This is a genomic window from Amycolatopsis sp. WAC 01375 (assembly GCF_003947325.1).
GTDB lineage: Bacteria > Actinomycetota > Actinomycetes > Mycobacteriales > Pseudonocardiaceae > Amycolatopsis.
Genome location: NZ_QHHW01000047.1, coordinates 57672 through 114234, shown reverse-complemented (window position 1 = coordinate 114234; position 56563 = coordinate 57672). Strand labels below are relative to the sequence as shown.

At 68.6% G+C, this 56563-nt stretch carries 55 protein-coding genes (2 of these 55 only partly in view); 12 read left to right on the top strand and 43 right to left on the bottom strand.

The window, feature by feature from the left end; translation table 11 throughout:
* From DL991_RS32160 to ruvC, 11 genes are all read right to left on the bottom strand, one after another.
* Positions 1-5174, bottom strand: partial view of a non-ribosomal peptide synthetase/type I polyketide synthase gene (locus DL991_RS32160; RefSeq protein ID WP_125788107.1) — the 5' end (the start) only. 5197 nt of this gene lie to the left of the window's left edge; only the first 5174 of its 10371 coding nucleotides appear in the window; the start codon lies at positions 5172-5174; its stop codon lies off the left edge, out of view.
* Positions 5174-6439, bottom strand: a complete 1266-nt coding sequence (locus DL991_RS32155) for an MFS transporter (RefSeq protein WP_125788106.1) — start codon at positions 6437-6439, stop codon at positions 5174-5176. Before DL991_RS32155 ends, DL991_RS32160 begins: the two co-directional genes overlap by 1 nt.
* Positions 6440-6909: 470 nt before the next feature.
* The gene (locus DL991_RS32150; RefSeq protein ID WP_125788105.1) at positions 6910-7689 is read right to left on the bottom strand and encodes an enoyl-CoA hydratase/isomerase family protein; all 780 of its coding nucleotides are present in this window, start codon (positions 7687-7689) and stop codon (positions 6910-6912) included.
* A 31-nt stretch (positions 7690-7720) separates the two neighbouring features.
* On the bottom strand, positions 7721-10027 hold the full coding sequence (locus DL991_RS32145; RefSeq protein ID WP_370308427.1) for a bifunctional (p)ppGpp synthetase/guanosine-3',5'-bis(diphosphate) 3'-pyrophosphohydrolase: 2307 nt from the start codon (positions 10025-10027) through the stop codon (positions 7721-7723).
* Positions 10028-10129: 102 nt separating this feature from the next.
* Positions 10130-10648, bottom strand: a complete 519-nt coding sequence (locus DL991_RS32140; RefSeq protein ID WP_125788103.1) for an adenine phosphoribosyltransferase — start codon at positions 10646-10648, stop codon at positions 10130-10132.
* 108 nt (positions 10649-10756) lie between these two features.
* Positions 10757-11902: a protein translocase subunit SecF gene (gene secF, locus DL991_RS32135; protein ID WP_233599120.1), complete on the bottom strand. Its 1146-nt coding sequence runs from the start codon at positions 11900-11902 to the stop codon at positions 10757-10759.
* Positions 11903-11958: 56 nt separating this feature from the next.
* Positions 11959-13656: a protein translocase subunit SecD gene (gene secD, locus DL991_RS32130; RefSeq protein ID WP_199746756.1), complete on the bottom strand. Its 1698-nt coding sequence runs from the start codon at positions 13654-13656 to the stop codon at positions 11959-11961.
* Between the two features lie 233 nt (positions 13657-13889).
* Entirely contained in the window at positions 13890-14297 is a 408-nt protein-coding gene (gene yajC, locus DL991_RS32125) for a preprotein translocase subunit YajC (protein WP_125788101.1), read from the bottom strand.
* A gap of 146 nt (positions 14298-14443) precedes the next feature.
* Positions 14444-15520, bottom strand: coding sequence for a Holliday junction branch migration DNA helicase RuvB (gene ruvB, locus DL991_RS32120; RefSeq protein ID WP_125788100.1), 1077 nt, complete (start codon positions 15518-15520; stop codon positions 14444-14446).
* Positions 15521-15529: 9 nt separating this feature from the next.
* Positions 15530-16129, bottom strand: coding sequence for a Holliday junction branch migration protein RuvA (gene ruvA / locus DL991_RS32115; RefSeq protein WP_125788099.1), 600 nt, complete (start codon positions 16127-16129; stop codon positions 15530-15532).
* A complete protein-coding gene (gene ruvC / locus DL991_RS32110) occupies positions 16126-16725 on the bottom strand; it encodes a crossover junction endodeoxyribonuclease RuvC (protein WP_125788098.1) in 600 nt (199 codons plus the stop codon). The genes ruvA and ruvC overlap by 4 nt, the downstream gene beginning before the upstream one ends.
* Positions 16726-16801: 76 nt before the next feature.
* Between ruvC and DL991_RS32105 the strand changes: the two genes are divergently transcribed.
* The gene (locus DL991_RS32105) at positions 16802-17248 is read left to right on the top strand and encodes a cupin domain-containing protein (RefSeq protein ID WP_125788097.1); all 447 of its coding nucleotides are present in this window, start codon (positions 16802-16804) and stop codon (positions 17246-17248) included.
* Between the two features lie 72 nt (positions 17249-17320).
* Here DL991_RS32105 and DL991_RS32100 read toward each other — a convergent pair whose 3' ends face one another.
* The 5 genes from DL991_RS32100 to DL991_RS32080 form a co-directional block, all read right to left on the bottom strand.
* Positions 17321-17851 (bottom strand): DUF4262 domain-containing protein, encoded by a 531-nt coding sequence (locus DL991_RS32100; RefSeq protein ID WP_125788096.1) that lies wholly within the window; start codon positions 17849-17851, stop codon positions 17321-17323.
* Between the two features lie 66 nt (positions 17852-17917).
* Positions 17918-18667: a YebC/PmpR family DNA-binding transcriptional regulator gene (locus tag DL991_RS32095; RefSeq protein WP_125788095.1), complete on the bottom strand. Its 750-nt coding sequence runs from the start codon at positions 18665-18667 to the stop codon at positions 17918-17920.
* A 50-nt stretch (positions 18668-18717) separates the two neighbouring features.
* Positions 18718-19347 carry a pyridoxal 5'-phosphate synthase glutaminase subunit PdxT gene (gene pdxT / locus DL991_RS32090; protein ID WP_125788094.1) on the bottom strand — a complete coding sequence of 210 codons (630 nt, stop codon included), beginning with the start codon at positions 19345-19347 and terminating at the stop codon, positions 18718-18720.
* 218 nt (positions 19348-19565) lie between these two features.
* Positions 19566-19886: an AzlD domain-containing protein gene (locus DL991_RS32085; protein WP_125788093.1), complete on the bottom strand. Its 321-nt coding sequence runs from the start codon at positions 19884-19886 to the stop codon at positions 19566-19568.
* On the bottom strand, positions 19886-20599 hold the full coding sequence (locus DL991_RS32080; RefSeq protein WP_148106374.1) for an AzlC family ABC transporter permease: 714 nt from the start codon (positions 20597-20599) through the stop codon (positions 19886-19888). The genes DL991_RS32085 and DL991_RS32080 overlap by 1 nt, the downstream gene beginning before the upstream one ends.
* A 68-nt stretch (positions 20600-20667) precedes the next feature.
* Between DL991_RS32080 and DL991_RS32075 the strand changes: the two genes are divergently transcribed.
* The gene (locus DL991_RS32075) at positions 20668-21234 is read left to right on the top strand and encodes a helix-turn-helix domain-containing protein (protein ID WP_125788092.1); all 567 of its coding nucleotides are present in this window, start codon (positions 20668-20670) and stop codon (positions 21232-21234) included.
* Here DL991_RS32075 and DL991_RS32070 read toward each other — a convergent pair whose 3' ends face one another.
* Entirely contained in the window at positions 21235-22611 is a 1377-nt protein-coding gene (locus DL991_RS32070) for an APC family permease (protein ID WP_125788091.1), read from the bottom strand.
* A 142-nt stretch (positions 22612-22753) separates the two neighbouring features.
* Here DL991_RS32070 and DL991_RS32065 point away from each other — a divergent pair, with 142 nt between their 5' ends.
* Together DL991_RS32065 and DL991_RS32060 are read left to right on the top strand one after the other, a co-directional pair.
* Positions 22754-23365 (top strand): TetR/AcrR family transcriptional regulator, encoded by a 612-nt coding sequence (locus DL991_RS32065; protein WP_125788090.1) that lies wholly within the window; start codon positions 22754-22756, stop codon positions 23363-23365.
* Positions 23362-24429 (top strand): P1 family peptidase, encoded by a 1068-nt coding sequence (locus DL991_RS32060; RefSeq protein WP_125788089.1) that lies wholly within the window; start codon positions 23362-23364, stop codon positions 24427-24429. The genes DL991_RS32065 and DL991_RS32060 overlap by 4 nt, the downstream gene beginning before the upstream one ends.
* Positions 24430-24533: 104 nt before the next feature.
* On the opposite strand, the gene DL991_RS32055 is transcribed toward DL991_RS32060, so the two are convergent.
* Entirely contained in the window at positions 24534-24950 is a 417-nt protein-coding gene (locus DL991_RS32055) for a hypothetical protein (RefSeq protein WP_125788088.1), read from the bottom strand.
* Positions 24951-25098: 148 nt separating this feature from the next.
* Between DL991_RS32055 and DL991_RS32050 the strand changes: the two genes are divergently transcribed.
* A complete protein-coding gene (locus DL991_RS32050) occupies positions 25099-25935 on the top strand; it encodes a TrmB family transcriptional regulator (protein ID WP_125788087.1) in 837 nt (278 codons plus the stop codon).
* 3 nt (positions 25936-25938) lie between these two features.
* Here DL991_RS32050 and DL991_RS32045 read toward each other — a convergent pair whose 3' ends face one another.
* The 4 genes from DL991_RS32045 to DL991_RS32030 all read right to left on the bottom strand — a co-directional run bounded on the left by DL991_RS32045 (position 25939) and on the right by DL991_RS32030 (position 29554).
* Complete coding sequence (locus DL991_RS32045) at positions 25939-27330, bottom strand: class II 3-deoxy-7-phosphoheptulonate synthase (protein ID WP_370308423.1); 1392 nt, start codon at positions 27328-27330, stop codon at positions 25939-25941.
* A 65-nt stretch (positions 27331-27395) separates the two neighbouring features.
* Entirely contained in the window at positions 27396-28031 is a 636-nt protein-coding gene (locus DL991_RS32040) for a molybdopterin-dependent oxidoreductase (RefSeq protein WP_125788085.1), read from the bottom strand.
* Complete coding sequence (locus tag DL991_RS32035) at positions 28028-28780, bottom strand: SUMF1/EgtB/PvdO family nonheme iron enzyme (RefSeq protein WP_125788127.1); 753 nt, start codon at positions 28778-28780, stop codon at positions 28028-28030. The genes DL991_RS32040 and DL991_RS32035 overlap by 4 nt, the downstream gene beginning before the upstream one ends.
* Before the next feature lie 114 nt (positions 28781-28894).
* On the bottom strand, positions 28895-29554 hold the full coding sequence (locus DL991_RS32030) for a hypothetical protein (RefSeq protein ID WP_199746758.1): 660 nt from the start codon (positions 29552-29554) through the stop codon (positions 28895-28897).
* 261 nt (positions 29555-29815) lie between these two features.
* On the opposite strand from DL991_RS32030, the gene DL991_RS32025 reads away from it, so the two are divergent.
* On the top strand, positions 29816-31015 hold the full coding sequence (locus DL991_RS32025; protein WP_158634480.1) for a pyridoxal phosphate-dependent aminotransferase: 1200 nt from the start codon (positions 29816-29818) through the stop codon (positions 31013-31015).
* On the opposite strand, the gene DL991_RS32020 is transcribed toward DL991_RS32025, so the two are convergent.
* The 5 genes from DL991_RS32020 to DL991_RS32000 all read right to left on the bottom strand — a co-directional run bounded on the left by DL991_RS32020 (position 30966) and on the right by DL991_RS32000 (position 35057).
* Entirely contained in the window at positions 30966-31928 is a 963-nt protein-coding gene (locus tag DL991_RS32020) for a DMT family transporter (RefSeq protein WP_158634479.1), read from the bottom strand. The two genes, DL991_RS32025 and DL991_RS32020, sit on opposite strands and share 50 nt — an antisense overlap.
* A gap of 89 nt (positions 31929-32017) precedes the next feature.
* Positions 32018-32443, bottom strand: coding sequence for a DUF2000 domain-containing protein (locus DL991_RS32015; protein ID WP_125788082.1), 426 nt, complete (start codon positions 32441-32443; stop codon positions 32018-32020).
* Positions 32444-32572: 129 nt separating this feature from the next.
* On the bottom strand, positions 32573-33565 hold the full coding sequence (locus DL991_RS32010) for a sigma-70 family RNA polymerase sigma factor (protein ID WP_125788081.1): 993 nt from the start codon (positions 33563-33565) through the stop codon (positions 32573-32575).
* A 94-nt stretch (positions 33566-33659) separates the two neighbouring features.
* Entirely contained in the window at positions 33660-34607 is a 948-nt protein-coding gene (locus DL991_RS32005) for an LLM class F420-dependent oxidoreductase (protein ID WP_233599114.1), read from the bottom strand.
* A gap of 36 nt (positions 34608-34643) precedes the next feature.
* Positions 34644-35057, bottom strand: coding sequence for an SgcJ/EcaC family oxidoreductase (locus DL991_RS32000; RefSeq protein WP_125788080.1), 414 nt, complete (start codon positions 35055-35057; stop codon positions 34644-34646).
* A 606-nt stretch (positions 35058-35663) separates the two neighbouring features.
* Between DL991_RS32000 and DL991_RS31990 the strand changes: the two genes are divergently transcribed.
* From DL991_RS31990 to DL991_RS31980, 3 genes are read left to right on the top strand one after another with little or no spacing between them, the layout of a single operon-like run.
* Positions 35664-36794, top strand: a complete 1131-nt coding sequence (locus DL991_RS31990) for a glycosyltransferase family 4 protein (RefSeq protein WP_158634478.1) — start codon at positions 35664-35666, stop codon at positions 36792-36794.
* 18 nt (positions 36795-36812) lie between these two features.
* Positions 36813-37580 (top strand): class II aldolase/adducin family protein, encoded by a 768-nt coding sequence (locus DL991_RS31985; RefSeq protein ID WP_125788078.1) that lies wholly within the window; start codon positions 36813-36815, stop codon positions 37578-37580.
* Between the two features lie 35 nt (positions 37581-37615).
* Complete coding sequence (locus DL991_RS31980) at positions 37616-38053, top strand: NUDIX hydrolase (protein ID WP_125788077.1); 438 nt, start codon at positions 37616-37618, stop codon at positions 38051-38053.
* Here DL991_RS31980 and DL991_RS31975 read toward each other — a convergent pair.
* On the bottom strand, positions 38002-39084 hold the full coding sequence (locus DL991_RS31975) for a class I SAM-dependent methyltransferase (RefSeq protein WP_158634477.1): 1083 nt from the start codon (positions 39082-39084) through the stop codon (positions 38002-38004). The genes DL991_RS31980 and DL991_RS31975 overlap by 52 nt on opposite strands.
* 297 nt (positions 39085-39381) lie before the next feature.
* On the opposite strand from DL991_RS31975, the gene DL991_RS31970 reads away from it, so the two are divergent.
* Positions 39382-40164 (top strand): AfsR/SARP family transcriptional regulator, encoded by a 783-nt coding sequence (locus DL991_RS31970; protein ID WP_125788075.1) that lies wholly within the window; start codon positions 39382-39384, stop codon positions 40162-40164.
* On the opposite strand, the gene DL991_RS31965 is transcribed toward DL991_RS31970, so the two are convergent.
* From DL991_RS31965 to serC, 6 genes are read right to left on the bottom strand one after another with little or no spacing between them, the layout of a single operon-like run.
* Positions 40086-41351: an MFS transporter gene (locus tag DL991_RS31965; RefSeq protein WP_125788074.1), complete on the bottom strand. Its 1266-nt coding sequence runs from the start codon at positions 41349-41351 to the stop codon at positions 40086-40088. The genes DL991_RS31970 and DL991_RS31965 overlap by 79 nt on opposite strands.
* A complete protein-coding gene (locus DL991_RS31960; protein ID WP_158634476.1) occupies positions 41341-42045 on the bottom strand; it encodes an HAD family hydrolase in 705 nt (234 codons plus the stop codon). Before DL991_RS31960 ends, DL991_RS31965 begins: the two co-directional genes overlap by 11 nt.
* Positions 42042-42554: an NUDIX hydrolase gene (locus DL991_RS31955; protein ID WP_125788072.1), complete on the bottom strand. Its 513-nt coding sequence runs from the start codon at positions 42552-42554 to the stop codon at positions 42042-42044. The genes DL991_RS31960 and DL991_RS31955 overlap by 4 nt, the downstream gene beginning before the upstream one ends.
* Entirely contained in the window at positions 42547-43317 is a 771-nt protein-coding gene (locus DL991_RS31950) for a class II aldolase/adducin family protein (protein ID WP_125788071.1), read from the bottom strand. Before DL991_RS31950 ends, DL991_RS31955 begins: the two co-directional genes overlap by 8 nt.
* A 36-nt stretch (positions 43318-43353) precedes the next feature.
* Positions 43354-44508: an FAD-dependent oxidoreductase gene (locus tag DL991_RS31945; RefSeq protein WP_158634475.1), complete on the bottom strand. Its 1155-nt coding sequence runs from the start codon at positions 44506-44508 to the stop codon at positions 43354-43356.
* On the bottom strand, positions 44501-45652 hold the full coding sequence (serC, locus tag DL991_RS31940) for a phosphoserine transaminase (protein WP_233599111.1): 1152 nt from the start codon (positions 45650-45652) through the stop codon (positions 44501-44503). The genes DL991_RS31945 and serC overlap by 8 nt, the downstream gene beginning before the upstream one ends.
* A gap of 213 nt (positions 45653-45865) precedes the next feature.
* On the opposite strand from serC, the gene DL991_RS31935 reads away from it, so the two are divergent.
* Positions 45866-47245, top strand: a complete 1380-nt coding sequence (locus DL991_RS31935; protein WP_125788068.1) for a UDP-glucose/GDP-mannose dehydrogenase family protein — start codon at positions 45866-45868, stop codon at positions 47243-47245.
* Here DL991_RS31935 and DL991_RS44095 read toward each other — a convergent pair.
* From DL991_RS44095 to DL991_RS31920, 3 genes are all read right to left on the bottom strand, one after another.
* Entirely contained in the window at positions 47170-47499 is a 330-nt protein-coding gene (locus DL991_RS44095; RefSeq protein WP_125788067.1) for a hypothetical protein, read from the bottom strand. The genes DL991_RS31935 and DL991_RS44095 overlap by 76 nt on opposite strands.
* A 27-nt stretch (positions 47500-47526) precedes the next feature.
* Complete coding sequence (pdxS, locus tag DL991_RS31925; RefSeq protein WP_125788066.1) at positions 47527-48441, bottom strand: pyridoxal 5'-phosphate synthase lyase subunit PdxS; 915 nt, start codon at positions 48439-48441, stop codon at positions 47527-47529.
* A gap of 201 nt (positions 48442-48642) precedes the next feature.
* Complete coding sequence (locus DL991_RS31920) at positions 48643-50061, bottom strand: FAD-binding oxidoreductase (protein ID WP_125788065.1); 1419 nt, start codon at positions 50059-50061, stop codon at positions 48643-48645.
* 164 nt (positions 50062-50225) lie between these two features.
* Here DL991_RS31920 and DL991_RS31915 point away from each other — a divergent pair, with 164 nt between their 5' ends.
* Entirely contained in the window at positions 50226-52337 is a 2112-nt protein-coding gene (locus tag DL991_RS31915) for an elongation factor G-like protein EF-G2 (protein WP_125788064.1), read from the top strand.
* Positions 52338-52702: 365 nt separating this feature from the next.
* On the opposite strand, the gene DL991_RS31910 is transcribed toward DL991_RS31915, so the two are convergent.
* The 6 genes from DL991_RS31910 to DL991_RS31885 all read right to left on the bottom strand — a co-directional run.
* Entirely contained in the window at positions 52703-53164 is a 462-nt protein-coding gene (locus tag DL991_RS31910) for an XdhC family protein (protein ID WP_125788063.1), read from the bottom strand.
* A 12-nt stretch (positions 53165-53176) separates the two neighbouring features.
* Positions 53177-53659 carry an NUDIX hydrolase gene (locus DL991_RS31905; protein WP_125788062.1) on the bottom strand — a complete coding sequence of 161 codons (483 nt, stop codon included), beginning with the start codon at positions 53657-53659 and terminating at the stop codon, positions 53177-53179.
* Positions 53656-54801 carry a glycosyltransferase family 4 protein gene (locus tag DL991_RS31900; RefSeq protein WP_125788061.1) on the bottom strand — a complete coding sequence of 382 codons (1146 nt, stop codon included), beginning with the start codon at positions 54799-54801 and terminating at the stop codon, positions 53656-53658. The genes DL991_RS31905 and DL991_RS31900 overlap by 4 nt, the downstream gene beginning before the upstream one ends.
* A gap of 22 nt (positions 54802-54823) precedes the next feature.
* The gene (locus DL991_RS31895) at positions 54824-55741 is read right to left on the bottom strand and encodes a phosphatidylinositol mannoside acyltransferase (RefSeq protein ID WP_125788060.1); all 918 of its coding nucleotides are present in this window, start codon (positions 55739-55741) and stop codon (positions 54824-54826) included.
* Positions 55738-56379, bottom strand: a complete 642-nt coding sequence (gene pgsA / locus DL991_RS31890) for a phosphatidylinositol phosphate synthase (protein ID WP_125788059.1) — start codon at positions 56377-56379, stop codon at positions 55738-55740. The genes DL991_RS31895 and pgsA overlap by 4 nt, the downstream gene beginning before the upstream one ends.
* A 102-nt stretch (positions 56380-56481) precedes the next feature.
* Positions 56482-56563 carry the final stretch of a MarR family winged helix-turn-helix transcriptional regulator gene (locus DL991_RS31885; protein WP_125788058.1) on the bottom strand. 461 nt of this gene lie beyond the right edge of the window, so 82 of the gene's 543 nt are visible here — the last part of the coding sequence; its start codon lies off the right edge, out of view; its stop codon occupies positions 56482-56484.

Genomic DNA, 56563 nt, shown 5'->3' with positions numbered 1-56563 from the left:
AGCGCGCCGAAGGAGTCGAAATGCCGCTCCGGCAACCAAAGCGCATGGAAATCGTGCTCGTCGGCGAAGCGCGCGGCGGCCATGATCAGCCGGTACTTGTCCTGCTGATCCCGGTCGGGATAGTCGCCGAAGAAGTAGAGGCTGAACGCGCAGCCTGCCCCGGGAGTCGCCGGTTCCGGAAGCGACACGACGGGCATCGCCGCCGGACGGACCGGGTGCTCGACCGGCTTGGGCGCGGCGGCCACGGTGTCCGGGGTCCCGCGGGCCACGTCGAGCTGCCGGTGCATCAGCTCCGTCATCTGGCTCATCATGGTCTCGGCGAGCTTCAGCTGCCGGTCCATCAAACCGTGAAGAGACACGTCTTCGACCGGTGTGCCGGGTTCCGGCTCGCTTTCGCCGAGGGCGGGAGGCGCTCCGCCACTTCGCTCGATCAACTCGGCCACTTTCGCCGGAGTCCCCGCTTCGGAGAGCAGCTCCCGGATGCCGATCCGCACGCCGAAGGCACGCTCCAGTTCGCGGGCCAGCCCCATCAGGGCGAGCGAATCGGCACCGCCCGCCACGAACGACGTGTCTTCGGGCAAGTCGTCGGCGCCGAGCCGGTCGGCGGCGAGCCGACGGACCTCGGCGAGAACCGCCCCCGAGCTCACCTGCCCGGCGCCTGACGGGGCGGGAGCCGACGGCCGCGCGAAGCGGACCCGTCGGTAGGGGTACCCGGGCAACGGGACGCGGCGGCCGTCGGGCGCCAGCTCCGCCCAATCCAGGTCGGTGCCGCGCCGGTACAGCGCGGCGGCCGCGCGAAGCACCGCGGCGCACTCATCGTCGGGCGGGGAGCCCACGGACGGCTGCCAGTACCGGTGCGGGAGGGCCGCGCGTCCCATCGAGCCGAGCACCTCACGCGGGCCGATCTCCAAGTAGGCCCCGCAATCCGCGCGTTCGAGCGCTCGCAGCGACTCGTCGAAACGTGCCGTCTCACGGATCTGCCTCCGCAGGTAGCGTGCGTCGACCGAGGCACCGGCCGGGATCACCCCGCCCAGGTTGCTCGCGAACGGCATCCGCAACGGGCCGAACCGCACCGCTTCGGCCGCGCGTTCGAATTCGTCGAGAACGGGATCGAGCAGCGCCGAATGGAAAGCCCTGTCCACCGGAAGCCTTTGCCAGGAGAGGTTTTCCCGGTCGAGCAGGGTCTCCGCCGCCGCGATCGCCGCCGACGGTCCGGACAGGACGCAGGACTGGTCGCCGTTGACCACCGCGACCTCGGTCCCGGTCGCGACGGCGAGATGCTCGCCCCGCTCCGGCGAGACGCGGACCGCGATCATGCCGCCCGCCTCGGTCCCCTGCATGAGCCTGCCGCGCAAGCAGGTCAGCCGCAGACCGTCGGCCACGGCGATCCCGCCGGCCGCGGCGAGCGCCGCGTACTCCCCCAAACTGTGTCCCACCACGAAATCCGGCCGCACACCCCACGACAGCCAGAGCCGCGCCAGCGCGAACTGGTGACAGAACAGCGCGGGCTGTCCCTCCGCTGTAGGCACTGTGGACAGTGCGGCGGCCGGATCGGGCGTGCCGAGCAGGGCGTCGGCCACACCGGCGGCCCCGAATTCCTCGGCGAGCCCCAGCAACTCATCCAGCGTTTCGCGGAAGACGGGGAAAGTGTCCCGAAGCCGTGCGGCCATCCCCCGATACGCCGCGCCCTGTCCGGAGAAGGCGAACGCGAGCGTGCCGAACTGGTGTGGCGCAGAGGATTCCTCGCTGATCGCGCCGAGCTCGGCCGCCAGTTCGGTGGTGTCACTCCCGACCACGGCGAGCCGGTGCGACCGATGCGGTCTGCCGAGCGCCATGCTGGCCGCCACGTCCGGCGCCCGCAGATCCGGGTGCGCGCGCAGATGATCTCGGAGGGCTACGGTGAGCGCGGACAGCCCCTCGGCGTCGACGGCCGACACGGGCAGCAGCACCGGTCCCCGCGCCGCCGGTGCCGGCGGGGGCAGCGGGGCCTGTTCCAGGATCACGTGGACGTTCGTACCGCCAACGCCCAGCGCGCTGACTCCGGCCCGCCGCGGTCCGTCGGTGATCCACGGCGTGTGCTCCGTCGCCAGCACGAACGGGCTGCCTGCCAGCCGGAGTTCCGGATTGGGCCGGTTCAGGTTCAGGGTCGGCACCAGTTCTCCGTGCTTCAGCATCAGCACCGTTTTGACCAAGCCGGCGAGACCGGCGCAGGTGTCCAGATGGCCGATGCCGGGCTTGACGGAGCCCAGCGCGCAGAACCCGGTGTGGCCGTCCTCCGCGTAGGCCTGGCTGAGCGCCTCGAACTCGACAGGGTCGCCCAGCGCGGTACCGGTGCCGTGCGCCTCGACGTAGGTGACGGACGATGCCGCCACCCGGGCGCGTGCCAGTGCCAGCCGGACGACGTCGGCCTGCCCGGACACGCTCGGCGTCGCGAACCCCGCGGTGCGGCCCGCGTCGTTGTTCACCGCCGAACCCAGGATCACCGCGTGCACGGTGTCACGGTCGGCGATCGCCCGATCGAGCCGTTTCAGCAGGACCGCGATCACCCCGTTGCCGCCGACCGTGCCGTCCGCACCGGCGTCGAACGCCCGGCAGGCACCGGTCGGCGAAAGAATCCCGCCCGGGTACGGCCGGTAACCCGAATCCTGCGGGAGGTGAACGGCCGCCGCCCCGGCCAAGGCCAGGTCGGCGTCCCCGGTGAGCAGTGCCTGCCCGGCGAGGTGCAGCGCGACCAGCCCGGTCGAACACGCCGTCTGCACCCCGACCGCGGGCCCCGAGAGCCCCAGCCGGTGCGCCACCCGGCCCGCCAGGAAATCGGGCTCCGTTCCCATCGCCGTCTGCATCGCGGTCAGCTCGTCCGGGGCGGGTGGAGGCGCGTCTTGAGCGACGCGCCGTTGGTGGCCGTAAAGCTGCATGCCCGTCCCGGCGAACACGCCGATCCTGGTCCCCGCGGCCGCCGCCGCGTAGCCGCCCGATTCGAGCGCCTCGTGACAGCACTCCAGGAACAGGCGGTGCGCGGGCGCGGTCAGTGCCGCCTCGTGTGGGCTCATCCCGAAGAAGTCCGCGTCGAACGAGTCGACGTCGTCGAGCGCGCCGGCGACCGGGACCACCCCCGGTTCCCCGCCGTCGAACGTCCGCACCCGGGATACGCCGTCGCGCAGGTCGGCCCAGAATCCGTCGAGGTCCGTCGCACCGGGCAACCGCACCGCGACACCGATGATCGCGATCCGGTCGTCGTGTGCCGGGGCGGCCACCACGGAGGGCTCCTTCACCCGGCCCTGTCCCGACAGGTGGTCGGCGAGCAGGGCGGGGGTCGGGTACTCGAACGCCAGGGTCGGCCGCACCTCCCGGCCGAGCAGCGCGGTCAGCGTCGTGGTCAGCCTGACCACGGTCACCGAGGTCATCCCCGCCTCGTAGAACGGCGTGCGTGGATCGACGTCCTGGCCGAGTACCTCCCGGACCGCCGCGAGGATGGTGGCGCGGACGTCGCCGGCGCCCGCCCGCCCGAGTTCCCCGGCGAGCAGTCGTCGCCGCAGTTCGGCGCGCTGGACCTTGCCGCCGCCGGTCCGCGGGAACTCGTCGGGCGCGACCGGGACCACCTTCGCCACGGTCAGCCGCAATCTGCCGAACACCGCCTCCCGCACCGTCTTCGCGACCGCGTCGAATCCGGCCGCGCGCGCCGCCATCAGGATGACCAGGTCCTCGGTACCGGACTCGGCGTTGGGCAGGCCGACCGCGGCCACCTCGCCTGCCTGGGCACCGCCCGCCGCGCACACGACTTCCTCGATCTCGTGGCAGAAATGGTTCTGTCCATTGAGGATGATCAGATCCTTGGCCCTGCCGGTGAGCACCACCTGACCGTTCGCCAGGAACGCGAGGTCACCGGTGTCCAGCCACCCCGGCGCGGGGAACGCGGCGCGGTTCGCCTCCTCGGCGTGCAGGTATCCGGGGGTGACGCGGGCGGAGCGCACCTGCAGCCTGCCGATCTCACGCTCGCGCAGCAGTTCGCCGCGGTCGTCCACCACCCGCACGCTCGCCCCGGGCGCGGGGGAACCGACCGCCACGAACGTGCTGCACTCGTGCTCTTCCGCGGAATCGGGGGCTTCGCGCAGTTCGCCGTCGAGGCTCGACTTCAACACGCGGTGCACGCTGTCCGGTGTACCGAGACTGCCGAAGGTGATCGCGGTGACCGTCTCCGTCATCCCCCACACCGGCCGGATCCGGCTCTCCTCGATGCCGAACCGGGCGGTCTGCTCGAGAAAGCGCGACATCACCGGCAGCTGGATCTGCTCGCCGCCGCAAACCAGTGTGCGGACCGAGGACAGATCCCGGTCGCGGGTGTCCCCGGCCAGCTCGGCGGCCACTTGCGCGAACCCGAACGTCGGCGACCAGCTGTGCGCGACCCGGTACTCGGCGAGCAGATCCAGCCAGCGGCTCGGCCTGCCCAGTACCAGCTCGGTCGGCACGTGCACGTTCGTCACGCCGGAGTAGACCTCGAGCACGTGGTAGAGGAGCAAGGCACCGCTGTGGTCCACCGGAAGCCAGTTCAGCGTGGTGTCATCCGGCCGCAGGCCGAGCGCCTCGCGGGACCCGGCCGCGAACTCCATCAGGCCGCGATGCGTCAGAGGGATCGCCTTGGCGGCGCCGGTACTGCCGGAGGACAGCATCACCAGGGCCGGATCGTCCGGCGCCGGCGAGTGAAGGCCGAGTTCGGGCAGTGCGCTCATCGGCTCCGTCGACACCCGCGCGAGCCGCAAACCGGACAAGCCCGGCGCCGTGCCGTCGACGAGCACCAGCGGATCACCCAGCAGCTCGGCCACATACTTCAGCCGCCGCCGCGACGTGTCGTCCTCCGCCGCGCCCGCCATCGGCACCGGCAGCGCGCCACCGAGTACACATCCCCAGAAGGCCGGGAAGAACTCGGAGAGCGGCAGACCGGACAGGACTATCGGATCGCCGGGGCCTGCTCCGAGGCCCCGCAGCCGGGCCTGCACCGCGCTCGCCTTGGCCAGGAGTTCCGGGTAGGGACAGCGAGCCGGCTTTCCCGCCGCGTCCAACGTCACCACCGCTCGATCGGGCGCGCCGGCCGCGGCGTTCCGCAGCGCTTGGGCCAGATCCACTCGCTCACCCGTCCCCGGTTCGAGCGGTCCCCCGTGAACCAACGCTTCCCCCATCACGATCCTTTCTTCGCTGCTTTCGCGACACTGGGCAACACACCGACAGTCCCCGACCGGCGGCTCCGAAGGCGCAGCAGGACGATCCCGACCACGAGGACCGGGAGGGCGTGGTAGGCCGCGACGACGACCGGCGGAGGCGCGACCTCGAGCAGCAGGCCGCAGGTGGCCATCCCGGTGGCGAACCCGGCGGTCTCCGCGCTGGCCGACAGGCCGAACAACCGCGCGCGTTCCGCTTCCGGCGCGGCCTGCAATCTGCTCAGATACGCGACCTCGGTGAGCCCGTCGGCGAGGCCCGCCACGAACAGGACCACCACCAGCACCGGGATCGGCAAGCCGGTGAACGCGACCACGAACGCCACCGACATCAGCACGGTCCCGGCGGCGAACGCGCGTTCGCCGAGCCACGCCACCCTGCCGTGGTCAGTCCGGCGGACGACCCACTGCACCGCGATGGTGCCGACGGCCCAAGCCGTCCAGAACCAGCTCATGAAGGCGTACGGCGCGCCCGGCCACTCCGCGCCCGCGTGTACCGGCAGGGCCACGTTGTGCGACGCCGAACCGAAGGCGTCGGAGCCTCGGATGAGCACCAGACCGAGGACGACCGACGACAGTCCGGCCGTCACCCGCGCCCGGGGACCGCCGGTCGGCACGGCCGCCGTCTCCCGGCCGGAACCGTTGGTGTTCAAGGGAAGCAGCCATAACACCGCCGCGGAAACCAAGAACGACGCGGCGTTGATCAGGAACGCGGCCTCGAATCCGCCCGCCATGACCACGACAGGCGCCGCCGCGTAGCCCAGCACCGTCCCCAGTGATCGCCCAGCGACCAGCCGCCCGTTCGTCCGTACCCGCCGGCCCTGTCCCACCATCGAGGGCACACTCGTCCGCAGCGACACCGAGAACACCGTGTTGCCCGCACCCAGTACGGCGGCGGCCACGAGCAGCCCGCCCAGCCCGACCGCCTGTCCCGCGACGCCGAGCACGATCATCGCCGCCGCCTGGGCGAGATCCGCGACGACCATCAGCCGCCGCCGCTCATACCGCGTGGCGAGCCGTCCCGCCGGCACGCCGAACAGGAAACCGGCGCCGATGCGTACCGCCATCACCGCGCCGAGGCCGAGCGGCCCGCCGGTCACTTCCAGCGTGAACAAGGCCAGCGCGATCAGGTTGAGAAAGGTCCCGAACGACGACACCGAATACGCCACGAGAAACGCCAAAAGCGCGGCATCACCAGTACCGGTTTTCCGGCCGCGACGAACGAACATCGAATCCCCTGATCGTTTTCCGGAGCCGGCCGGGCGCTACGTGAATCGGTGCGGTTGACACTGATGAGCACTCCGGGACCGAAGGGGATTTCCACCCGAGAGAGGGCAGCCCAAAACACAAAAGACGCGGTCGCACTGTGAAACGACCACTGAAGCCGAAACTTAGACCATGGACAAAAAATAAATAACGTTTCCCACCAGAGACGTGCCGAGGCACGCCGACTGCTTTACTTCCCCAGTTTTCCCATCTCGGCGAGAATAACCGCCCGAATTCACCTCGTCAACAGCGAGCACCGCCTCCGAACGGCTCGAATTCAATCGAGCACGCCGAGTGAAATCAAAGCGGCGCGGCGACGAGAATTACTCCATCGGAATCCGTGATTCTGCCGTTTGCCTCGTCCGGTTCCCGCCGAACGGACGCTCATTCGTCGGGCGGTGACCGACCGGCTACGCGGTACGCCCAACGGGCCTCAGCGGTAGGTGAACTTCGGCGGCCTCCGCGCCAGAAACGCGGCCACGCCCTCGGCGTAGTCTTCGCCGTGCAGGGCACCGAGCCGGATCTCGTCCACTTCGGCGTCGGATTCCTCTTGTCCCGCAACGATCTTCTCGATGATCCGGTTCATCCCGCGCACCGACGCCTGTGAGCGCGAAGCCAGCGTCTCGACGAACTTCGCCGTCGAAGCCTCCAGCTCATCGGCCGGGAAGACGTCGTTGAGCAGTCCGATCTCCCGTGCCCGCCGCGCGTCGACGAGTTCACCCGAGAGCAGGAAGTACTTCGCGTTCGCGGGGCCGACCAAGGAGACCAGCTGCCGTGTCGAATCGAAGTGGTAGACGATCCCGAGCTTCGCCGGCGTGATGCCGAAGCGCGAGCCCGCCGCGGCGAACCGGAAGTCGCAGGCGACCGAAATCTGGCAGCCGCCGCCGATGCAGTTCCCCTGGATCATCGCCACCGTCGGCTTCCGCGACGCGGTCAGCGCCGCCACGGCACCGTCGACGGCCTTGTCGTAGGTCTCGGCCGCCTCGGCGGTGGACCGCAGGTCACGGAACTCGCTGATGTCCGCGCCCGCCGAGAAATGCGCGCCCGCGCCGGTCAGCACGAGGACCTTGATCGCCGGGTCCGCCTCCACCCGCCCCACCACGTCCGGGATCGCCGACCACATCCCGTAGGTGATCGCGTTCATCTTCTCCGGCCTGGTGAATGTCAGCCGTGCGACCTCGCCGTCGCGAGTGAACTCGAACCCGTCAGTCATGCCCTGAACCATAACCGGGCCCCACCGGTGGTCACGAAGCCGAAGTGACCCGATACACGTCGTAAACGCCCTCGACTCCTCGAACCACCTTCAGCACGTGGCCGAGGTGCTTCGGGTCGCCCATCTCGAACGAGAACCGGCTGACCGCGACCCTGTCGCGTGACGTCGTCACCGACGCGGACAGGATGTTGACCTTCTCGTCCGCGAGCACCTTGGTGACGTCCGAGAGCAGACGGTGCCGGTCCAGCGCCTCGACCTGGATCGCGACGAGGAACACCGAAGACGCCGACGGCGCCCATTCGACCTCGACCAGCCGTTCGGGCTGCGCCGTCAGGTCGTCGGCGTTGGTGCAGTCGGTCCGGTGGACGCTGACACCACCGCCACGCGTGACGAAACCGAGGATCTCGTCGCCCGGCACCGGCGTGCAGCAGCGGGCAAGTTTGGCCCAGACGTCGCTGGCGCCCTTCACCACGACACCGACGTCGTTCGAGCCGCGGCGACGGGTGACGGTGGACGGTGTCGCGCGCTCGGCGAGCTCCTCCTCCGCCTCGTCGACCCCGCCGATGAGCGCGACCAGGCGTTGCACGACGTGCTTCGCGCTGGTGTGGCCCTCGCCGACGGCGGCGTACAGCGAACTGATGTCGGGATGCCGGAGTTCGGTGGCGACCGCGCCCATCGACTCGGCGGAGACCAGCCGCTGGATCGGGAGGCCGACCTTGCGGACCTCCTTGGTGATGGCCTCCTTGCCGCCTTCGATCGCCTCGTCGCGGCGTTCCTTGGCGAACCACTGCCGGATCTTCGCGCGGGCCTTGGGCGAGCCGGCGAACTGCAGCCAGTCGCGGCTCGGGCCCGCCGTTTCGGCCTTCGAGGTGAAGATCTCGATGACCTCGCCGTTTTCCAGCTTGCGCTCGAGCGCGACGAGCCTGCCGTTGACGCGAGCGCCGATGCAGCGGTGCCCGACCTCGGTGTGCACGGCGTAGGCGAAGTCGACCGGCGTCGAATCGACCGGCAGCGTGATCACATCACCCTTGGGCGTGAACACGAAGATCTCGCGCGAGGCGAGCTCGTAGCGGAGCGACTCCAGGAAGTCGCCCGGGTCCGCGGCCTCACGCTGCCAGTCGAGGAGCTGGCGCATCCACGCCATCTCGTCGACGTCCACGGCGTTCCCGTTGTGGGTGCCCTTGGTCTCCTTGTACCGCCAGTGCGCGGCGATGCCGTACTCGGCGGTGCGGTGCATCTCGTAGGTGCGGATCTGGACTTCCAGCGGTTTGCCGTCCGGCCCGATCACCGTGGTGTGCAACGACTGGTAGACGCCGAACCGCGGTTGCGCGATGTAGTCCTTGAACCGGCCGGGGACCGGCTGCCACAGCGCGTGGACGACACCCATCGCGGCGTAGCAGTCACGGACGTCCTCGACCAGGATCCGTACGCCCACCAAGTCGTGAATGTCGTCGAGGTCGCGGCCGCGAACGATCATCTTCTGGTGGATCGAGTAGTAGTGCTTCGGCCTGCCCTCGACCTTGGCTGTGATCCGCGAGCCTTCGAGGTTGCCGGTCAGCTCGGTGATCACCGAGCGCAGGTACGTGTCCCGCGAAGGCGCGCGATCGGCGACCAGCCGGACGATCTCGTCGTACTTCTTCGGCTGCAGGATGGCGAACGCCAGGTCCTCCAGCTCCCATTTGACCGTCGCCATGCCGAGCCGGTGCGCCAGCGGGGCGAGGACCTCGAGGGTCTCGCGCGCCTTGCGGGCCTGCTTCTCGGGCGGCAGGAAGCGCATCGTGCGCATGTTGTGCAGCCGGTCGGCCAGCTTGATGACCAGCACACGCGGGTCCCGCGCCATCGCGATGACCATCTTGCGGATGGTCTCGGCCTCGGCCGCGGTGCCGAGCTTGACCTTGTCCAGTTTGGTGACGCCGTCGACGAGCTCGCCGACCTTCTCACCGAAGTCCGCTTTCAGGCTCTCCAGCGAGTAGCCGGTGTCCTCGACGGTGTCGTGCAGCAGTGCGGCGACCAGCGTCGTGGTGTCCATGCCGAGTTCGGCGAGGATGGTCGCGACCGCGAGCGGATGCGTGATGTACGGGTCGCCGGACTTGCGCCGCTGCTCCCGGTGGAGCTCTTCGGCGACGTCGTAGGCGCGCTGGAGCTGCGCGAGGTCGGCGTTCGGATGCAGCTCACGGTGGATGACGGCGAGCGGCTCGAGTACCTGCTTGACCGGCGCGGCGCGCTGCGCGGTGATCCGGCGGGCGAGACGGGCACGGACACGGCGCGTCGCGGACGGTGTCGGCGCGGCCCCCTGTCGCGTCACACCGTTCTGCTCGGTGCCGTCCTTCGAGGACACCGCGGCATCGAGCTCTTGGCTCACCCGCACCTCCTGCGCTTCGTGCGGCCTTCGGACGTCAAGCGTAGCCGCTCCTCCGTACGGCACACTGGGGACGCCCGCTCAACACACCCGGAGGGCCTCCACACGACGCCCTTCAAGCACGGAACGACCGCCGAGCCCGGCGAGTTCCATGACCACCGACACCCCGGTGACCTGCGCTTTCGCGTCTTCCAGCAGTTTGCAGGTCGCCGCGACCGTGCCGCCCGTGGCGAGCACGTCGTCGAGGACCGCGACACGCTGACCGGGCGCGACGACGCCTTCGGGGAGTTCGACGGTCGCGGTGCCGTACTCCAGCGTGTAATCGACCCGGCCCGCGACCCGCGGCAGCTTGCCGGGTTTGCGGATCAACGCCACGCCGAGACCGCGGGAGTAGCCGACGGCGGCGGCGAGCAGGAACCCGCGCGCTTCGACTCCTGCCAGCAGGTCGACGTCGGGATCGACGGTGGCGGCCAGGGCGTCGGTGACGGCCTTGAAGCCGGCCGCGTCGGCGAACAGCGGGCTCAGGTCCCGGAACAGCACGCCGGGTTCCGGGAAGTCCGGCACGTCGGCGATCAGGTCGAGTGCCTTGTCCAGCTCCATGTACTTCCTGCTCTCCAACTCGCCTGTGTTCCGTGACCGGTCGCTATGAAGGGGCCTTTCATTGCAAATTTTGCAATGAAAGGCCCCTTCATAGCGCTTGAAAGCCGGTTACTTCTTACGCTTGCCCGACGGGCGGCCCTTGTGGGCCTTCTGGTTCCGGGCGGGGACGCTCGCCGCGGCGGCGTACGCCTTCTCCTTGCGGAGTTCGGCGGCCAAGGCGTCCTCGTCGGCCGGGTCGAAGTCGTCGTCGCGCTCCGCGGCGGCCTTGCGGGCCTGGTTCGCGCGTCGCGAGGCGACCCGATCGGCCTGCTGCCGGTACTTCGGGTCACGCATCTTGAAGTCGACCAGGAGCGGGGTCGCCAGCGCGACCGACGACAGCACGCCGACCACGGTGCCGGTGAGCTGCACCAGCGCGAGCTCCTGCAGGGTGCCGGAACCGAGCAGGAGGTAGCCGATCACGAGCAGACCGAGGATCGGCAGCGCCGCGATCAACGAGGTGTTGAACGAACGCATCAGCGTCTGGTTCAACGCCAGGTTCGCCGCTTCCCCGTAGGTCCGACGGGTCAGGCCGAGCAGGCCACGCGTGTTTTCGCGGACCTTGTCGAACACCACCACCGTGTCGTACAGCGAGAACCCGAGGATCGTCAGCAGACCGATCACCGTCGCCGGCGTGACCTCGAAACCGATCAGCGAGTACACACCCGCCGTCACCACGATGTCGTTCAGCAGGGTGACCAGCGCCGCGGCCGCCATCCGGGGGTCGAAGTACAACGCCAGGAACAGCGTCACCGCCAGCAGGAAGACCCCGAGCGCGATCAGCGCCTGCCGGGAGATCTCCCCGCCCCATGACGCGCTGACCGCGCTGTCACTGATCGCCTGGACGCTGGGCTGGCCGGAGGTCCCGATCGGGCCCAGTTCCTGGAACAGGGCCTGCTTCACCTTGGCGACTTCGGCCGCGTCCAAGGTGTCCGAACGGAGCTGGATGGTCGACGAAACGCCGCTGCCGACCTTCTGCGCCTCGTCGGCGGGCTTGCCCAGCGAGGAGGCGAAGACCTCCTTGGCCCGCTCTTCGGTGATCTGCCCGCTCTTGCCGTTGGCGGGCAGCTGGATCTGGGTGCCGCCTTCGAAGTCGATGCCGAAGTTGAAGCCCTTGATCCCCATCGACGCGATGCACACCAACACCAGCGCGCCGAAGAAGAGGTACCAGCGCTTGCGGACGCCGACGACGTTGAACACGCCGCTGCCCACATACATCCGGTGGAAGACGCTCTCGCGTTTGTTCTCGGTGGTGTTCTTCTCGTCGACCACGGTCACGCCTCCTTGACGTTCGGGCGACCGGTGGCGGGACGGGCCGCCTTGCGCTCCGAGCCCAGCTGCTGCACGGCGCCGAGGCCGAGGTTCTTGGGGTTGGACAGGAACTTCGACTTCGACCGGGAGATCATCGCGACCAGCGGATGCGTCACGAGGTAGACCACGACGAGGTCGAGCACCGTCGACATGCCGAGAGTGAACGCGAAGCCCTTCACGTCACCGACGGCCAGCAGGTAGAGGACCGCCGCGGCGAGGAAGCTGACCGCGTCCGCCGCGAGAATCGTGCGCTGGGCCCGGGACCAGCCGCGCGGAACCGCGGATCGGAAGGTTCTGCCTTCGCGGATCTCGTCCTTCAATCGTTCGAAGTAGATGACGAACGAGTCCGCGGTGATACCGATCGCGATGATCAGGCCCGCCACGCCCGCGAGGTCGAGGGTGTACCCGATCCACCGCCCCAGCAGCACCAGGACCCCGTACACGATCGCGAACGACAAGCCGAGCGACAGAATCGTCAGCAGGCCGAGCAGCCGGTAATAGAACATGCAGTAGATGAACACGGCCAGCAGGCCGATACCGCCGGCGATGAGGCCCGCCTGCAGCGACGCGAGACCCAGCGTCGCGGACACCGTCGTCGCGTCCGAGGACTCGAACGACAGCGGCAGCGAACCGTACTTCAGCACATCCGCCAGGTCCTTCGCCTCGGTCTGGCTGAACCGGCCGGTGATCTGCGTCTGACCGCCGAGGATCGCGGACTGGATGGTCGGCGCGGAGACGACCTGCGTGTCGAGGACGAACGCCGCCTGCTTCTGGGTGTTCTTCGAGGTGAAGTCGCCCCAGATCTGGGAACCCTCGCTCTTGAAGTTCAGGTTGACGACCCACTGGGAGTTCTGGGTGTCGTAGGCCGAGGAGGCGTCGGAGATCTGCGTTCCGGGAAGGAACTCCGGCTCCAGCAGGTACTTCATCGAGTTCTTGTCACCGCAGGCGACCAGCGGCCTGTCGGTGAGGTCGTTGCCGACCAGCGGGTCCGACACCTTGGGGTCGCAGTTGAGCGCCGCGAAGGCCTTCTCGGCGGCCGCGGCCTGCTTCGCCTGGTCCGTCGACAGCAGATCGGGGTTCTGCCGGAGGTTCCGGGCTTCCTCGATCTCCCTCTTGGTCTTCTCGTCCGCGTTCTCGTCCGGCTGCTGCTGCGGCGCGCCGACCGCGCCACCGCCACCGTTGGCCGGGCTGCTCGGCGGAGCGCTTACGCCCGGAGACGTGGGCGGCGCTGAAGACGGCGTGCCCGAAGCGGGCGGGGTCGACGGCTGCGGAACCGGGGTCACCGGCTGCGACGTCACGACCTTCCGGAAGCCCAGCTTCGCGGTCTTGCCAAGGGCCTTGGCCTGGTCGCCCTGCTCGCCGGGGACGGTGATCACGACGTTGCTGCCGTCGAGGACGACCTCGGTGCCGCTGACGCCGATACCGTTGACCCGGCGCTCGATGATCGAGCGGGCCTGTTCGAGGGACTCTCGCGGAGGGTCGCCGCCGTCGGGATTGCGGGCGGTCAGCGTAACCCTCGTGCCGCCTTGCAGATCGATGCCGAGCTTCGGCGTCGGCTTGCCGCTACCGGTGAAGAACACCAGGGCGTACAGCGCCACCAGGATCAGGGCGAAGAAGGCGAGATAGCGTCCCGGGCGGAGATGCCCGGCCGGTGCGGCCACTGTGCTTCGGTCTCCTCGAACGGACTGGGTGTTCCCCAATGGACTTGGCTGTTCACACACCGGACGGGAGCCCGGTGGTACCGCGAACCTGCCTCGCTGACGATGCCCGGTGAACGGGCACGACTATGACGACGGACACGCACGCAGCACCGAGACACTACTCGGTGCTGCGTGAGCCCGGCGTTGGCCCCGCACCTACGAAAGTCTGGTGTCGGGGATGGCCTTACAGCCCGCTACTTCTTGCCGTGCTCCAGCGGAGGAGCGATCTGCGCGCCCGACTTCTCCTCGACGCGCTCGTCGTCCTTCGACTCGACGGCCGGCTCCTCGACGACGGCCTCGTCGTCGATCGTGTCAGCGTCGTCTACGTCGGTCTCGACGACCGGCTCGACCTTCTCGCGGACGGCCTGACGCAGCCAGGTGGTCACGACACCGGGAGCGATCTCGAGGTCGATCGTGGTGTCGGCGGAAGCGTCGGCGACAGACGCGTAGAGACCGGAGGTGGTCATCACCCGGTCACCGGGAGCCAGGCTCGAGAGCAGCTCCTGCTGCGCTGCCGCCGCCTTCTTCTGCTTACGGGTGCCCATGACGAGCGGAATCGCCACAACGAGCATCAGGAGCAGCGGCAGCAATAACTGGTTCATGATTCTCCATTTCGAGCGGACGCCGCGCGGTGCGCTTGTTTTGTCCGATTTGGCGGGGTGTGCTCTCTCCGAGTGTGCCAGGTGCCAGCGGAAACTCCACCACCACCCGTCGTCACCGCGGGCCTCGGGCCGCGTGAACGGTCCGGTCAGTCCTGGTCGAACAGGCTCGGTCCGCCCTGCTCGCCACGAGTGGCACCGGCCGGGGCCGGCAGGCCGAGGTGCTCCCAGGCGGCCGCTGTGGCGACCCGGCCGCGAGGAGTGCGGGCGAGCATACCGGCGCGGACCAGGTAAGGCTCACACACCTCTTCGACGGTGGTCGGTTCTTCCCCCACCGCGACGGCCAGCGTGGACACGCCGACCGGACCGCCGCCGAAGGAACGCACCAGCGCGGTCAGCACAGCGCGGTCGAGTCTGTCGAGGCCGAGTTCGTCGACGTCGTAGACCTCCAGCGCGGCACGCGCGATCTTGCGCGTGACCTTGCCGTCGGCCCGGACCTCGGCGTAGTCGCGCACCCGGCGCAGGAGCCGGTTGGCGATCCGGGGTGTGCCCCGGGACCGGCGGGCGATCTCCTCGCAGCCGTCCCGGTCGATGTCGATGTCGAGGATCGTGGCGGCGCGGCGGGCGACGAGCTCCAGTTCGCTGTCGCTGTAGAACTCCATCTGCCCGGTGAAACCGAACCGGTCACGCAGCGGGCCGGTCAGCGAACCGGACCGCGTCGTGGCCCCGACCAGGGTGAACGGCGCGATCTCCAACGGGATGCTGGTGGCGCCGGGCCCCTTGCCGACGACCACGTCGACGCGGAAGTCCTCCATCGCGAGGTACAGCATTTCCTCGGCGGGCCGGGCGATACGGTGGATCTCGTCGATGAAAAGGACGTCACCGGGCGCCAGGTTGGACAGCATCGCGGCCAGGTCGCCAGCGCGTTCCAGCGCCGGTCCGGAGGTGATCCGGATGGCGGCGTTGAGTTCGGCGGCGACGATCATCGCCATACTCGTCTTGCCCAGCCCCGGCGGACCGGAGAGCAGGACGTGATCCGGCGGGACACCCCGGCGGCGCGCGCTTTCCAGGACCAGTTCGAGCTGTTCGCGCACCCGCGGCTGGCCGACGAACTCGTCCAGTTTGCGGGGGCGCAGCGTGGTCTCGACCTCGCGTTCGCCGGTCTGCGGCAGCGCCGAGAGCGTCTCGTCGTCGGCGTCGAAATCCGTCACGGCTTCATAGTCCATGTGGCTCTGTTACCGCTTCCGCCCGAGGCCCGCCAAAGCGGCACGCAACACGGAAGCCGTCGTGTGGCCTTCGCCTTCGCCGAGCACCTTGTCGACGGCAAGTTCGGCCTGCTTGGCCGGGAAGCCGAGGCCCGCAAGCGCTTCGACGACCTCCCCCCGCAGCGCGCCGGGTGCCACCACCACCGGTGTGCCGTCGGTCGGGCCGGCCAGCGCGGTGACCTTGTCGCGCAGTTCGAGGGTGAGCCGCTCGGCGCCTTTGCGGCCGATGCCGGGCACCTGGGTGAGCACGGTGATGTTGCCTTCGACCAGCGCGGAGCGCAGTTTGTCGGGATCGAGGACGGCCAGCGTCGCCAGCGCGAGGCGCGGCCCGATCCCGGAGACCGTCTGCAGGAGGCCGAACAGCTCGCGGGCGTCGGCGTCGGCGAAACCGAACAGCGTCAAGGAATCCTCGCGGACCACGAGCGCGGTGTGCAGCATCGCCTCCTCACCGCGGCGAAGCGTCGCGAGAGTGGCGGGCGTGGCCTGCACGGCGAAGCCCACTCCCCCGACCTCGATCACGACGTGGTCGAGACCGATTGAGAGGATTTCACCGCGTACCGAGGAGATCATCGAGCCGCTCCCTGCGTTTTGGCTTCGTCTTTTTTGGCGCGCTGTGCTGCGGCCGCGAGCCGGGCCTTGTGGTTCTTGGCGATCTCGGCGGCCCTGGCCTCGGCTTCGGCGAGCCGGACCCGCATCGGTTCGCGCCACAGATGGCAGATGGCGAGCGCGAGCGCGTCCGCGGCGTCCGCCGGATGCGGTTTGACCTCGAGGCCGAGCAGCCGCATGACCATACCGGTGACCTGCGCCTTGTCGGCGCGGCCGGAGCCCGTGACGGCGGCCTTGACCTCACTCGGGGTGTGGAACACGACCGGCAGCCCCCGCTTGGCCGCGGCGAGCGCGACGACGCCGCCCGCCTGCGCGGTGCCCATCGCGGTGCGCACGTTGTGCTGCGCGAAAACGCGTTCCACCGCGATGGCGTCGGGCTTGTAGCGATCCATCCACCGCTCGGCGGCGTCGGAGATCCCCAGCAGGCGCACGCCGAGATCGGCGTCCGGCGGGGTCCGCACGACCTCGACGGCCACAGCGCGGACGGTGCGGCCCGTGCCGCCGTCGACCACTCCGAGCCCGCACCTGGTCAGACCGGGGTCGACCCCGAGTACCCGCACGCGTTTCCTCCGCACTTCCGGCGAACATCCGTTCGAGCCTGAGGCTACCCGGGATCCCTCCGGGCAAGATGAGGACATGCCGAGCCTCGACGAGTTCACCGTTCATCTGGGTCTGGAACCGCTGCCCGTCGAGGGCGGCCGCTGGGCGCAGAGCTGGCGCGACGAGACCGCTTCGGCGATCTACTACCTGCTGGCTCCGCCGGAAACGTCTGCGCCGCACCGCCTTGACCGGCTGGAGATCTACGCCCACCACGCCGGCGCGCCGGTGCGGATGCTGCTGCTGCACCCGGACGGGCGGATCTCGCGGCCGGTGCTGGGGCCGGACGTCGCGGCCGGTCAGCGGCCGCAAGTGGCGGTGCCCGCCGGAGTCTGGCAGGCGTCGGTCAGTACCGGTGAGTGGAGCTTGGTGGGGACGGTGGTGGTGCCGCCTTATACGGACGACTGCGTGGAGTTCCGGGCCGCCACCGCTTTGGCGGCGGAGTGGCCCGAGGCGGCCGCCGACCTGACGCCCTGGCTGGAGTGAGCCGGGTTGGTCGTGAGTGGCGATTCGGGTTAGAACCCGAATCGCCACTCACGACCACCTGGACCACGAACCTCAGGGACCGTCGACGCCCGGCGTCCAACTCTCCGGGTCACCGGATTCGGTCAGCACGGGCTGGTACCGCGCGAAACCCTCGGGCGCGTCCGGATGCCACGGGAAGTGCCCGTCCGGCGTTGCGACGATCATTTGCAGCGCCGGGAAGTCCCCGTCCGGGTAGATCAGGAACGCGCTCCCGAAGTACTCGGGATAGTGCCCCTTCGCGACCCGTTCGAAGACCACCGGCGCGCCCTCGAAGAAATCGTCGTAGCGCCTGCCGACCTCGAAGATCTCACCGGCGGCCGCACGGTCGACGTAGGCGTCGAGCAGGACCGGCCCCATGTGCTCGGGCAGTCCGATCACGACCGCTTCCGCGACGTTGTGCAACGCCCAGGCGCACGCGGTGAAGCAGAAGGCCGCTTCCTCCTCGTCACCCTCGACCGCGATGACCGCGTTCCCTCTAGCCTCCGCCTGCGACTCGATCCACTGGAGGAGTTCGGCTTCTTCGGCGGTGAGGGCGTCGGCTTCAGAGGTCGTCACGCGCGACATTGTGCCCCACGCGAGCGCTCGCACCTAGTCCCGGGACCGATTTCCGCGGTACGGCTGGAAAAACGATCAGCCGACCTCTGCCATGACCTCATCCGACACATCGAAGTTCGCGTAGACGTTCTGCACGTCGTCGCAATCCTCGAGCGCGTCGATGAGCTTGAAGACCTTCTTCGCGCCTTCGACGTCCAGCGGGACGCTGACCGACGGCAGGAACGTGAGATCCGCGGACTCGTACTCGAAACCGGCTTCCTGCAAGGCTTTCCGGACCGGGACGAGGTCCGTCGCCTCGGAGACGATCTCGAAGTTCTCGTCGAGGTCGTTGACCTCCTCGGCGCCCGCGTCGAGCACGGCCATGAGGACGTCGTCCTCGGCGGCGTCGCCCTTGGGCATGATCACGACGCCCTTGCGGTTGAACATGTAGGAGACCGAACCCGGGTCGGCGAGCGAGCCGTTGTTCCGGGTGAGCGCGGTCCTGACCTCCATGGCGGCACGGTTCTTGTTGTCGGTGAGGCATTCGATCAGCACGGCGACACCGTTCGGGCCGTAGCCTTCGTAGGTGATGGTCTGCCAGTCGGCGCCACCCGCTTCTTCACCGGCACCACGCTTGCGCGCGCGCTCGATGTTGTCCTGCGGGACCGAGTTCTTCTTGGCCTTCTGGATGGCGTCGTAGAGCGTCGGGTTGCCATCCGGGTCGCCACCGCCGGTCCGTCCAGCCACCTCGATGTTCTTGATCAACCGGGCGAAGAGCTTGCCGCGCTTCGCATCCAGGTTGGCCTTCTTGTGTTTCGTGGTGGCCCACTTGGAGTGGCCGCTCATCTCTCCTCCATCTACTCCTGTGCCCGCCGCTGAGCACAGTGTCGGTTTTGCTAAGCCTGCCGCACGAGGTCGACGAACAGCCTGTGCACGCGTTCGTCCCCGGTGAGTTCGGGGTGGAACGACGTGGCGAGTACCGCCCCCTGCCGGACCGCGACGATCCTAGCGGCCGCGTCGTCCGAGCCCGGCATTTCGGGGACACTGGCGAGTACCTCGACTCCGTCGCCCGCCTTTTCGACCCACGGGGCGCGGATGAACACAGCGTGCACCGGTCCGCCTTCGACGCCGGTGAAGTCGAGGTCGGCTTCGAAGGAGTCCACCTGCCGCCCGAACGCGTTACGCCGGACGACGACGTCGAGTCCGCCGAGTTGCCGCTGGTCAGGCCGTCCGTCGAGGGCCTGGCGGGCGAGCAGGATCATGCCGGCGCAGGAGCCGAACGCCGGCATGCCGTCCGCGATGCGCTCGCGCAGCGGCTCCAGCAGTTCGAAGGTCTCCAGCAGCCTCGACATGGTGGTCGATTCGCCACCCGGCAGCACCAGACCGTCCACTTCGGACAGTTCGCTCGCGCGGCGGACCGGCAGCGCCCGCGCGCCGGCGCGTTCCACCATCGCGGCGTGCTCACGCACGTCGCCCTGCAGTGCGAGCACGCCGACCACCGGCCGTGCCCCCGTCGCGATCGCCACCCGACCTCCCGAAAGACCTTCCCCCCAGCTTAGGCCGTGTCCGGTGAGGCTGTTCGATGGGCTTCGTGATCCAGGTGGTTCCTGACGGCGCGGGCGGATCGGTCTCGTACCGGGTCGTACTCGGCCGCATCCGCCCGTGCCGTCAGGGAGCGCCTGGGCGCGGAGACCGCGAACAGCCTCACCGGACACGGCCTTGGGCGCCCCGGGGAACGGCCAGGTCAGGGGACCCCGGCCAGCCGCAGCAGGGCGGCGGTCGCGGCGGCCGCCACGACGACCAGCGCGAACGGCGCCTTGCGCCAGGCGAGCACGCCGCCGACCAGGACCCCGGCGGGCCGGGCGTATCCGGCGAACTCGTGGCCTTCGGTGAGCGCGGCGACCGCGACCAGCGCGGCCAGCAGGACGACGGCCGAACGCGCCATCAGTTTCTCGACCTTGGGCGACACGGTGAACCGCGCCTTCAGCACCGGCCCGGCGAACCGGAAGGCGAAGGTCCCGGCGGCGAGCACGCCGCCGGCGATGATCAGGTCCAGCGGGTCCATCAGTGCACTCCCTCGGGTTCGCGTTCGGCGGGTTCCTTCGCGGCCACTCCGGCCAGCACGCCGACCAGCGCGAGCAGCACCGGCAGGCCGGCGGGCAGGAACGGCGTCGTGGCCAGCGCGACGGCCACCCCGAGGAACACCGGCAGCCGGGTGGCACGATCGCGCAACGACGGCAGGACCAGCGCGAGCAGGACCGCCGGGAAGGCCGCGTCGAGGCCGAAGGCGTCGGTGTCACTGATCGCGGTGCCGGCGTACGCCCCGGCGAGGACACCGACGTTCCAGCACACGAACAGCCCGATCCCGCACACCCAGTACGCCGCCCGGCGCCGCTCTTCGTCGCGCTGGGCCAGCGCGAACGCGACCGATTCGTCGATCATCAGGTGGCTGCCGACGATCCTCGACGACCACCGCTTGCCGAGGACGTCTCCGATCGCGAAGCCGAACGGCAGATGCCGCGCGTTGGCGAGCAGACCCGCCGCGACGGCCGCCACCGGGCTGCCGCCGGCAGCGATGATGCCGACGAACATGAACTGCGAGGCGCCCGCGAAGACCAGTACCGAAAGCAGCATCGGCGCCCAGATCGGGAAGCCGGAGCCCACCGCGATCGCACCGTAGGAGATGCCGACAATGGTGTCGGCGAGGCAGACCAGCCCGATGTCACGGAGAAGATCGCGCCCCAGGACACGAGTGGTTGTTCGCCATATCGAACGCATAGCGTCATACAATGAACGAACGCAGCCGTGTTCGTCAAGGCGAACGCAACGACCGATGGAGCGAACGCATGTCCCCGACCGCTTCCGACGGCGCCCCACTGGACGTCATCGCCACGTCCCTGCGCCGGGAGCGCGCCCGCACCGGGCTGTCCCTCACCGAGGTCGCCAAACGCGCCGGCATCGCCAAGTCCACGCTCTCCCAGCTGGAGTCCGGGGCCGGGAATCCGAGCGTCGAGACGATCTGGGCGTTGTGCGTCGCGCTCGACGTCCCGTTCTCCCGGGTGGTCGAGCCCGAACGCCCCCGCGTGCAGGTCATCCGCTCGGGCAGCGGACCGACCGTGTTCGCCGAACACGCCGACTACGCGTGCACGTTGCTCAGCTCGTGCCCGCCCGGGGCCCGGCGCGACGTCTACCTGATTCGCGCCGAGCCAGGGAAGCCGCGGCTTTCGGATCCGCATATGAGCGGCATCGTCGAGCACATGATCCTCAGCGCCGGGCGGGCTAGGGTCGGGCCGCAGGACGATCCGGTCGAACTGCTGCCCGGCGACTACATCTGCTACCCCGGCGACATCCCGCACATCTTCGAGGCGCTCGAACCGGGCACGTACGGCGTCGAGATCGCCGAGTACACCTGATCAAGCAGGCTCGTCGGCCTTCTCTTCGGTGACGTCGGCGAGCTTCCAGCCGCCCTTCCTACGCAGCACGAAGACGTAGTACACGATCGAAAGCAGGGCGACGCAGGCCGTGACGATCAGGCTCGGCCGTCCCACCGCCGGGTCGAGCAGGTTCTGGTAGACGACGAACACCAGCACGGCCAGCGCCAGCACCGGCGCGACCGGGAACCACGGCATCCGGTACTTGGCGTGCGCGGTGGCTCCGGTGCGCCTTCCGACGATCGCGCCGAGGCAGAGCGCCGCGTAAACCGCCACGATCGACGTACTCGTCACCACCAGCAGCAGTTTCGGGTCGACGAAGCAGAGCAGCGCGGCGACCAGTCCGGTGCCGACGGTGGCCACCCAGGGCGTCCCGAACTTCGGGTGCACCGCGGCCAGCGCCCGGTTGACCGGCGACGGCCACGCCCGGTCGCGGCCGCTGCTGAACAGCATCCGCGAGCTGATCAGCACGATGGCCAGCACCGCGTTGATGATCGCGAGCGCGACGGCCAGGCCGAGGACGGTGTCGAGCGTTCCCCCACCGCGCGAGTCGATGAAGTAGGACAGCATGTTCTCCGAGGCGAACAGCGCGTTCAGGTCGGGCGCGCCGAGCAGGACGGCGGTCACCGGGATCAGTTCGGCGACCACCGTGATGCCGAGGGCGAGCAGGATCGCGCGGGCGATCCCGCGGGAGGCGTCCTGCGTCTCCTCGCCGAAGTACACCGCCGAGCCGTAGCCGTTGTAGGCGAAGATCGCGACCGACGTGGCGATCGCGATCGCGCCGACCGTCGCCGGGCTCCCGTCGGAAGCGACCGGATGCGCCAGCAGTTCGGTGAACGACCGTGCCGGGTTGAACAGCCCGAGCGCGCTGACCACGATCAGCGCGAGGATCTCGATCGCCAGGAAGATCCCGGTGACCCAGGCGTTGAGCTTGATGTCGAAGATCCCGACGACGGCCGCGACCACGCAGGTCACGGCGGCGATCACCGGACCGGGCACGCCGGGCATGAGCACGCCGAGATAGGTGCCGACACCGAGCGCGATCACCGCGACGATGAGCACCTGCGTGATGATCATCAGGCCGAGTACGACGAAGCCCGGCAGCCTGCCGAGCGTGCGGGTGACGATCGCGTACTCGCCGCCCGCCAGCGGGAACGCCGACGCGAGTTCCGCGTAGACGAAGGCCATGAACACCCCGACGACCGCAGCGGCCACGAAGCTGTAGAAGGCGCCTGTCCCGGCCCCGGAGATCACCCCCGGCGCGATGATGAAGACCGACGAAGCGGGGCTGATCGCGGAGAGTGTGATGAGCAGCGTGCCGAGAGTGCGCAGACCGCGGCGCAGGGCGGGAGTGGACACGGCCGACCTCCTACAAGGTGGGTTCCTTGAATCTCCTTCGAAGAACTGTTGAGCACGCATCAAAGGCCCTCGTCCGTGTGACGTCAAGAGCTGATCGAGCTCGACCCTTGCGTTTTTCGAACAAGATTCGAAGAATGAACGCATGGCGAGACCGAGCAAGGCGACGGAGCGACGTGCCGAACTGATCGAGGTGGCCGGACGGGCCGTCCTCGAACGCGGCGTGCTGAACCTGCGGCTGAGGGACGTCGCGGAGGGCGCGGGCCTGTCGTCGGGTTCGGTCCTGTACTACTTCCCCACCCTCGCCGACCTGCTCCAAGAGGTGCAGCGGGAGGCGGTGGCGCGGTTCTGTTCCGCGCGGGAACTGGCCGCGGGCACGAAGGCGACCCCGTCCGGGCGCCTGCTGGCGATGATCCGCAGCGGACTGCCCACCGGCCCCGACGACGAACTCTGCGTACTGCTCTACGAACTCGGCACGATCGCCCGCCGCGATCCCGTGTACGCCGCCAGGCACATCACGCTCTACGAACAGCAGGTCCGGATCTACACCGGCATCCTCGAAGCGGGCGCCGCCACCGGCGAGTTCGCCCTGACCGCGGACGCGGTGTCGATCGCACGGAACCTGGTCGCACTGGAGGACGGCTACGGCCTGCACCTCACCCAGGCCGTGCCGACGCTGGAAACCGCGACCGCCGAAGCGATGTTGCTCTCCTACGCCCGCACAGCCACCTCGAACCCCTTGGAGGACCGTCCATGACCCGCGCCCGTGACCTGGGTGTCCCGCTCCCCGGCCGGACCGGTGAGCACAACGCGCTCACCGACGTCCCCGGCGTCGAGATCGGCTTCACGACGCTCGTCGAGGGCGAGTCCGTGCGGACCGGCGTCACCGCCGTCCTCCCGCGCGGACGCGAGAACTTCGCCGTGCCGTGCGCGGCCGGGACGTACGCGCTCAACGGCAACGGTGAGATGACCGGTACCGCGTGGCTGGCCGAGACCGGGTCGCTGACCCTGCCGGTGCTGATCACCTCCACGCACGCCGTCGGCGCCTGCCACCGCGGCGTGATCGACTGGGTGGTGCGGGAACGGCCCGACGTCGCCGCCGAATGGCTGCTGCCGGTGGTCGCCGAAACCTGGGACGGCTACCTGAACGACAGCACCGCCCCGACGATCCACAGTGGACACGCCGTCGCGGCGATCGACGGCGCGCAGGCGGGTCCGGTCGCCGAAGGATCCGTCGGCGGCGGCACCGGGATGACCTGTTACGGCTTCAAGGGCGGCACCGGAACGGCCTCCCGCCGCGTGTCCTATGGGGACGACGAGTACACCGTGGGCGCGTTGGTGCAGGCCAACTTCGGCTCACGGCGCGAGCTCACCGTCGCGGGTGAACACGTCGGAGCGGAACTCGGCGCCGACAACCCGATGGAGGAGGACTGGGCGGCACCGTCCGGCGCGGGATCGGTGATCGTGATCGTGGGTACCGACGCTCCCCTGCTGCCCGGTCAGTGCACCTCGCTCGCCCGCCGCGTCCCGCTCGGCCTTGCCCGCACCGGCACCACCGGCTCGCACTTCTCCGGTGACCTCTTCCTCGCGTTCAGCACGGCGAACCCGGGGGCGCTCACCAGCCGGTTCCCGCGAACGGAGCAGGCCGAATACGAAAGCCTGCGGTTCGTCCCGTGGGGCAGGCTCGACCCGTTCTTCGAGGCCGTGGTGCAGGCGACCGAAGAGGCGGTGCTCAACGCTCTGTTCGCGAACGATGAGATGACCGGCCATCGCGGTCACCGGGTACCCGCGTTGCCGACGGCGCGCTGGCGTGGGGTGTAGTCAGGCGGGTCGGCCCTGGGGGTCGTGAGTGGCGATTCGTGTTCTAACCCGAATCGCCACTCACGACCCCTCGCGCCTGACCGATAGACCTGCCGGTGGCCGGGTCAGAGCCAGTCCGCCTCGATACCGCGGGCACGCAGCGTCTGGAGTGCTTCCTCGTTGCCCGTGTACAGCAGTGTCATCGACTTCAGGTGGGGAAAGTGCCGCAGGTCGGCGAACTCGTCGACGTCGAACAGCGCGTCCTCGCCGTCCCAGTTCGGCGCGATCTCGAGGTAGATCTCGTTGCCGCCGTCCATCTCGATCTCGGTGATCTTCTCCGCGAGCTCGACGGGGACCTCGAGCGCCTCGAAGTAGGCCAGTGCCTCAGGTACCGCTTCGACGCTCCCACCGTCGTAGGTGAAGCCCTGCTCGGCGGCGTACTCCCGCAGGGTGAACTTCGGCAGAAGGTCCTGGTTGTACATCAGCTCTTGGACGACCGCGAGCTTGAAGTTACGGTCGGTGAACTGGATCGACTGGCTCATACCCGAAGCCTATAAGCGCCGGCGCGCCGCTCGATGGCCGAGCCTCAGCAAGACCGTCGTTAGCACAGGCAGAACCTCCTCGCGCGCGAGGTGGCACCACGGGACGCCGGATTGACAGGGTCACCCGACCGGCGCAATTCTGCTCCCCGTGAAGAAGAACATGACCCCGACCGCGGCGCAGATGAAGGTGCTCGGCCTCACCGAGTGGGAATCCCGCGCCTATCTCGCCTTGCTGGAGGAGTCACCTTCCTCCGGTTACGGCGTCGCGAAACGGTCTGGGGTGCCCAGAGCGAAGGTGTACGAGGTGCTCGACTCCTTGGAGCACAAGGGCGCCGTGCACGTCACCCACGGCGAGCCCAGGCAGTACGGCCCGGTACCGCCGAAGGAGCTCATCGACCGGGCACGCGAGGAGATGCTTGCCGGTCTGGACCTCGCCGAGGCCGCGATGAACGACTACGCCGAGCAGCAGGACACCAACGCGGTGATCTGGGACATCCAAGGGCGTGAGGAGATCGTCGCCCGCGCCCGCCAGCTCGTGCAGGGCGCCGCTCACAAGATCCTCCTGGAGATCTGGGCCCCTGACGCCGGGGAGCTGCGGCGTGAGCTGAAGGCCGCGGTCGGCCGCGGTGTGGAGGTCACCGCGGTCGCCTACGGTGACCCCGAGTACCCCTTCGCGAGGGTGTACCCGCACCCGCTCACCGACGAGGTCACCAAGGGCCTCGGCGGACGTTGGCTTGTGGTCAGCGTCGACAACCGGGAGGTCATCGCAGGCAACGTGTCCAGTGCCGGGCTCAGCAGGGCGGCCTGGACCACCCACCCCGGTCTGGTGGTCCCGGTCACCGAGCTGATCCGCCACGACCTCTACAAGCTGGAAGTGCTCGCGTCGCACGGCGACGTGCTGGAGGCCGCCTATGGTCCGGGGCTCAGCGTGCTCCGGGAGAAGTTCGGCGCGGGCGAGCAACGCCCGGAGGGACCCGGCGAATAGCGTTCACCCCCGAAGCATTTCGGAGATCAGAAAGGCCAGTTCCAGCGACTGTTCGGTGTTCAGCCGCGGGTCGCAGGCGGTCTCGTACCGGGTCGGCAGGTCCGCGTCGGAGATGTTCTGTCCACCACCGACGCATTCGGTCACGTCTTCCCCCGTCAGTTCCAGGTGGACACCGCCCGCGTGGGTGCCGAGGTCCCCGTGTACCTCGAAGAAGCCTTGGACCTCGTCCACGATGCGGTCGAAGTGCCGGGTCTTGTACCCCGTGCTCGCTTCGTGTGTGTTGCCGTGCATGGGGTCGCACTGCCAGACCACCTCGTGCCCGGCGGCCGTGACCGCCTCCACGATCGCGGGCAGCACCGTCCGCACCCGATCGTTGCCCATCCGGGTGATGCAGGTGAGCTTGCCTGCCTCGCGATGAGGATCCAGCCGCCGGGCGTACTCGACGGCTTGCCGTCCCGTGGCCTCCGGACCGAGCTTCACCCCGACCGGATTCGCGAGCAGTTCCGCGAACGCGAGATGGGCGCCGTCCAGCTGACGGGTGCGTTCGCCGACCCACAGGAAGTGCCCGGACAGGTCGTACAGCCGGGAGGCCGGATCCTCGTCTTGCTCCCATCGAACCAGTGCACGCTCGTAGTCCAGCACCAGCGCCTCGTGGCTGGCGAAGATCTCCGTGGTGTGCAACGGAGTGGCGGCCACGCCGCAGGAGTCCATGAACCGCAGGCTGCGCTGGATCTCGGCGGCCAGCGCCTCGAACCGCTCGCCTGCCGCCGATCCGCGCACGAAGTTCATGTTCCACCGGTGTACCCCGTGCAGGTCGGCGAGCCCGCCACCGGCGAGTCCGCGCACGAGATTCATCGTGGTCACCGAATTCGCGTAAGCCCCGAGCATCCGTTGGGGATCCGCCACCCGCCGCGTCGCCGAAGCGACCGCGGAGTTCACGATGTCACCTCGGTACACCGGCAGGCCCTGCCCGTCGATGTCCTTCGAGCGCGGTTTGCCGTACTGCCCGGCCATGCGGCCGACCTTCACCACCGGCACGCTCGCGCCGTGGGTGAGCACCAGTGCCATCTGCACCAACAGCCGCACGTTGGCCCGGATGTGGGACTCGGTGTTGGTGGCGAAGGTCTCCGCGCAATCACCGCCCTGCAACAGGAACGCCCGGCCGCGCGCGACCTCGGACAGCAGGCTCCGGAGCCGGTCGACCTCCGGCCGGACCACGATGGGCGGAACGCTTTCCAGTACTCCGCACACTCGACGGCGCGACGATTCGTCCGCCCAGCGCGGTTGCTGCGCCGCCGGCCGGGAACACGCCTCCGCGAGCCGGGCGCGCGGCCCGGCGGGCGAGGGGGCGGCCGCGTCACCGGCCTCGAACCAGGCGGTGGCGGTCCAGTCGATCCAGGGGTGTTCCCCATCGCGCTCGGCGAGCACGACACCCGGGCTTTCGGCCATGGGCTCTCCGTTCACAGCTCGGTCACTTCGCCGGGTCGATCGATGAAGTGGTGCTTGCCGAGATCGCAGAAGCGGTACCGCTTGGGGCGGATCTGCCCGTCCAGTTCGTAACCGGCCTTTCGCTCCCATTCGCCGAACTCGAACGTAGTGGTGATCTCGAGTCCGCTCAGTCCCTTGACGCTCTTGTACCCGTAGAGGCCGAAATCGATGAGCCGTAACGGGTAGCCGCGTTCGAGGGGCAGTTCTCCGCCGTTGACGCGGTCGATCAGCAGCGCACGCCTGGCGATCGCGTCACCGAGCGGGATGGTCGATTCGTACACGCCCTTCTCCGGCGTGCCGATACTCCGCTGCCTGAGGTACAGGCCTTCACCTGTGCCCTGCCAGCCTGCCAGCCGCAACACGTCTTCGAGCAGGACGCCACCCCAGTCTTCCCGCACGCTCCAGTTGCACACGCAGACGTACCGGCGGGACTCCTCCACCCTTGCCACCGACTGGAGATCACTGTGGGACAGCCGCCCCAGGATTCCGCCGGGATCGGCGATCTCCAGGCGCCAGGCGTCGAGGTCGACCCGCTCCGGCGGGCCGTCCTGGTAGTAGCGGAGCGAGTTGGGTTTACGTCCTCGCCGGGTGGGAGCGGGCGCGTTCACGAGTCCGCTCCGTCCACGGGGCGGGCACAGCGGAAGCCGATCAGGTTGTCCCGGAGCCCCGGGTGGTAGTGGTCTCGTGCCGAACTCCGGAGGTAGTCGGCGTCGTGAAGCCCGCAGCCACCCCGTGCCACGTGGTCGTCCTCTTCCGCCGTGCGGTACAACGGATCCTTCCCCGAGGTGCGATACGCCGTCGCATAGTTGTCCAGGCACCATTCAGCGAAGTTCCCGGCCATGTCGTGGCAACCGAACTCGGAGACGTTGCGCGGGAAGTGATCGGGACTGGTCGGCCGGCGCTCCACCGGGTCGCAGTCCGGCGCGAAGTTCGCCAAGGTCAGGTCCGGTTCGTCCTCGCCCCACGGGTACGTGTTCCCCGCGGTGCCCTTGCAGGCGTACTCCCATTGGGCTTCGGTGGGCAGCGTCCTGCCCGCCCAGCGGGCGTACGCCAGTGCCTCCCACCAGCTCACCCCGGTGACCGGCACCTCGGGCGCCGACCAGAGCGGGTCGTCCCAGTAGTTCGGCCGGGTCGCCCCGGTCGACTCCAGCCACGACCATCCCGCCGGCGTCCAGAGCTGCGCCTGCCGGTATCCGCCGTCCTCGATGAATTCGGCGAACTGGCGGTTGAGCACCGGATAAGTGTCGAGGTGGAACGGACTGAGTTCGATCTCGGCGACCGGCTGCTCGTCCGGTGAGAGCGAAGACCCCCGTCTGAACCGTCCGCCGTGAATGAGCTGAACGGATTCCAGCATCATACTGCCCACAACTGATCTCCTTGGACGAAAGAATCGATAAATCGGGCATGCCGACGCCAGACCACCGTTTCACGGCGGTTTACGTTCGGGCATGCCGATTGCGATTTGTTCTGCCTACTTCGATGAAATCCGGTCACCGGGAGGCAGTCGGGTGAAGACCGACCACAGCATTCGAATGGGCCTGGTCCGTGAGATGAAACGGAGTCCGTGCCGCTGCGCGGCAGGCCTCGTGGTCAAGGCGAGGTCCACTTCGCCGTTCGCGGCACGTTCCGCGGCCGCGCTGGTGGACAACGCGTAATCCACTTCTGCCACCTCGTAGCCGGGTGGAAGCAACTGCCCGATCAGCGCGACGGGTGCCGGATGGGTACTGATCTGGCAAGTCAAGGGCAACGGGCGATCCTGCCGCGAAGCCAGTCCGTACAGCGGCGTGTCGAACACGAACGCCCGCTCGAGACCCAGTACCCGGTCCATGTAGAACTCGCTGATGCCCTGGTACGCGTTGGCGACGAGCAACCTGCTCGCCCGCCCCTCTTTCACCGCGGCCCGGGCTTCTTCGTAAGACGGGAAGAGCTCGACCGCCCCGATGTCCCGCGCGATGCCGAGACGGCCCGCCAAATGCCAGCCGGCCGCCTCACTGCTGGTCCCCGCCGGTCCCAGTGTCGCGATCACGTCACCAGGCCGGGCTTCCGAGGAACGGACGACCAGTTCCCGAACCGATTTGCCGACCGCCTCGGGTCTGAGCCGATCCTGGACACGCTCATGCTGGCTCCCCATGCCAATACCCCCTAGGGCCCGGCTCGACCGGACCAAGATCAGTAACCACCCTCATGGTTACTGTGCCCGATGCTAGCAGTGATGATCCGGAAGTCAACGCTTTGACCCGGCGCCGGAAATGGGCTACAACTTCGAATCAGCGTGGCATTGCCGCCCGCGCCGGGGCGTATCGATCACCTTACCGAAATTGTCCTCGGACTCGCCTGATCCTTTTCCGCGAGCAGTCGCCGTGCCCGACCTGACCAACAAGGGGGAATCATGATGGCCGAGTTGAATGAGGCCGCCAGCGCGTTACCGAATTCCGGTATCCGGGAAATCGCAGCTCTGGCCGCCCGGCATGCGCACGCCATCCGGCTCGACATCGGAGATCCGGACTTTCCGACGCCGGCTCACGTTGTCGACGCGGCGCACACCGCGGCACGGTCGGGCCGCACCCACTACCTGCCCAGCGCGGGGCTCCCGGACCTCCGCGCGGCCATCGCCGAGAAAATAGTGGCGCGCAACGGATACCGAGTCGATGCGGACCAGGTCGTGGTGACACAGGGCGCGAGCCAGGGCATATTCGCGGCTCTGCTCGCGGTGACCCGGCCAGGGGACGGGGTACTGCTTCCCGATCCGGCTTGGCCCAACTACCTAACGATGGCCCGGCTGCTCCGGCTCCGTCCCGAGCGCTACCCACTGGACGCCGACGCGGGGTTCACCCCTTCCGTGCGGCGATTGGAACAGCTCGTCACACCGGAGACCAAGGTGCTGCTGCTGAACTCGCCGTCGAACCCCACCGGCGCGGTGGTGGGCCCGACGCGGATGCGCGAACTGCTGGACTTCGCCCGCGACCGCGGTCTCTGGGTCATCTCCGACGAGTGCTACGACGAACTCACCTTCGACGACACCTTCACCAGTGCCGCCGCGGTGGCGCAGGACCGGGTCATTTCGGCCTACAGCTTTTCCAAGACCTACGCGATGCCCGGCTGGCGTGTCGGGTACCTCGCGGTTCCGGCCGACGCCGCCGAAGTCGTCTCCAAGTGCCAGGAGTCCTTGCTCGCCTGCGTGAGCGAACCGGCGCAATGGGCGGCGCTCAGCGCCTTGACCGGGCCGCAGGACCAGGTCGCCGAGATGCGTGAGGCCTACCGGAACCGCCGGGACGCCCTGCTCGCCGTGTTCGGCCACACCGATTCCCGGCCGGCCGTACCCGCGGGGGCCTTCTACGCCTGGGTCGACATCACCGCCACTGGCGTGGACGACCGCGAATTCGCGTCGCGCTTGCTCGATCGGCACGGGGTGGCGGCCGCGCCGGGCTCCGCCTTCGGACCGGCGGGGAGGGGTTACCTCAGATTGTCCCTCACCACGTCGGAAGACCGGATCGTGGAAGGGGCGAAGCGCCTGATTTCCTTTGTCGATCAAGAATCCCGGGTCACGACCCAGTCCGGCGGCCAGACTTCCGGTGCTCGTAGCGGGTGGTGATGGTGACGCCGATGACCACGACGATCCCGCCGGCCAGCTGCAACGGGGTCACCGACTCCCCGAGCGTGACGACCGCGATGAGCAGCCCGAAGATCGGGACCAGATTGAGCAGGTTCACCGCGGTGCTGGGGCGCAATCGTTGCAACGCCTTGGCATACAGGCCAAGCCCGGCGATCGAGCACAGAATGGTGAGGGCGGCGAGCGAGCCCACGGTCGCCGCCGGATGCTCCGGCACCCGCCACTGGTCCGCCTCGATCAGGGCCAGTGGCACGAACGCGATCGCGCCGGCGACCGACTGGTAGTAGAGCACCACGGGGGTGGGATACCGATTGGCGACGGTCCGGGTGACGAAGTTGTACAGCGCCCACACGACTCCGCTCACCACGAGCAAGATATCGCCGATCAATCGGGTCCCGCTCGCGGAAGGAGCGTAACCGACCACGAAGCAGACCCCGACGATGGCGAACGCGATGCCGATGAGACCGCTCACCTGGGTCCGCTGGCGGTAGATCACCAATTCCAGAAAGGCGGTGATCGCCGGGTACGCGGCGACCAGCAAGGCCGCGTCGGCGGCCGTCGCCAATTGCACCCCGATGTTCTCGATGGCGAAGTAGCACGTGATGCCGAGCAGTCCGCCGATCGCGAGCCTTCGCAGGTCCGCGCCGGACGGCCGGGGGTACCGGCGAACGACGTGGACCCACACCGCCAGCACCAAGGCGGCGAGCGCGAACCGGATCAAGCCGATGGTGAGCGGAGGCACGTCGCGCAGCGCGACCTTGGTCAGCGTGTAAGAGCTGCTCAGCACCGCGGCCGCGATGACAACGCAGACCACCGGGCCATAGGGAGCGGGCTCCGCGGTCTGCGCACCAGGCGCGAGATTCGGTAATTCGTGGCCCTGCTTGATCCTGGTCAACCCGGCCCCCCGCGTCAATACTAGTGACTACCCTGGTGGTTACGCTTTCAGGCTAGGGTCGCCGCGGAGGACTGTCAACGGCGACCGCGTCAGCGCAGCAGGGGCAGACTCCCGGTGAGCCGCTGCACTGCCTTTTTCGGCCCGTACAGCGCCACTCCGAGGTAGTTGATCTCACTGCCCGTTGCCGCTTCCAGGAGATTGCCGTAATCGGCGTAGTTCCGGGTTTTCTGCGCGCAGTCGGTGAAATCCACGACGAGCAGTTCGACATCCCTTGTGCAGGCGTCATTCCTGATCTCCCGCACCTTGTCCGCGGCCGCGGTGAGGATGGGGATCGGGATCGTGGTGATTCCGGCGTGCGCGCTTCCGTCACCATCCTTGATCACGGGTCCGATGATCGTCTCGACCTGCCTGCCGATGCTCAGGGCCAGCACGGCCGCGGTGTTCGCGGCCAAGCCCGACGGCAAGCCCTCATCGACAACGATCGCCACCTTGTACGGCTGACCTGCGGTGCTCATACGGGTCTCCTGCCCTTTCCGTCCGCGGGGTGGGATCTTGGCGTAACCACCCTCATGGTTACGCAACATTAGGGACGCGCTTCCCGCACGTCAAACTCGCCCCTCACAGGACGACCGGGGCGATGGTCCTCACCGGTCGGGCACCGGGCGAACCTGAGGCCTGCCGAATTTCGCGGCCATCCCGGGTTCCCCGAACAGCGTGATCCTGGCGATGCCGTCGACGGCCAGGGTCAGGACCGCGATCGCGAACGCGTGATGGGCACCGTCCTCACCACGGAGGTACGCCACGACAGCGGGCTGCCCGTTGGCGCTCGTAGGGACCATCCGCCAGTCTCCAGGCGAGAAGAGCGCGTACTTCGTGAGGTAGGGAACGCAGGTCGCTTTGCCGGAGAACCAGGTCTTCGCCGGCGTCATCTCCAGCGTGGCGTCCTGCCGCAGCAGGCTTTCCAGAGCCGCCGCGTCGGAGTTCTCGAAAGCCGTGATGTACCGCGCCAGCAGGGCGCGGAGTTCCCGGTCCGTGGGCGGAACGACCCGTTCCGCCGCCGGTGAAATCTCTTCGACCTTGGCCCGGGCGCGGCGAAGGGTGCTCTTGACCGCCGCCGTGGTGGTGTCGAGCATGTCGGCGACCTCCGTGGCGGAGAACGCCAGCACGTCACGGAGGATCAGGACCGCGCGCTGCCGGGCCGGCAGATACTGCAGGCAGGCCATGAGCGCGAGCCGGATGCTGTCGCGGACCGCGACCGCGGCCGCGGGATCGTCGCTTTCCGGCCGCACCAAGGCATCCGGCATCGGCTGTAGCCAGCGGACCTCGGGTCCGGCGATGATCGGCGGGACCGATGGGTCGTCGACGGGTCGCCCCAGGCCGGACGGCAGTACCCGCCGGTTTCGATGCCCGAGCGCGGTCAGGCAGACGTTCGTCGCGATCCGGTAGAGCCAGACCCGGACCGACGACCTCCCCTCGAACCCTTCATACCCGCGCCACGCGCGGAGGTAGGTCTCCTGGACGAGGTCCTCCGCGTCGTCCACCGAGCCCAGCAGGCGATAGCAGTGCGCGAGCAGCTCGCGCCGGAATCCCTCGGTGGCCCGGACGAATTCCCCGTCGTCCGGCGTCGTTTCTCCCATATGGACCCTCCGGCAGGCCGCGAGACAGGGCGGCTCGACCATACTCGGCACTGTGCCGTCGATCCGGTGGGCGGTGGCCCACCGGATCGACCGGTCAGTGAATGAATTCTTCGGCGAATCGCTTGAGGACATCGAGATCGGTGGATTCGAGGAAACTGATCGCGATCTCCTGGACACCGGCTGCCTCATAGTCGGCGATGCGCCGATGGATCGTGTCGATACTTCCGATCAGACCGTATTCCCCGACGTCGCCGGGATAGATCGCCTCGGTGCCACCCGGCACGAGAGCCCGTGCCTCTTCATCCGTGTCGGCCATGATACAGATCGAGGTGGTCGTCCGGAGAATGGAGTCGTAATCTCTCCCCGCGTCGCCACAATGGCGCTTGAGAACTCCGTACTTGTGCGCCAAGCCGGCCGGGCTTTCGATGACGTTGCAGACGTCACCGTACTGCGCCACCAGTTTCAGCGTGACCTTCTCCCCCGCTCCGCCGATCAGCATCGGAACGTGCGGCCGCTGAACACCCTTCGGCTGGTTGATGACACCGCTGACCTGGTAGTACTTGCCCTCGATCGTCGTTTCGTCCTCGGTCCACAGCGAAAGGATGACCTGGACGGCTTCGCGCAACTGGCGAAGGCGCTCCGGTGCTTCCGAATACTCGTAACCGTAAGCGTGGTAGTCGGACTCGTACCACCCGGCGCCGATGCCGAAGGTGAATCTGCCGTGCGACAGCACATCGACGGTGGACGCCATCTTCGCCTGAAGCGCGGGATTACGGTAGTTGTTGCCGGTCACCATCTGGCCGATACGAATGCGTTCGGTGTCACGCGCCAATGCCGCGAGGGTGGTCCAGCACTCGAAGAACGTCGCCTGGGACGGTGGAATGGTGTGCAGGTGATCTACGATCCAAAGGGTCTCGTAACCGAGTTGGTCTCCGGCGCGAGCCACCTGGCTCACGGTTTCGAAGGCATCCACGGGATCCGGAATGTGCGCCAGTTCCCGACCAAAACCGGTGGGCAGGAAAATGCTGAACTTGACAGGCACGATTTCTCGATTCTCTCGCCGGTCCTGGGCGCGGCTTCAGTTCGCCGCGGTCGGGCAGGTGTGATAAGCGTCGACACGCCAGGGGCCATCCGCCCGTGACAACGTCCAGGTGTCCATGGCCCACTGTCCGGCGGGCGGCTCGGCCTCGCCTGCCATGACCGTGGCGCTCGTCGCGTTCACCACCGCGGTGTCCGAGCCGACGAAACGGACGTTCCGCACGTCCACGACTCCGCGCGAACCTTTGAGTGGTCCGGCGAAGCCCGCGGCCATGGTGGCGTGGATCGCCTGCTTGCTCCCCAGGAATCCCCCCGGCATGGTGGCTGTCGCATCGTCGGCGTAGGCCGCGACGAAAGCGTCGGCGTCGTTGCCCGCCCAAGCCGCGTAGATCCCGTCGAGTACCGCGCGCACGGCCCTTTCGTCGTTCACGGGATCGGTGTTGCTGCTGGTCATGAGGTTCCTCGCGGCCGGCCGGATCGGTTCACCCACTTCGCTCGCCGGCTGCGGCACCGGCCCGGAAAGCGGGGTCAGGAGTAAAGACCGGCCAGCGGGTGGAAAGGAGTCGCGGATCCGGCGGAAAGTTTCCGCGGCGGCCCCTAGCTGCGGCCGGCGGAAGGAACCCGGCTCGTGGCGGAGGCGCGGGTCCTGCACAGCGGCCGACGGCAGGCCACCTGCCGCTGCGATCTTCACGTGATCGGCGACGACGGGACCACGACACTCAGTGCCGCGGCGCAGGGAAGCGTGCTGGGCGTCAGCGAGTGTCAGACGATCCGTACCTTGAACGAAGACGTCGGCAGTGTTCCATCGTCTCGGCCGGACCTTGGTGATGACGGTGGAGCAGCTGTGATGATCCGGGGCTGCGCACGGTGCCTCCCGCACGCGGGAACCCGCGTCCTCATCTTGGTGTCCGCAGTCCACAGTAGACGATTCTGATCCCACCGAGTTGTAGGATCTTTGTGGCGTTCCGGTGGCCTCCCTGTAGGCCCGGTTGGCAGAGTTCACCCAATGGCCAGTCGATGGATACCGCGAACACCAGCAAGCCGGGCGCTCTTCCGGCGCGTGGTACTGACGTGGCTGACAACGGCGTCCGGGGGCGCCGAACGGTCGACGTTCGAACTGGCGCGGGGCCTTCGCGAACTGCTTGGGGTCGAGGTCGTCGTCATCTGGTGGGGCAACGACGGCGCCCCCACGCCTGATCCACCGGGTGTTCGCGTACGGCACGTCACGGACTACGACGCCTATGAACAGGCACTGGTCGCTGAACTCGGTGAGGATTCCGCCGGAACGGTGCTCATCGGAGCGCATCGGACAGCGATGGTCGATATCGCGGCGGCGGATTTCTTCGGCGTACCGGTCATTTCGGTTCTGCGCGGAATCCTCGTTGCGGACCAGCGCCTGCGAACCGTCGATCCCCGAGTACGGCGGCTGGTTCCCCGGCTGCCCGGCGAACTCCACTGGGACATCCTCTCCCGGGCCGACTGCTGGGTAGGTGTCAGCCGGGCCGCCACGAGAAGCATCCGAGAGCTGTCTTCCCTCCCGGTCAACGCGGTCACCATCCACAACGCCGTCCACCTCGATTTGTACCGGAAACCCCGGAAGCCACCGCTGCCACGCAGATTTTCGGTGGTCGCCCGAACCGAGCCGTGGAAACTGATCGACCGGGTGATCCACGCCTTCGCACGCCTGCCCGACGAACTCGCCGCGCACGCACAGCTCAACATCTACGGGACCGGTACGGCGTTGCCGGATCTCCGGCGGTTGGCAGACGAGCTCTACCCCGGCCGGGACATCCGATTCCCTGGCCATGTACCGGATCACCGGTGGCAGGCCGGTACTGACGTCCTCGTCTCGGCCTGCGACATCGAAGGTTTCGGGCGTTCGGTGCTCGAAGCGGGCGGCGCCGGCATCCCGCAGATCGTGCCGGATCGCGGGGGCAGCACCGAACTGGTGATACCCGGGATCACCGGCCTCGTCTATTCCGCCGACGATCCCGGCGGCCTCGCCTTCGCGCTGGCCGAGGCCGCGAGGTGGCCCGCGAGCCGTCTCGACGCCATGGGCAGCCGCGCCCGGCTCAACGCCCGATCGTTCTCCCAGACCCGTTGCTTCCTCGCTTATGCCCGGCTCGCGCGAGAAGTTCGCGCGTGGAACCGGAACCCCTCGCCGCTGTCGGTACCCGACCGGACGGCATAGATCGAAAGGATCGCCAGAATGGGTCACGAAGCCGAACGCCACCACATCATCCGGGCCGTCAGCGACATGACGCGTTGGGGGACGCTGGATCCGGCCGGTGGTTCGGTCAGCGTCCGCGCCGGCTCCGGGAACATCGTAAGCACCACCGCGAGCTCCGCGTTCGTGCGGTGGGACATCACCGCCCGCAACCTGATGGTCTACGGGCCCGAGGGTTCGATCGTCGAGCGCGCCACGGATCTGGCGCCACCGGACGCGCCACTGCATATGGCGATCTACCGAGAATTCCCGAACTGCAACGCGATCGTGCACTCCCACGCACCGTACAGCCTGGCGTTCGCCTCGCTCGGTCTCGGCGTGCCCTCCTGCACGAACAAGCTCGACACGATGGGCGAGGTCCCTTGCTTCACCTCGGACGACCCCACCGTCAAGGAGGATGTGCTCGCCGGACGAGTCAACATCGATGTCGCCGAATGCATGGGATCGCGCCCGGACGTGATCGCGGGCTACCTTCTCACGGTGAACCCCCAGATCCTGGAACACTTCGGCTCCCGCGCCGACGAGCTGGACAAGCACGGCCTCGGTTTCGTGGTCTACCGGCACGGCGTCTTCGTCTTCGCCCGCCACCTCGACGAGGCCGTCGAGAATCTCACGCGGATCGAGGTCAGCGCCCGGACCGCGTTGTTCCAGGCCACCCTGCACGGCGGGATCAGCGGGATCAAACCCGACGCACTGCACCACCCTGGCGCAACCTGGTCGGAAAACCTGTATTCGGGGAACAGCCGCTGAGCGCGCGACCGGGAACCAGGGGCGCGTCCGCGGGAATGCTCTTCGACGATCGTGGACGCATTCTCATCGTCAAACCCACCTATAAACCGGGGTGGGGCTTGCCGGGGGGAGTGATCGAGGAGGGCGAGTCGCCGCTCGCGGCGTGCGTGCGGGAACTGCGCGAGGAACTCGGCATCGCCCCGGTGCTCGGTCCGCTTGCCGGGGTCGACTGGATACCACCGCGGTCCGGCCGGGACGATTCGAATGTGTTCGTCTTCGCCGGGCGGATCCCGGACGAGGTGATCCCCGCGATCCGGCTCCCGGCCGACGAGCTGTCGGCCTGCCAGTTCGTCGACAGGCTCAGGTTCCGGGAGCTTATGGCACCGCATATCGCCCGGCGGATCGAGGTCTGCCGCCGGGCGCACGACGACGGCCGCGTGGCCTATCTGGAATTCGGCTGCGAGGTCATGCCCGCGCCCTCCGATCCGCGCTGATCGCCTGTAGCGCGGAAAGCGAGCCAGCCGAAGCAGCCGAACCAGAACTCGCGCTCCAGTACGAAACCCGCCTCCCCCGCCTCGGCGATCACCTGCGCACGGGTTCGAGGGTGTGCGACCGGGTTCCTTTGCGCGTAACGCAGATCGACCAGTTCCTGGTCATAGCTGCCGGTGCGGAAGTACGCCATTGCCAAGCACACCACACCGCCTGTTCTCACCAGCCGCGCCATACTTTGCCACATCGGCGTCGCGTCCCGCAGATAGTGGTAAGCGCCGACCAACATCGCGCCGTCGAAGCACTGCGCACCGGGAAGGGCGAGTGGCTGTTCCAGATCCCCCTGGACAATGCGAGTCCGGGGAGCATCGGCCGTGCGTTCGGCCGAGACTCGGACGAAGTCCGGGCTGACCTCCACGCCGACGAACCGACCCTCACCACCGCCGGTCGTATGACGCGCGAGTTCAAGCAGCCCCAATCCGGTTCCGGAAGCCAGATCAAGTAAATCGGAACCCGCGGAAACCAGTGTGCGCACCGCACACATTCGAGCGTACCTATAGTACGGGAGTTGCATTCCCTGATCCCAGAGATCGGCGTTCGAGGCATCGAAACCCGACAACGCATGCTTTTCCTCATGGGTCAGAGACGCCACCACACGGCCGAAGCTCCCACTGTACCCGAGCTCCCGGTAACTCGATTTGCCGGTGGCCAGCCGGATCAGCTCATCGTCAATCGATCGTGGCGGCACGTAATCGGTCACCGCACTGAAGCGCGAAGGCCGATTACCGACTCGACGAACCGCTCCGCACCTGTTCAGCGCCTCGAGAAGCAACTCGGCGACCACCGCCTTGCCCGACGCAACTCCATGCCGGGCCACGAATTGCGCCACGGTCCGCGGTGCGCCGAGCTCGTCGAGCACACCATTCTCCAACGCCGCGCGATAGATGAACTCGTAACCGGATCGCCGGTATTCCATATAGGCGGACGCCATCCGCTCCGGTCGGATTCGCAGGAGTTCGTCATCGGTCAAGTTCACGACCCCGCCCTCCACGAAAAGACTCGACGATAAATCCCCGACAGTCATCCTACGCCATTCCGGACATGCCAGAAAAGAATTCCGAACCTAATTCCGGGTATACTCGGCAAGACCACGGCGGCGATAGCGTCGGCGCAGCCGACAGTCAAGGCCCATTCGCATGAAATCGGCCGTTCGATCGCGTTGCATGAACTCCAGACTTGTGACACTCTGGCCTAAAGTGTCATTTTCGCGACCCGACGCCTTGCGAATGCACTCACGCCAATTGATCTTCGGGCACTGGGGGAGGCATGACAAATGGATTTCCGTGTTCTGGGTCCCGTTGAAGCCGGCCCGGCAAGCCGGGTGAGCGGCCTCGGCACGCCGAAGCAACGAGCGCTGTTGAGCATACTCCTGCTCAATGCCAACCACATCGTGTCGGTGAACCGGCTCACCGCGATGCTATGGGACGGCCCGGCTCCGCGCTCCGCGGTCGCGAACGTCTACAGCTATGTGGCCGGTGTCCGTCGGCTGCTCGACACCGCCGGAGACGCTGGGCGAGACCGTCTGATCACCAGGATGCCCGGATACCTGTTGCGCGTGCGCGCCGACGAACTCGATCTGTCCGTCTTCGAACGGCTCGCGACGCAGGGGCGGGCCGCACTACGCCAGTCCGACCATGAACTCGCCGCCGAATGCCTGAGCAGCGCATTGGAGCTGTGGCGCGGAAGACCGCTCGAAGACGTCCGTGTCACCCCCGCGCTGATCGCACCGATCACCGCGCTGGAGGGACGCCGGGCCGACGTGCTGAACGATCTCGTCCAGGCGCGGCTGCGGCTGGGGCAGCACAAGGAAGTGGTGGGTGAACTCCGCGAACTGATCGCGGCTTCCCCGATCTCGGAACTCACTTGGTCGCAGTACATGTTCGCGTTGTACCGGTCCGGGCGCAAAGGCGAGGCCCTCGGCGCGTACCTGGACGCGCGGCGGAACCTGGTCTCGCAGACCGGCGTGGAACCCTCCGCCTATCTTCGCCGAGTCCACCAGGCCATCCTCGCCGGCGCGCCCTCCACCGAAGTGCTCGAGCACTGCTGCCGGGACTGACCGGGCCGTTCGGCCGCCACCGGCAGTAGCGCCCCACCGGCGAGAGGAGCGACCGCGATGACCGCGAACGCCCCCGCGTACCCGGCTTTGCCGATGACCGCGCTCAGCACCACCGGACCGGCAGTGGTCATCAGGCTCTGCAGTGTGTGCTGCACTCCCAGCGCACGCCCCAACCGGGCCCGCGCGGCGAATCCGGCGACCGCCGTGGAGGCCAGCCCGTAACCGGTGATCGTCGAGACGCAGGCGACGAGCACCATCACCGTGCCCAGCCAGGTCCTGGTCACCGCACCGATCACGACGAACAACAGCACGACCGCGTTACCGAAGGCGAAGATCCGCATCAAGCCGAGCGGGGCTCCGAGACGGTCCGCGAGGTAACCGGCCAGCGGCCGGGTGAGCACGGTGAGCAGGAGCGCCCCGCTGAGCAGCCACCCCGCCTGTACCGGGCTCCAGCCTCGATCATCGACGAGGTAACTGACGCTGAACGTGAGCAGCGTGGACTGAGGCAGGATCAGCAACGCGCAGGCCCCGTAGATCCGTCGCCACGGTACCGGCTCGGCACCGCCGGACGCTGTAACGACCGGGGTCTCATCCGCCCGCGGTTGCCCGCAGAACAGGAACACCACCAGCGCGGTCAGCAGGCAGAGCCCGGCCATACCGAGCCAGACGACGGACAAGCCGTAAGCGGCCGCGACACCCGGCACGATCGCCGCGGCCAGCGCCGAACTGAGCGGTGTCGCGGTCTGGGTGAGTCCGAGGGCCAAAGCGCGCTGTCGAACGGGAAACCGCCGCACCACCGCCTGCCCGCTCGGTGCGTACACCGAGCTCGCGGTCGCCCCGACGAGGGCGAAGACAGCGAACAGGGCCGCGACACCATCGGTGGCAGCGGCCACGCACAGGAGCAGGGCGCAGAGGGACAGGCCGCACGACATGGCGCACCGTTCACCAAAGCGGTCGGCGAACAGACCCCAACCCAGCATGGCCACGGTCAGTCCGCCGTTGGCGACCCCGACCAGTGCTCCGGCCAGCGCCAGCGACATCCCGGTCTCCGCACGCAAAGCGGGCAGCACCAGCGAGAGCTGGAACACCGCGGTGGCGCCGACCGCCCAGGCGATCAGGCTCACCGACAGCAGCACCCAGCGGTTCGGCGACCGGCGGATCGTGAGGCGGCCCGGGTCATCGTCCATGAGCGTGCACCCACGCGGCCAGATCGCCGAGGCTGCGCAGGTGTTCGTGTCGCCCTGGCGGATCGGGGCAGTCACGATGCGGATCGAGGTGCAGGGGCCGGATCCCGGCGGCGAGCGCACCGTCCACGTCGATACGTGCGGTGTCCCCGACGTAGACGGTCCGCTCGGGTTCGGCGTCCAGCTCCCGCAGCGCGAGGTGGAAGATCCCGGGATCCGGTTTGGCGACGCCGACCAGCGCGGAGTCGATCACCAGGGACACCGGGGTCCCGGTTCCCGGCCCCACCTGGCAGATGCCGGCCTGCCGCAACTGTTCGGCCACCACCCCGACCGAGTTGGACACCACGCCGAGTGCGACCGGCAAGGAACTCAGTGCGCGCAACGACTTCGCGGCCCCTGCCAGCTCGCGAGTCCACTTCGGACCGTCGATGGCGATGGCGAGTTCGACGACCACCCGCTCGACTCGGTCGTCCTCGACCCCGCACGCCCTGGCGAAGGCGTTCAGGTACAGCAGGCGATTCCGCGGAGGGAACGCGTCGTTCGCCGCGGTGGCCGCGTAGTGAGCGCGGTCGATCACACCCACGTCGGCCTGCACACCTCCGACCCGCAGGATCGCGATCACGGCTTCGGCGGCAGGCATGATCAGCACTCCCCCGGCATCCAGCAGTACGGTTTCGACCGGTTCGCGCGGGCTCATCCCGGCCCCTCCCCGGAACCGCCGTACCATGCCGGTTTCGTCGATTCCTCGTAGTACACCGTTCCTCCACCGAGATATCCCTCGACGCACGAGCGGACCCGGCGTTCGGTGTGCGGTTCCACCTCCGGTAGCGCCGACACCGGGAAGAAGCCGAATTCGGCGATCTCGCCGGGGTCGGGTTCGATGGCCGTCTGAGCGGTCTCGGGCAGACGACCCGCGAACACGAACAGGTTCGACGCGGTGCGGCGAGGCCGGGACGGGAACCACACCACCCCGACCAGCCGATCGAGCACCGGTGTGATGCCGAGTTCCTCCCGCACCTCGCGAGTGCACGCGGCCAGCGGGGACTCCCCGGCTTCGATCACACCTCCAGGCAGGTCCCAGACCGGCTTGTACCCGGGCCGTACCAGGAGCACCCGGCCGCTGCCGTCGAGCTGCACCGCCCCGGCGGCGCCCCTGGTCCGGGCGAGTTGCGCGTAGTAAGCGCTTTCGGCGGAGCCGTCAGACATCCGCGAGCTGCTGTTCGACGGCCAGCCCCGCCTTCGGGAACAGCAGATTGGGCTCGATCCCGGCCAGGCCGCCGCGCAGGATCGCCTGGAAGACGGCCGTCCGCGCGCTCATCTCCACCCTGGCCAGGTTCTCCACCGCCTCGGTCAGTCCACGGGCGAAAGTGAAGGCACCATGGCGATAGAGTACGCACGCCAGGCCGTGGCGCTTGAGTTCGTCCGCCCGCGGGCCCAGTTTCTGCTTCAGCTGCGGGATGAGCTGGTAGGTGTCGACAGCCGCGATCTCCGGCCGCTGGGCGATGCCGTCGGGCAGCTTGACCTCGGGCTGGTCAGACTCACCGCTGAGCACCCCGCCCTTGACCGCGGTGTCGTCGGCGATCAGGCAGGGCACTTCGCCCAAGGTGTCCAGCTGGTTGACACAGGAGGGAATGCCCATGCCCAGTGAGGCGAACGCGAGCACATAGGCACTGTGCGCGTGCACGATCGCGCGGCAGTCGGGGAACATCTCGTAGGCGGCCATGTGGATCAGCGCGCCCACCGGCGCCACTCCCCCGGTGCGCTCCCTCAGTTCGCCGGTCGCCGAGATCACCGTCATGTCGCGCGGTGTGACCTTCCAGCGTGCGAACGCCGAACCGGTGGCGGTGACGATGATGTCGCCGTTGTCGGCCCGGACGCTCAGGCCACCGCCGGTAGTCTCGATCATCCCCCAGCGGGCCATGTCGTTGATGCTTTCCACTAGCAGCTGCCGTTCGGCTTCGTACAACATGTTCTCTCCTTTGTCGTTGGCTACCGGTCCGGAAACTCAGCGATGCTGGCGAGCCAGTTGTCCCGGGGTCGTGCTCTCCTTGCTCTGGTACTTCTCCCGCGGTCCCAGCCCGAACTCGGGCAGTGGCTGCTCGCCGCCCTCGATCAGGTCAGCGGTGTACTCACCGAACGCGGGACCGAACTTGAAGGCGTGCCCGCCCCCGCCTGCCAGCCAGCCGCCAACCGATTCCGGCACCGGCGTGAGCAGGAAATGCTGATCCGCGGTCAGCTCGTATTGGCAGACGTGCCGGGAAACCAGCGGAGCGCCGGCCAGCGCGGGAAACCGGTTGGCGAGCGCCCACCGGGCGGCTTGCTCGGCCTCCGAATCGGGAGGGCGGTCGGCGAGATCGGGATCGATGACCGGAGCGGCGCCAAGCGCCCCGCCGACCTTGAAGCCGCTGTCGTCGATGTCCCCGGCCCCGTATGCGCCACCGTCGACCCACACCGGGAGGCCGGGCGTCCGCCACTGCGGTTCCACGCCGAAGTAGAAGACGTTCTGCCGGACGGATTCGATTTCCGCCAGATGCGGGAACCAACGTCCCAGCCACGGACCGCAAGCCCAGATCGTCTGATCGGCGGGCAGCACCTTGCCGTCCACGATGGCCCTGCCTTTCGCATCCGGCCGGGCCTTGGCGATGCGCAACCTGGCACCTGCCCGCAAAGCACGGCGCATCAGGGTCAGGACGCCCAGCCGCGCCCGCAACACGCCACTGCTCGGTTCGTGCAACACGAATTCGAGGTCGTCGCAGCGCACGTCGGGGAAGAAGTCGCGGGCCGCCTCGGGGGCCAGCCGCTCGACCGGGAGACCCAGCGCCTCGAGACTGCGAGCACTCTGTTCCTCGAATTCGGCCTCTCCTTTGGCGAACCAGACGACGCCCACGTTGTGGAAGAGCTCGATTCCTTCCTCCACCCCGATTTCCTGCCACAGCTGCCGGGCCCGCCAGGCCTGGCGGGTGTACCAGACGTCGATGTCACGGCCTCCGCCGTAGGACAACCGGAGCACCCGGGAGGTGTCGTGGCTGGAGCCCCGCACATGTCCCGGTGTGTATTGTTCGACGACGGTGACCGACCAACCCCGCTGGACAAGGCTGTGGGCGATGGACGCGCCGACGATCCCAGCACCGACCACCACGACCGTAGGTGCATCAGGCATTGGACCTCCTTCCCCGCCCGGCCGGTCGGCCGAGCTGTGCGACGGCATGGTCGATACAGGACAACAGTGCTTCGGCGTCGGCGATCTCGATCGCCGGGAACATGCCGATGCGGATCTGGTTCCGGCCGAAACTGCGATGGGGCTCCAGGTCGAGGATGCCGTGCGCCCGCAGCCCGGCGACCATGTGTGCCGCGTCGATGTGCTCGGCGAACTCGATCGTCGCGACCACTGGCGACCGCTGTTCCGGTTCGGCGACGAACGGTGCCGCGTAAGGCGAATCCTCGGCCCAGCCATAGACCAGCGCGGCCGTTTTCGCCGCCCTGGCCGCGGCGCCACTCAGCCCCCCGAGGCCGAGCAGCCAGTCGATCTGCTCGCTCAACAGGAACAGCGACGCCACCGACGGGGTGTTGAACGTGAGGTCACGAGCCGAGTGGCCGATGGCGGCCGGCAGGCTGAAGAACTCCGGAATATACCGGCCGCCGGCCGCGATCTCCTCGGCGCGGGCCACCGCCGCCGGTGACATCAGCGCGATCCACAACCCACCGTCGGCACCGAAGCACTTCTGTGGTGCGAAGTAGTAGACGTCGAACGCCTCCGGCCGCACGAGCATGCCCCCAGCCGCACTGGTTCCGTCGACCAGCACCAGGGCATCGACATCGGCACCGGGTACCCGGTGGATCGGCATGGCCACGCCGGTCGAGGTCTCGTTCTGCGTCAGCGCGTAGGCATCGACTCCCGGCTCCGCGCGCGGCCCAGGGCAGGTTCCGGGTGGACTCTCGATCACCGAAGGCTCGGCCAGCCACGGCGTGTTCCGGTCGACCGCGGTGAAACGGCCGGAGAACTCACCGAAGGACAGGTGCTGGGCCCGGTTCCGGATGAGGCCGTGGGTGGCGATGTTCCAGAAGGCCGTGCCCCCACCATTGCCGAGCACCACCTGATAGTCCGCGGGCAGCTCGAACAGCTCCCGCAGCCCGGCGCGAACCCGCCCGAGCAACGCGCGCACCGCGCCACGGCGGTACGAGGTCCCGAGGAAGTCCGCGCCGCGCGAGGCGAGCGCGTCCAGTTGCTCGGGCCGCACCTTGGCCGGGCCGCACCCGAATCGCCCGTCGGCGGGCAACAGGCCTTCCGGGAGACTCAAATCCACTGCTTCATCGTCAGGCACAACACCGGATCGTAAAGCCTCCCCGCGTCGGGGGCCGCTCACCGACGGCTCTCTGTGGGACATTTATGGGGCCTATATGGAAACTGTGTGGACCTTTGAAAAAGGGCCGCCTATCAGCCGATTCACACTTGACCTTGCCGAGCGGGACGACGCAGTATCGGACTGGCAGCCCGTGCCACCGAGGGGATCCCAACTATGCGAATCACCGTTCTCGGGACCGGCTATCTGGGTGCCACACACGCAGCTTGTATGGCTGAAATGGGGTACGAAGTACTCGGCATGGACACCGATCCGGAAAAGATTTCCGCACTCTCCGCCGGAACTCCACCGTTCTACGAGCCGGGCCTCGAACTTCTTGTCCGAAGACATCTGAAATCCGGCCGACTGCGATTTACCTCCTCGTACGAGGAGATCGAAAAGTTCGCCGACGGCGCGCCAACCGTACATTTCCTCTGCGTCGGAACGCCGGAGAAGAAGACCGACAGGGCAGCCGATCTCCATTTTCTCGAAGAAGCGATTCACCGGCTGGCCCCCACTCTGCGCGGGCCGGGCCTGGTGGTCGGGAAATCGACGGTCCCGGTCGGGACAGCGGAGCGGCTCGCCGTCCGCCTGAGCCGGCGCGCGCCGGCCGGTGCGCACGTCGAGCTGGCCTGGAATCCGGAGTTCCTGCGCGAGGGCTTCGCCATCGGCGACACACTCAACCCGGCCCGGCTGGTCTTCGGGGTGAGTTCCCCACAAGCCGAATCCTTGCTGCGCGAGGTGTACCGGATCCCGCTCGCCCGCGGTGTGCCGCTGGTGGTCACCGATCTGCCCACGGCGGAACTGGTCAAGGTGTCCGCCAACGCGTTCCTGGCCACCAAGATCTCGTTCATCAACGCCATGGCCGAGGTCTGCGAGGCCACCGGCGCCGATGTCACCCACCTCGCCCGCGCGCTCGCCCACGATCCACGCATCGGCGAGCAGTACCTTCTGCCCGGCCTCGGTTTCGGCGGCGGCTGCCTGCCCAAGGATCTCCGCGCCTTCCAGTTCAGGGCCGGCGAGCTCGGCGTCGGGCACACGCTGGGTTTCCTCCGCGAGGTGGATGCCATCAATCTCCGCCGTCGGCGCCGGATGGTCGACCTCACGCGCGAGCGGTGCGGTGGTTCCTTCCGCGGCAAGCGAGTGGCCGTCTGGGGCGCGGCGTTCAAGCCCGGCTCGGACGACATCCGCGATTCACCCGCACTCAGTGTCGCCGCGTCCATCCAGCTCCAGGGCGCCGAGGTGACCGTCTACGACCCGAAGGCGGCCGACAACGCGTGCAAGAACTTCCCGAACCTGAACTACGCGAGCTCCGCGGTCGAGGCAGCGACCGGTGCCGACGTGCTACTGCACCTCACCGAATGGCGGGAGTTCCAGGAACTCGATCCGGCGGTGGTCGGCGCCGTGGTCGCCACGCGCCAGGTCATCGACGGCCGCAACACCCTGGACGCTCAGCGGTGGAGCGGCGCGGGCTGGGCCTATTACGCACTCGGGCGCCCGCCCGCCGATGACCGTGACCGCTCAGCCCTGTCGGTGCCGACCAGCCCGGACTCGTAGGCAATGAATGACGAGCTGGGCCGGTCGCGGGCGTGCAGGCCTGCCATCCGGGGACTCACGAAGTTCCCGAGCAACGACGCCGGAAAGGTCCCTGTGCTGCTCGCAGTGAAGGCGACCAGAGCCGCCTGCTGTCGCCTGTGCTTTCGGAAGCACATATCCGCCTGTTTCTCGTGGCACTTCTGGCTGTAAACGAATCGTATGGCCGGGACCGCCGGCGTTCCGGAACACAAGAGGCCCCGTGAACAGGTGTTCACAGGGCCTCTTGGCCGATCGTCCGGCTGTTACCAGCCCCGCTCAGCCAGCCGGTGCGGCTCGGGAACATCTGAAACATTGATGCCGACCATCGCTTCACCGAGACCGCGCGAAACCTTCGCGATGACGTCCGGGTCGTCGTAGAACGTGGTGGCCTTGACGATCGCCTCGGCGCGCTGAGCCGGGTTGCCGGACTTGAAGATGCCGGAGCCGACGAACACGCCTTCGGCACCGAGTTGCATCATCATCGCGGCGTCGGCCGGGGTCGCGATGCCGCCGGCGGTGAACAGCACGACGGGGAGCTTGCCCTTCGCCGCGACCTCCTTGACGAGGTCGTACGGGGCCTGGAGTTCCTTCGCCGCAACGTAAAGCTCGTCCTCGGGCAGAGAGGAAAGGCGGCGCAGCTCCGCGCGGATCTTGCGCATGTGCGTGGTCGCGTTCGAGACGTCGCCGGTGCCGGCCTCGCCCTTGGAGCGGATCATCGCCGCGCCCTCGTTGATGCGGCGCAACGCCTCGCCGAGGTTGGTCGCACCACAGACGAAGGGGACGGTGAAGGCCCACTTGTCGATGTGGTTCTCGTAGTCGGCCGGGGTCAGCACCTCGGACTCGTCGATGTAGTCGACGCCGAGCGACTGAAGCAGCTGAGCCTCGACGAAGTGGCCGATGCGGGCCTTCGCCATGACGGGGATCGAAACGGCCTCGATGATGCCGTCGATCAGGTCCGGGTCGCTCATCCGGGCCACGCCGCCCTGCGCGCGGATGTCCGCGGGGACCCGCTCGAGCGCCATCACCGCGACGGCGCCGGCGTCCTCGGCGATCTTCGCCTGCTCGGCGGTGACCACGTCCATGATCACACCGCCCTTGAGCATCTCCGCCATCCCGCGCTTGACCCGGGCGGTGCCGGTGAGCGAGGTGGTGGCCGTGTTCGTGGAGTCGTCAGACACTGCTGGACCTTTCGGAAAGCGCACGAGGTGGGGTGACGCCTTCGAGGGTAGGCCGCTTTTGGACCTCTGAAGCAGGCCAGTTCACGGCGATTTCAGCAGTCCACTGGGTGATCTGGCCCGCACCCGCCCGCGATTCGGCACCAGCTTGCGGTAGTTCGACGTCGAACTACCGCAAGCTGGTGCCGAATCGCGGAAGAGGGGCTAGCGGGCCAGGCCCTGTTCGAAGGCGAAGAGCCCGTCCGGGTCGTACCTCCGGGCCACTCGGCGCAGTCGCGGGAGGCTGTCGCCGTAGTACGCCTTCGCCCAGTCCGGCATCTCCGGATCGATGTAGTTGACGTACCCGGCCCGCCCGTACTCCCGGCCGAGTTCGTCCCGGACCAGGCCGATCGACTGGCGTGCGGCCGCCTCGCCGCCCTCCAGACCACGGGTGATCTGGATGCTGCCCAGCGCCGACCGGTACGGGAAGCACGACTCGCTCGACGGCACCCGCGCGATCGCGCCCCCGTACGCGTCCACGATCGAGTACAGCTCCGGATCGCTCGTCAGCAACGACGCCAACGCGCCGGGGTCGGGCACCGGATGGGTCAGTATCCTCGATGTGGCCACGTACTCGCCGCGCTGCGCGACCGCGGCGGGGAAGTCGGCCTCCTGCGCGAAGGCGCGCATCGTGGCCAGATGGCCCTGTTCGGTCACCTCGCGTTTGGTCGGCTGAGTGCCGACGCGGCGGATCAGATCGTCCAGCAGCGGGTTCACCTGTGCGGCGGAGCCCACGAAGCAGCCACCACAGTTCGCGACCGTCGCGCCGAGGCCCATCCCGGACCACAGTTCGTCCGGCATCGCGGGCTGCCACTCCTGCCAGGCCGCGACCAGCGCGGCCAGTGCGTCGGGCGGGAAGATCAGGTTGAAGTTCGTCAACGTCCTGGCCGCCGCCGTGCGGAAGGTGAACGACGTGACGATGCCGAAGTTGCCGCCACCGCCGCCGCGTAACGCCCACAGCAGGTCCGGCGCGGTCTCCGCCGACACCAGGCGCTGTTTCCCGTCGGCGCCGACAAAGCGCACGGATTCCACGTTGTCGCAGGTCAGCCCGTACTTGCGGGCCAGCACGCCGATTCCGCCGCCGAGGGTCAGGCCCGCGATGCCGACCTGGGGGCAACTGCCGGCGGGCAGTGCGCGGCCCGCCGCCGCCAGCGCCTCGTACACCTGCCCGAGCCGCGCGCCCGCGCCGATCGCCGCCCGGCCGCCGGGCAGGATCTCGACCGTGTTCAGCCGGGACAGGTCGACGACGAGTCCTCTGTCCACAACGGAATAGCCGGCGTAACTGTGCCCGCCCGAGCGGGCCGCGATCGGAATCCGCTGCCTGGCAGCGAAATCGACGCAATGCCGGACGTCGTCCTCGGTCGCGCAGACCGCGACACCGGCGGGCAGCCGATGGTCGTAGAGGCTGAAGAACCCGAGCCTCACTTCGTCGTAGCCGGGGTCGCCAGGCCGGAACAGTTCACCCGTCAGCCGGGCACGCAGCCGTTCCCACGGACCACCGCCCTCGGGGATCGCCGCGGGCGCCGCCGCGAGCACCGGAACCGCTCCTGCCAGCCGTAACACCGTTCGTCTGTCGAGCTCCATCGCTCATCCCCCACCGTCGGATCCGCCTCCGGGTGTCCGCCATCGAGCATAACGGCGCTTCGACATTCGGGGGGTCCCTCGCCGGTCGCCTTGCCGCGACGGCGGTCGCGGGTGTGTGATCGAGGACACACCTGTACGCGGCATCGTGTGGTGAGGAGATCGGCATGGCCGACAAACAGAGCAAGAACGGAGACTCCGGGGCCGCCGTCGCTGTGGACGACCCGGCGAAAGTACGCAACGTCGTCCTGGTCGGCCCCTCGGGATCAGGCAAGACGACACTCGCCGAAGCGCTGCTCGCCGCCTCCGGCACGGTGACGCGGGCAGGCTCGGTTGTGGAGGGCACCACCGTATGCGACCACGACCCAGCCGCGGTCCGGCAGCAGCGGTCGGTCGGCCTTTCGGTCGCGCCGGTGCTGCACCAGGGCCACAAGATCAACCTCATCGACACCCCCGGGTACGCCGATTTCGTCGGCGAACTGCGGGCCGGGCTCCGTGCCGCCGACGCGGCGTTGTTCGTGGTCTGCGCGGCGGAAGGCGTCGACGCGGCCACGGTCGCGGTCTGGGAGGAGTGCGCGGCCGTCGGGATGCCGAGGGCGGTGGTCGTCTCGCGGCTCGACCATCATCGCGCCGATCCCGAAGGCGAGATCGCCGCTTGCCAGGAGGCCTTCGGCGCCGGAGTCCTGCCGCTGTACCTCCCCGCTCGCGATGGGCTCGTCGGACTCATCACGCGCCGCTACTTCGACTACTCGAACGGCTTCCCACCCGAGGTCGGCGAGCCGGACGAGGCCGATCTCGCCCGGATGACCGAGGCCCGCAACGAACTGATCGAAGGGGTCATCGCCGAGAGCGAGGACGAGTCCCTGATGGACCGCTACCTCTCCGGCGAGGAGATCTCCGAGGACACGCTGATCGCCGACCTCGAAACCGCCGTCGCCCGCGGCTCCTTCCATCCGGTGATCCCGGTGTGCGCGACGACCGGGGTCGGGCTCGCCGAGGTCCTCGACGGGATCGTGCGCGCCTTCCCGTCACCACTGGAGCACGTCCCACCGGAGGTCACCTCGCCCACCGGCGAACCGCACGCCGGTCTCCGCGCCGACCCCGACGGCCCGCTGGCCGCCGAGGTGGTCCGGACCGCTGTCGACTCCTACGTCGGCAGGGTGTCGCTGGTGCGGGTGTTCTCCGGAACGCTTCGACCCGAACGGCCGGTGCACGTTTCGGGCCACGGTCTCGCCGAACGCGGCCACGAGGATCACGACACCGACGAACGGGTCGCGCATCTGTACTCGCCGCTCGGGGCGAACCTGCGCGAGGTCCCGTACTGCGTTGCCGGCGACCTCTGCGCACTCACCAAGGTCGGCTCGGCGGAAACGGGCGACACCGTCTCCTCGCCGGAGGATCCGCTGATCATGAAACCGTGGGCGATGCCGGAACCGCTGCTGCCGGTCGCCGTCATCGCGAAGACACGCAGCGACGAGGACACCTTGGCGCGCAACCTTTCCCGGCTCGTCGCGGGCGACCCGACGCTGCGGCTGGACCGCAACGCCGAGACCAACCAACTCGTGCTGTGGTGCATGGGCGAGGCGCACGCCGACGTCGTGCTGTCGCGGCTGCGCGCGGGAGGCGCCGACGTGGACACCGAGCCCGTCCGCATCAGCCTGCGGTCGACCTTCGCCGGGCCGGGCCGCGGGCACGGACGGCACGTCAAACAGTCCGGCGGCCACGGCCAGTTCGCCGTCTGCGACATCGAGGTCCAGCCGCTGCCGAGGGGTTCGGGCTTCGAGTTCGTGGACAAGGTCGTCGGCGGCTCGGTGCCCCACCAGTTCATCCCGAGTGTCGAGAAGGGAGTCCGAGCCCAGGCACAGCGGGGGATCGTCGACGACCATCCGCTGATCGACATCCGGGTGACCCTCGTCGACGGCAAGGCGCACAGCGTCGACTCGTCGGACGCCGCGTTCCAGACAGCGGGCGCGCTGGCGCTGAAGGAGGCCGCCGCGGCGGCCAAGATCGCGCTGCTCGAACCGCTCGAAGAGGTGGCGGTGCGGCTGCCGGACGAGCACCTGGGCACCGTGTTAGGCGACCTTTCGTCCCGGCGCGGCCGCGTACTCGGTACCGAATCGGGTGAAGGCGGCCGCACGGTCATCCGCGCCGAGGTGCCCGCGGTCGAGCTCCTGCGCTACGCCATCGACCTGCGTTCACTGACGTCGGGCACGGCGACGTTCACCCGCAGGCACGCCCGGTTCGAGCCGATGCCGGAGGGAGCGGTCGCCCTTCACTGAGGGGTAGGTATTGAGGGGTAGCGCAAAGGTGTCGGGGCGCGGGGATCCGCTCGCGGCCGTGGGGCCCCCGGGTGTCGCGAAAGCCACTTTCGGGGCACCAGGCGTCGCGAAAGTGGCTTTCGCGACGCATCTCGACCATGGGTGTCAGCGACGGCACCGGCGGTAGCGAAGATCCCCTCTCCGCTACCGCGCCCCCTGCCCCGTGGCTTTCGCAACCCGCCACCTTCGCCAAACCCTTCAATAAGTGGACGGCGCCGGTGGTGACGTGTTTGGGCACGTGACTCGCGTGACTGGAGGCCGCACTCGGTGTGCGGCGTCCGATCACGCGAGATCCGTCCGTGATCACGCCACTTTCGGCCTTCTCCTCAAGAAAATTCGAAGCCGCCGGGGCGGCCGTTCCGGTCGGCCAGCAGGCCGGCCAGGGTGGCGATGGCGATCTCGGGCGGCGTGCGTGAGCCGATGTTCAGCCCGACCGGGCGATGGACACGGGCGATCTCCCGGTCCGCGACGTCCAGCGCCCGGAGCGCGGCGACGTGCGGGCCGGCATGGCGCGGATTGCCGAGCACCCCGACCCACCGGGTGGGCCGGTCCAGCACGGCTTTGAGCACGTCGCCGAGTTCGGGCCGGTTGTGGTCGGTGACGACGACGTCGGCGTCCATGCCGAGTTCCGGCACCGTCGTGACTGCCTCCAAGCCGTTCTCGACATCCGTCGCGCGGGCGCCGTCCGGGTCGAACAACACCGCCCGATAGCCGAGATCCTCGCCATAGCGCAGGAGGAACGACGCCACCGGCGTCGCGAACACAGCCACCAGCAGCCGCTCGCTCATCGGTTCGTCCTCCTACAGATCGGGCTCGGCGATCTCGAAGTATTCCGGAAGCCGGGCTGTCCCGGCGAGACCGAAGTACCGGACCTTCCGCCGCCGCCGCAGATGCAGGGTGTCCCGGACGGCGTCGTTGTGCACGCGCCGCGCGATGACGACGCGGTGTTCGGCGTCGGTCAGCTCCTCGGCCAGCGGCGGCGGCAGGGTCGCGCGGTCGACTCGCGCCAGCCGCAGCGTCAGCTCGCTTTCCTCGGCTTCGCGATCCTGCCTGCGCGCCCGCTCGGCACGCTCGGCCAACGCGCGCAGCTCCTCGTCGCTCAGGATCGCGGCGGCCGCCCTGGCGACGACGGCACGCCGCGCGAGGGCCGCGTCGAGTGCCGCCCAGCCCGCGTCCGTGCGGACGTGCAGCCGATCCAGCCGGTTCGCCGTCGCGAGCAGGAAAAGCCCGCCCAGTACCACGATCGCGGCCGCCAGACCGCCGATCCACACCCAGGTCGTCATCGGCTGAACTCGCGTTCGCCCGCGCCGACCCGGCGGGGATCGGCGGCGATCGCCGTCTCGTACACGCGCAGAACCTGTGTGGTGACCACGGACCAATCGAACATCGCGACCCGCTCCCCCGCGGCCGCCGCCAGCGACACCCGGCGAGCCGGGTCTCCGAGCAGCTCACGCAATCCGTCGGCCAGTGCCGCCGCGTCGCCGGTCTCGGTCAGCATCCCGGCCTTGCCGTCGTCGAGCACCCGGCGGAACGAATCCAGGCCGCTGGCCAGCACCGGGGTCCCCGCCGCCATCGCCTCGGTGAGGATCATCCCGAAACTCTCGCCGCCCGTGTTCGGGGCGCAGTAGACGTCGACGCTGCGCAGCGCCCGCGCTTTCGTCTCGTCGTCGACTTGGCCCAGCAGGTCGATATGCGGCGCGAGCTCCGGCCCTGCCTCACGCCGGAGCTGATCGGCGTCGCCGCGGCCGACGACCAGCAACCGCAGCTCCTCGAACTCCGGCAGCAGCATCCGCAACGCCTCCAGCAGCACACCCATCCCCTTGCGGGACTCGGTGTACCGCCCGACGAACCCGACCGTGCCGCCCGCTCGCGGATAGCCGTCCAGCGGAAGCGCCCGGGAGAAGAAGTCGACGTCGACGCCGTTGGGCACCTCGACCGCGTCCCCGCCGGCGTGCTCGACCTGGACGCGGCGCGCCAGCGCCGACACCGCGATCCGCGCGGTGATCTTCTCCAGCAGCGGGCGCAGCACCGGCTGGAACGCCGCCAGCGTGCGCGAACGGGTCGTCGCGGTGTGGAAGGTCGCCACGATCGGGCCGTCCGCGACCTTCAGCGCCAGCAGCGAAAGACTCGGTGCGGCAGGCTCGTGCAGGTGCAGGACGTCGAAGTCGCCGTCGCGGATCCACCGCCGCACCCTGGAGTAGGACACCGGGCCGAACTGCAACCGCGCGACCGAGCCGTTGTACGGGATGCCGAGCGCCTTCCCGGCGGGGACGACGAAATCCGGGACGTCGGAGTCCTCGTCGGCCGGAGCGAGGACCGAGACCTGGTGCCCGCGCGCCAGCAGCGCCTTCGCGAGATCGATGACGTGCCCCTGCACGCCACCCGGCACGTCGAACGAGTACGGGCAGACGATCCCGATCTTCATGACCCGCGCCTGAGCCATCGGCTCAACTCGCTTCGCCGAGCTCGGCCTGTTCCCCGGCTTCGAAGTCGGAGAGCCAGAACTTCTGCATCATGTGCCAGTCGGCCGGATGGGCGGCGATGTCCCCGGCGAAGATGTCCGCCAGCGCCTGGGTGGCCGCCGGGACCTCGGACCGGTTCGTGACCCGGATCCTCGGATGCAACCGGATCTGCCAGCCGTCCTCGGTGAACCAGCAGCCCGCCGGGATCAGCGCGGCGCCGGTGGTGGCGGCCAGCCTGGCAGGCCCGCCGGGCATCCGGGTCTGCTCGCCGAAGAACTTGACGGGTACGCCGGAATTCGTCAGGTCCCGGTCGCCGACCAGGCAGATCGCCTTGTTCTCACGCAGCCGCTTGAGCAGCACGCGCATCGCGGAGCTGTCACCGGTCAGCGGCACTATCTCGAAACCGAGCGACTCCCGGTAGGACACGAACCGCTGGTACAGCGATTCGGGCTTCAGCCGCTCCGCGACCGTGGTGAAGCCGCCGAGGTAATCCGCGAGCCAGACACCCGCCGCGTCCCAGTTCCCGCTGTGCGGCAGCGCCATCACCGCGCCGTTGCCCTCGGCGAGGGCGGCGTCGAGGTTCTCCACGCCGGTGATCGACTGGGCGACCTTGCGGCTGACCTCCTTGTGGTCCATCGAGGGCAGCCGGAACATCTCGTGCCAGTAGCGCGCGTACGAACGCATCGCGCGGCGGGTCAGTTCGTCGAGTTCGACGCCGTCGGCCTGCGGCACCACCCTGGCGAGATTGCGCCGCAGCTGGCGGACGCCGCCGCCGTCCCGCCGGACCGCGAGGTCTGCGCCCAATCCGAAGGTCACCGCGCCCGCGGACTCCGGCAGCAAGCGCGCGAGCCGCCAGCCCGCCGCGTAGCCGAAGTCACTGAGCCGCTGGGAGAACCCGCTCATGCCCCACCCTCCGCGGCGGGTGGCCCGGCCGCCTTGGCGGCCCTCGCCGCCTTGGCCACCGCGGCCGTCCGCTGCAGCAGGGTGATCACCGAAAGCACCGCGAGCAGCCAGAGCGTGATGTCCACGGTGTACGGAACGCCCAGACCGTGCAGTCCGGTTCCCACGAGGGCGATGATCAGGCGTTCCGCGCGTTCGACGAGCCCGCCGTCGGCCTCCAGCCCGGAAGCTTCGGCACGGGCCTTGACGTACGAGATGACTTGCGCGAGCACCAGGCAGATCAACGCGGCGGCGGCGGCCGGGCGGTTGTCGTCGTGGACGAAGCACCACCAGGCGATCGCGGCGAACAACGCGCCGTCGACCAGCCTGTCGCAGGTCGCGTCGAGGACGGCACCGAACGCCGTGCCGTACCCGCGGGCGCGGGCCATCGCGCCGTCGAGCAGGTCCAGCATCGCGAAGCCCCAGACGGTGAAGGTGCCCCACAGCAGCATGTCGTTGGGAAAGAACGCGAGCGCGCACAGCACCGCCCCGGCCGTGCCGATGACGGTCATCGCGTTCGGGGTCAGCCCGGCACGCACGAGCACCTTCCCCATGGGGTCGGTGACGCGGGAAACGGAGGCGCGCGCGAAAATGTTGAGCATCGGTTCTTCAGGTGCACCTAAGCAGCAGGGTCGGGTGGCCGCCCGAAGCCTATCCACCCGCACCGACGCCTGTCGTCGTGCCCGCCCTGGAGCGGCTCCCGGTCAGTCCGCTTTGGCCAGTTCGGCAGGCTCCTCGAGATCCGCGAGCGTCCCTTCCCGCAGCGCCAGTTCCGCCTCGGCGGCT

Bases quoted from the DNA above. Each gene is read 5' to 3' on its own strand.
- DL991_RS32000 (WP_125788080.1), bottom strand. From the start codon at position 35,057: ATGACCAGCAGCAACACCGATCCCGTGAACGACGAAAGGGCCGTGCGC.
- DL991_RS32140 (WP_125788103.1), bottom strand. From the start codon at position 10,648: ATGGAGCTGGACAAGGCACTCGACCTGATCGCCGACGTGCCGGACTTC.
- DL991_RS31970 (WP_125788075.1), top strand. From the start codon at position 39,382: ATGGATTTCCGTGTTCTGGGTCCCGTTGAAGCCGGCCCGGCAAGCCGG.
- DL991_RS32025 (WP_158634480.1), top strand. From the start codon at position 29,816: ATGGCCGAGTTGAATGAGGCCGCCAGCGCGTTACCGAATTCCGGTATC.
- secF (WP_233599120.1), bottom strand. From the start codon at position 11,902: ATGTATGTGGGCAGCGGCGTGTTCAACGTCGTCGGCGTCCGCAAGCGC.
- DL991_RS31920 (WP_125788065.1), bottom strand. From the start codon at position 50,061: ATGGAGCTCGACAGACGAACGGTGTTACGGCTGGCAGGAGCGGTTCCG.
- DL991_RS31915 (WP_125788064.1), top strand. From the start codon at position 50,226: ATGGCCGACAAACAGAGCAAGAACGGAGACTCCGGGGCCGCCGTCGCT.
- DL991_RS32030 (WP_199746758.1), bottom strand. From the start codon at position 29,554: ATGGGGAGCCAGCATGAGCGTGTCCAGGATCGGCTCAGACCCGAGGCG.
- DL991_RS31960 (WP_158634476.1), bottom strand. From the start codon at position 42,045: ATGAGCCCGCGCGAACCGGTCGAAACCGTACTGCTGGATGCCGGGGGA.
- DL991_RS31980 (WP_125788077.1), top strand. From the start codon at position 37,616: ATGCTCTTCGACGATCGTGGACGCATTCTCATCGTCAAACCCACCTAT.
- DL991_RS32085 (WP_125788093.1), bottom strand. From the start codon at position 19,886: ATGGACCCGCTGGACCTGATCATCGCCGGCGGCGTGCTCGCCGCCGGG.
- DL991_RS32015 (WP_125788082.1), bottom strand. From the start codon at position 32,443: ATGAGCACCGCAGGTCAGCCGTACAAGGTGGCGATCGTTGTCGATGAG.
- DL991_RS31965 (WP_125788074.1), bottom strand. From the start codon at position 41,351: ATGGACGATGACCCGGGCCGCCTCACGATCCGCCGGTCGCCGAACCGC.
- yajC (WP_125788101.1), bottom strand. From the start codon at position 14,297: ATGAACCAGTTATTGCTGCCGCTGCTCCTGATGCTCGTTGTGGCGATT.
- DL991_RS31900 (WP_125788061.1), bottom strand. From the start codon at position 54,801: ATGAAGATCGGGATCGTCTGCCCGTACTCGTTCGACGTGCCGGGTGGC.
- DL991_RS32055 (WP_125788088.1), bottom strand. From the start codon at position 24,950: ATGAGCCAGTCGATCCAGTTCACCGACCGTAACTTCAAGCTCGCGGTC.
- DL991_RS32060 (WP_125788089.1), top strand. From the start codon at position 23,362: ATGACCCGCGCCCGTGACCTGGGTGTCCCGCTCCCCGGCCGGACCGGT.
- DL991_RS31905 (WP_125788062.1), bottom strand. From the start codon at position 53,659: ATGACGACCTGGGTGTGGATCGGCGGTCTGGCGGCCGCGATCGTGGTA.
- ruvA (WP_125788099.1), bottom strand. From the start codon at position 16,129: ATGATCTCCTCGGTACGCGGTGAAATCCTCTCAATCGGTCTCGACCAC.
- DL991_RS31985 (WP_125788078.1), top strand. From the start codon at position 36,813: ATGGGTCACGAAGCCGAACGCCACCACATCATCCGGGCCGTCAGCGAC.
- DL991_RS32075 (WP_125788092.1), top strand. From the start codon at position 20,668: ATGTCCCCGACCGCTTCCGACGGCGCCCCACTGGACGTCATCGCCACG.
- DL991_RS32010 (WP_125788081.1), bottom strand. From the start codon at position 33,565: ATGGGAGAAACGACGCCGGACGACGGGGAATTCGTCCGGGCCACCGAG.
- DL991_RS32035 (WP_125788127.1), bottom strand. From the start codon at position 28,780: ATGATGCTGGAATCCGTTCAGCTCATTCACGGCGGACGGTTCAGACGG.
- DL991_RS31945 (WP_158634475.1), bottom strand. From the start codon at position 44,508: ATGCCTGATGCACCTACGGTCGTGGTGGTCGGTGCTGGGATCGTCGGC.
- DL991_RS32150 (WP_125788105.1), bottom strand. From the start codon at position 7,689: ATGACTGACGGGTTCGAGTTCACTCGCGACGGCGAGGTCGCACGGCTG.
- DL991_RS32065 (WP_125788090.1), top strand. From the start codon at position 22,754: ATGGCGAGACCGAGCAAGGCGACGGAGCGACGTGCCGAACTGATCGAG.
- DL991_RS32095 (WP_125788095.1), bottom strand. From the start codon at position 18,667: ATGAGCGGCCACTCCAAGTGGGCCACCACGAAACACAAGAAGGCCAAC.
- DL991_RS31910 (WP_125788063.1), bottom strand. From the start codon at position 53,164: ATGAGCGAGCGGCTGCTGGTGGCTGTGTTCGCGACGCCGGTGGCGTCG.
- pgsA (WP_125788059.1), bottom strand. From the start codon at position 56,379: ATGCTCAACATTTTCGCGCGCGCCTCCGTTTCCCGCGTCACCGACCCC.
- DL991_RS31955 (WP_125788072.1), bottom strand. From the start codon at position 42,554: ATGTCTGACGGCTCCGCCGAAAGCGCTTACTACGCGCAACTCGCCCGG.
- DL991_RS32105 (WP_125788097.1), top strand. From the start codon at position 16,802: ATGCCGAGCCTCGACGAGTTCACCGTTCATCTGGGTCTGGAACCGCTG.
- DL991_RS31935 (WP_125788068.1), top strand. From the start codon at position 45,866: ATGCGAATCACCGTTCTCGGGACCGGCTATCTGGGTGCCACACACGCA.
- DL991_RS31950 (WP_125788071.1), bottom strand. From the start codon at position 43,317: ATGTTGTACGAAGCCGAACGGCAGCTGCTAGTGGAAAGCATCAACGAC.
- ruvB (WP_125788100.1), bottom strand. From the start codon at position 15,520: ATGGACTATGAAGCCGTGACGGATTTCGACGCCGACGACGAGACGCTC.
- DL991_RS31895 (WP_125788060.1), bottom strand. From the start codon at position 55,741: ATGAGCGGGTTCTCCCAGCGGCTCAGTGACTTCGGCTACGCGGCGGGC.
- DL991_RS32100 (WP_125788096.1), bottom strand. From the start codon at position 17,851: ATGTCGCGCGTGACGACCTCTGAAGCCGACGCCCTCACCGCCGAAGAA.
- DL991_RS32080 (WP_148106374.1), bottom strand. From the start codon at position 20,599: ATGCGTTCGATATGGCGAACAACCACTCGTGTCCTGGGGCGCGATCTT.
- DL991_RS32155 (WP_125788106.1), bottom strand. From the start codon at position 6,439: ATGTTCGTTCGTCGCGGCCGGAAAACCGGTACTGGTGATGCCGCGCTT.